Consider the following 57,671-nt stretch of genomic DNA (forward strand, 5'->3'; position numbering starts at 1 on the left):
GATCTGGCGGCGCACACCGCTCGCGGCCAGTACGTGGGCGGCTGGCAGGGAGGCGAGCAGGTGCGTCCCTATCTCGAGGAGGACGGCATCCCCGCCGATTCCACCACCGAGACCTTCGCCGCGATGCGCCTGGACATCGCCACCCGCCGCTGGGCCGGTGTCCCCTTCTACCTCCGTGCAGGCAAACGGCTGGGCCGCCGCGTCACCGAGATCGCAGTCGTCTTCAAGCGTGCCCCGTTCCTGCCGTTCCGCTCCACGGACACCGCGGATCTGGGTCAGAACGCGATCGTCATCAGGGTCCAGCCCGATGAGGGCGTCACCATGCGCTTCGGCTCGAAGGTCCCCGGCACCCAGATGGAGGTGCGGGACGTGACCATGGACTTCGCCTACGGCATGAACTTCACCGAGGAGTCACCGGAGGCGTACGAGCGGCTGATCCTGGACATGCTGCTCGGGGACCCGCCGCTGTTCCCGCGGCAGAAGGAGGTCGAGCTCTCCTGGAAGATCCTCGACCCCATCACCGAGTTCTGGGCCCAGAACCTCGACCCCGCTCCTTACCGCCCCGGCACCTGGGGCCCCGATACCGCGCACGAGATGCTCGCCCTCGACGGGCGTACCTGGAGGCGACCGTGATCACCACCCTGACCGACACCACCGCATCGGCGATCAACAAGCAGATGATCGAGATGCGGGAGACGTTCGGCGCGAACACCATCGGCCGGGTCCTCACCCTGATCATCGTCGCCACCGGCGATGTCGAGGAGCCGCTCGAGGCGGCCATCGCCGCCAGCCACGAGCATCCTGCCCGGGTGATCGTGGTCGATGCGGAGCCGGAGGCTGAGAACTCCGGCCTGGACGCGGAGATCCGGGTGGGCCGTGACGCCGGCGCCGGGGAGATCGTGATCCTGCGTGCCCGCGGGGACGTGCTGTGGTCGCTGGACACCCTGGTGATGGCGCTGCTGCTCCCCGATGCCCCGATCGTGACCTGGTGGCCGGAGAATGCTCCCTCCTCCCCCATCCATGACGTGCTGGGTTCGATGTCCCAGCGTCGCATCACCGACTCCGCCGCCTGCCAGGACCCGCTGGGGACCCTCAAGCGGCTGCGCCGCGGCTACGCCAGCGGCGACTCCGACTTCGCCTGGGCGCGGCTGACCCGCTGGCGCGGACTGGTCGCGAGCGCCTACGAGGTCCCGCCGATCTCGACCCCCACCAAGGTGGAGGTCGCCGGCACGGTCGACAACCCCTCGGTGGTGCTCATGGCCGGCTGGCTCGAGCACGCCCTCGGGGTCGAGGCGGAGGTGCTGCCCCCCAACGGCGGCGACGTCGACTATGCGGGTGTGCACAGCGTCCGTCTGGTCCGCCAGGACGGCACCATCGACCTCACCCGGGTCGATGACGCCTCGATCGTGATGAAGCTCCCCGGTGACGACACCGGACAGCACGTCACCATGCCGCGCCGCACGCTCGCTGAGCTCATCACCGAGGAGCTGCGCCGACTGGACCCCGACGAGGTCTACGGCGAGGTGCTCGCCACCACGTACAGCAGCATCGATGACACCGCCACCTTCGCCGGGGGCAAGCCCGATCCCGTCGACCAGGTGCTGCCCGACGCGGACGGGGTCGCGGCCGCTGCCGCAGAGCACACCGCGAAGCAGCTCGCAGCCGCCCTCGAGGAGCGTCCGCTCGCGCACCTGGTGCTCACCGGCGGGACGGTCGGCACCAAGACCGCCGCTGCGCTGCCCGCAGCGCTGGACGCCGCAGGGGTCGATGCGAGCCGCCTGCACCTGTGGTGGGGCGACGAACGCTTCGTGGCCTCGGACTCCGAGGATCGCAACGAGGTGGCGGTGCGTGACTCGCTGCTCGCGCCGCTCCAGGCCGAGTCCGGGCTTCCGGCCCGCAACATCCATGTGATGCCCTCCCCCGCGGACGGCATGTCACTGGACGACGCCGCCGCCTGGTACGGGCAGCAGCTGGACCAGATGGGCGGCGATCAGCCGTTCCGCACCCGCGGCCGGGCGTTCTTCGATGTGGTGATGCTGGGCGTGGGACCTGACGGTCATATCGCCTCGCTGTTCCCCGAGCATCCGGATCAGCGACAGGTGGCAGCGAGCGCGATCGGGGTCACCGACTCGCCGAAGCCGCCCTCGGAGCGGATCTCGCTGACGTGGCCGGTGCTGAACTCCTCCCGCCATGTGGCACTGCTGGTCGCCGGCGAGGAGAAGGCCGGCGCGGTGCGCGACGGTCACCAGGACATCAACCCCTGGGAAGTCCCTGCCTCGGCAGTGCGCGGCCTGGAGTCGACGACCTGGTTCCTCGACGCCGCCGCCGCCGGGCAGCTGCCGCAATGAGCAGTCCCACGGGACGCTGAGAACGCGAGAAGGGCCGGTCACCACCATGGTGACCGGCCCTTCTCATACGACTCAGCGGCCTTTAAGAGACCGGAGGCGAAGGCTCAGAGCAGCTTCTCCACGATGCCCAGGCCGACTGCGCACACGCCCCAGCTGACCGCGACACCCACCGTGAGGCGGTTGAGATTGCGCTCGGCCACCCCAGAGGCGCTCGCATTGGAGGAGACACCGCCGCCGAACATATCGGAGAGCCCGCCGCCACGTCCCTTATGCAGCAGGACGAACATGATCGTGAGCAGACCGAGGACGGCCAGCATGACCTGAAGGATGAGCTTCAGCAGGGGCAGATCCACGAGTGCAGGCACCTTCCACGGGGTACGACGGACTGATCCAGCATACGGCACGGGCCGGACCCGTACTGGGTCCGGCCCGCGTGGCAAGGCTCTCGCCTGCTGAGCTTCTACCGCTCGCAAGCTCGCAGTACGTCGCTCAGCCTGCGCTGAACCTGCTGAGCTTCTACCGCTCGCAAGCTCGCAGTACGTCGCTCAGCCCTGGAAGCCCGCGATCTTGGCGAACTCCTCGGCCTTGAGCGAGGCTCCGCCGACGAGGGCGCCATCGACATCGGCCTTGCCCATCAGCTCGACCACGTTGGACGACTTCACGCTGCCGCCGTAGAGGACGCGGACCGCGTCGGCGACGACATCGCCGTGCAGCTCGCGCAGCGCCTCGCGGATCGCCTGGCAGACCTCCTGCGCGTCGTCTGCACTGGCCACCTCGCCGGTGCCGATCGCCCACACGGGCTCATAGGCGATGACGATCTTCGCCGCCTGCTCGGCGGTCAGACCCTCGATGCCGCCCGTGAGCTGCGCGAGGGTGAACGGGACATGGTTCCCGGCCTTGCGCTCCTCGAGCGGCTCTCCGACGCACAGGATCGGGGTGAGCCCCGCGGCGAAGGCTGCCCGAACCTTAGCGTTCGTGACCTGCTCGTCCTCGCCGTGGTACTGGCGACGCTCCGAGTGGCCGACGGCGACATAGGTGCAGCCCAGGGTCTTCAGCATCTGCCCCGAGACCTCGCCGGTGTAGGCACCGGACTCGTGCTCGGAGATGTCCTGCGCGCCGTAGGCGATCGGCAGCTTGCCGGCGTCCACGGCGACTTGCACGGTGCGCAGGTCCACGAACGGGGGGAGCACGACGGTCTCGACGACCGAGGTGTCGAGACCCTTGAGCTGTTCTCCCAGCTCCTCGACCAGGGACAGGCCCTGCTTCCAGTCGAGATTCATCTTCCAGTTGCCCGCCATCAGCGGGGTACGGGTCGTCACTTGGAGTCCTCCTCGAGGATTGAGATGCCCGGCAGGTCCTTGCCCTCGATGAGCTCGAGGCTCGCGCCGCCGCCGGTGGAGATGTGCGAGTAGAGGGATTCGTCGAATCCGAGGATGCGGACCGCGGCGGCGGAGTCGCCACCGCCGACCACGGTATAGCCGGGAGCCTTCGAGAGCACATCCGCGACGCTCGAGGTGCCCTTGGCGAAGCTCTCGAACTCGAAGACACCCATCGGGCCGTTCCAGAACACGGTCGCTGCATCGGCGATCTTCTCGCCGAACAGCTTCGCCGTCTCCGGGCCGATGTCCATGCCCTCCTGATCCGAGGGGATCTCGGAGGAGGGGACCACCGTCGCGGGCGCGTCGGCGGAGAACTCGGGTGCCACCACCGTGTCGACGGGCAGGACCAGCTCGACACCGTTCTTCTCGCCGCGCTCGAGGTACTCGCGCACCACGTCAAGCTTGCTCTCGTCGAGCAGCGACTTGCCGACCTCGTAGCCCTGCGCCTTCTGGAAGGTGTAGGCCATGCCGCCGCCGATCAGGATGCGATCGGCCTTGCCCAGCAGGCTGTCGATGACTCCGAGCTTGTCGGCGATCTTCGCACCGCCGAGCACCACCACGAAGGGGCGCTCCGGAGAATCGGTGACCTTGCGCAGGGACTCCACCTCACGCAGCACCAGCTCACCGGCGGCCGAGGGCAGCAGGGTGGCGAGCTCGTACACGGAGGCCTGCTTGCGGTGGACGACGCCGAAGCCGTCGGAGACGAAGGCATCACCGAGGGCGGCGAGCTGCTCGGCGAAGGCGAGCCGCTCCGACTCGTCCTTCGAGGTCTCCCCCGGGTTGAACCGCAGGTTTTCGAGCACGGCCACCTGGCCATCCTCAAGCCCGGCCACGACCTCCTGCGCGGAGCTGCCGACGGTGTCCGTCGCGAAGGCGACGTCCTGGCCCAGCAGCTCGCCGAGACGGCCCACGACCGGCTTCAGGGAGTACTTGTCCTCCGGTGCGCCTTTGGGGCGGCCGAGGTGGGAGATCACGGCGACCCGTGCACCGGCTTCGACCAGCCGGGTGAGGGTGGGCAGGGCGGCGCGGATGCGACCGTCATCGGTGATGGTGGTCCCGTCCAGCGGGACGTTCAGATCAGCCCGGACGAGCACGCGCTTGCCGCGCAGCTCTCCGAGCGAGTCGATGGTCTTCAGCACGATGGTGCTCCTTCAGGTTCGGGCGAACGCGCCATCGCTCGGCGCGGACTCGTGAGACGACCGGAGCCCACCGGCCACCGACCCTTCGGGGTGGTGACCGGTGGGCTCCGGGGTGATCCGGGTCGTCAGTACGACGACCGGTGGATCAGAGGGACTTGCCCACGAGCTGCGAGAGCTCGACGAGGCGGTTGGAGAAGCCCCACTCGTTGTCGTACCAGGTGAAGACCTTCACCAGGTTGCCGTTCACCTTGGTGAGCTGGCTGTCGAAGATCGAGGAGTGCGGATCGCCCTCGATGTCCTTGGAGACGATCGGATCCTCGGTGTAGCGCAGGATCCCCTTCAGCGGGCCCTCTGCAGCCTTCTTGATGGCGGCGTTGATCTCCTCGACGGAGACCTCGCGCGATGCCTCGAAGGTGAGGTCGGTGATCGAGCCGGTGGGGACCGGAACGCGCAGCGAGTAGCCGTCCAGCTTGCCCTTGAGCTCCGGCAGCACCAGCGCCACGGCCTTGGCCGCACCGGTGGTGGTCGGGACGATGTTCAGCGCGGCCGCACGTGCACGGCGGGGGTCCGAGTGGGGGCCGTCCTGCAGCACCTGGTCCGAGGTGTAGGCGTGGACGGTGGTCATCAGACCCTTGACGATCCCGAACTCGTCGTTCAGCACCTTGGCCACGGGGGCGAGGCTGTTGGTCGTGCAGGACGCGTTGGAGATGATGTGGTGGTTCGCGGGGTCGTAGTCGCCCTCGTTCACACCGATGACGAAGGTGCCGTCCTCGTTCTTGCCGGGGGCCGAGATGATGACCTTCTTGGCGCCGGCCTCGAGGTGGGCCTTGGCCTTCTCGGCGTCGGTGAAGATGCCGGTGGACTCGATGACGACGTCCGCACCGATCTCGCCCCACGGGATGTTCTTGGGATCGCGCTCGGCGAACGCCTTGATGGTGTTCTCCCCGACGGTGATCGAGTCGTCGTCGTACGAGACGTCGTAGGGCAGCACGCCACCGATCGAGTCGTACTTGATGAGATTCGCGAGCGCGGCGTTGTTAGTGAGGTCGTTCACACCGACGATCTGGATGTCGGCCTTCTGCTCGAGTGCGGCGCGCAGGAAGTTACGGCCGATGCGGCCGAATCCGTTGATTCCAACCTTGATGGTCAAGGGTTCCTCCTAGATTCGCAGAGAACTGCGAAATTCCGGTACTGACATGGTGCGCACGCCCTTGTACGCTCGGACGGCGCCGGAAGTGACCGACGACCACGACGATCTTATCAACGTCCTGGGTCCGGTGACGGGGGTAATCGGTCCTCGTCCACTCCGTGGTCGGTTCCGGGCATGCCCAGATCCTCCGCGCGCTTGTCCGCAGTGGCGAGCAGGCGCCGGATCCGCCCGGCCACGGCGTCCTTGGTGAGGGGCGGATCCGCCAGACGGCCGAGCTCCTCGAGGCTCGCCTGACGGTGCTCGAGGCGAAGCTGGCCCGCCGCCTGCAGATGCTCGGGGACCTCATCACCGAGGATCTCCAGCGCCCGCTGCACCCGCTGCCCGGCAGCGACCGCCGCGCGGGCGGAGCGGCGCAGATTCGCGTCGTCGAAGTTCGCCAGTCGATGCGCGGTCGCCTTGACCTCTCGCTTGGTGCGGCGCTCCTCCCAGCTCTTGACGGTCTCGTGCGCCCCCATGCGGGTCAGCAGCATGGAGATCGCGTCTCCGTCCCGCAGCACCACGCGATCGGTCCCTCGTGCCTCGCGCGCCTTGGAGGCGACGCCCAGCCGGCGGGCGGCCCCGACCATCGCGAGCGCGACCTCGGGGCCCGGGCAGGACAGCTCCAGCGCTGAGGAGCGTCCCGGCTCGGTGAGCATCCCCCGGGCCAGGAAGGCTCCGCGCCAGGCGGCCTCCGCGTCGACCGTCGCCCCGCCGACCACGAAGGGGGGCATCCCCCGCACCGGTCGGCCGCGGGCATCGAGCAGGCCGGTCTGCCGCGCGAGCATGCCGCCCTCGCGTTCGACCCGCACGATGTAGCGAGTGGTGCGGCGGATGCCGGAGGGGGCCAGGACCGCGAGCTCGGCCCGGTGGCCGTACATGTCGGCGATGATCCCGTGCAGACGCCGGGCGACCGCGGCGGAATCCAGCTCCGCCTCGACCACCACCTTCCCGGCAACCAGGTGCAATCCGCCGGCGAAGCGGAGCATCGCTGCAGCCTCTGCCTTGCGGGCGGAGGGCCGGCTCACCTCGAGGTGGCTCAGCTCCTCCTTCGCCTCACCCGTCAGAGCCATGCAAGTCCTCCTCGATGGTGGGGGGCTGTGCCCCCGTGATGCGGTGCTCGGTGCCCTCATGGTCGGGCTCGACATCGCCGTAGGCGTCGTCGAAGAGATCACGGTACGCGGCGGCGAGCCGCACCGGGTCATGGTGCGGTGTACCGTCCCCCACGCTCACCTGGCGCAGCAGGGTGCGGATCCCGCGGGCCTGGGCCGCCTCCGCCAGCTCGAGGGCGTCCTCGAGGGTAGTGGGATCCGCCAGGAGCGCATCGAAGCGGCACCCCTGGGCTCGTTCCAGGAGCACATCGAGCATGTCCAGGCTGGTCATGCCCTCTGCCTCCTGCGACCCCACCGAGAGGTTGGTGGTGATGCAGCGCCGGGCGGGGCTGGTGCGGATCGCCTCGGCGATCTCGGGGATCATCAGATGAGGCAGCACGGAGGTGTACCAGGAGCCGGGGCCGACGATGATCCAGTCTGCGCGGCCCAGCGCGTCGATCACGTCCTGCGGGACCCGTGGCCGCTCGGGGATCAGCCGGATGTCCTCGACCCTTCCCTCCGCGGTCGCGACCTGCCACTGACCGGAGACCGTGCGCAGAGTGCCGTCGGCGCCGCGCACCTGGGCCTCGATATCGAGGGGGTCCAGGGCCATCGGCAGCACCCGTCCTCTGGCGCCGAGCAGCTCTGCCATCTGATCGAGCGCCTCGACCGGGTCCTCGAGGATCTGCCACAGCGCGACGATCAGGAGGTTGCCCAGGGCGTGCCCGTCGAGCTCGCCATCGGTCGCGAAGCGGTGCTGGATCACATCGCCCCAGATGGAGCCCCAGTCGGAGTCCTCGCAGAGCGCCGCGAGCGCCATCCGCAGGTCCCCGGGGGGCAGCACCGGCATCTCGGTCCGGATCCGTCCGGAGGAGCCGCCGTTGTCGGCGACGGTCACCACGGCGGTGATGTCATCGGCCAACAGCCGCAGGGCGCGCAGGTTCGCGGCCAGGCCGTGACCGCCGCCGAGAGCGACCACCCGCAACGGGCGCTGCGGATCGCCGCGCCGACCCCGCCGCGCACTGGCGGAGCGATCCGCGCCCCGGAGGCGAGATCCCCGGGCGCGCGGTGCGATGCTCATTCGCGCCCCAGATCGCGGTGGCGGATCCGTACGGCGTGGCCGCTGCGGCGCAGCTCCTCGCCGATCTTCTCCGAGACCGCGACCGAGCGGTGCTTGCCGCCGGTGCAGCCGATCGCGAGCGTGGTGAAGTGCTTGTTCTCGGCGCCGTAGCCACGCAGCACCGGACGGATCATCTCGAGGTAGCGGTCCACGAACTCCTGCGCGTTGGCGTCCTTCAGGACGAAATCCGCCACCTCGGGGTCGGTGCCCCGCTTCGGTCGGAGCTCAGGGACCCAGTAGGGGTTGGGGATGAACCGGACGTCGCTGACGTGATCGGCTTCGAGCGGGATCCCGTACTTGAAGCCGAAGGAGAGCATCGTCACGGTGAGCTGCTGCTCCTCGCTGGTGCCGAAGACGGTGCGCATCTTCATCGTGAGCTGGTGCACGTTCAGGGGGGAGGTGTCGATGACCAGGTCTGCCATCCGCCGGTAGGGGGCGAGCATCTCGCGCTCCCGGCGGATTCCCTCCAGCACGCCCTCCTCCCCCTGCAGCGGGTGGGGACGGCGCACCGAGTCGAAGCGACGCACGAGCGTGGATTCGTCGGCGGTGAGGAACACCAGGCGCAGGCGCAGATCGGCCTTGCGCAGATCGGCGACCACATCGGAGAGCTCGCTGAAGAAGGGGCCGGAGCGGGGGTCGACGACCACGGCGAAGCGGTTCTCGCGGCCCACGGCGGTGGCGCGCAGCTCATATAGCGTCCCGATCAGCTGCGGCGCGATGTTGTAGACGACGTACCAGCCCATGTCCTCCAGGGCGTGGGCGGCGGTCTCCCTCCCGGCACCGGCGAGGCCGGTGATGATGACGACGTCACCCCGGGTGTCAGTGGTGGGGGTCAGTACGGGCTCCTCGGTCACGAGCGCTCCTTCCGGGGTCGGGGACAGGGGGTGGGTGCAGCTGGTCAGCGGTCGAGGATCTCGCCGGTCGCCATGTCCACGGTGACAGCGAGCTCGCCGTCCTCGAGGACTGCCTGCGCCTGGTCCCCCTGGTCGGATCGTAGCGCGAGCGCGATCTGCGCGGCCAACGCGGGTCCGATCCCGTTGACCCGAGCCAGCTCCTCCTCGCTCGCCGCACGGATCGCGGAGACGGTCACGAAGCGATCCAGGAGCGCCCGTCGACGGGCGGGGCCGAGCCCGGGGATGCCGTCCAGGGCGCTGGCCTGCATGGCGCGACCGCGCTTGGATCGGTGGTAGGTGATCGCGAAGCGGTGCGCCTCGTCACGCAGGCGCTGGACCAGGAAGAGCGCTTCGCTGGTGCGCGGCAGGATCACCGGGTAGTCGTCCCCGGGCAGCCAGATCTCTTCGAGCCGCTTGGCGATGCCGGCCAGGGCGATGTCGGTGATGCCGAGGTCGTCGAAGGCACGCTGGGCGGCGGCGACCTGGGGCGGGCCGCCGTCGACCAGGATCAGCGAGGGCGGGTAGGCGAAGCGCCGGTACCGTCCCTGCTCCTCCTCTGCCGGCTCGGGCGGGTCCAGGTGGTGCTTGAGCCGCCGGGAGATGACGTCGTACATGGAGGCGGTGTCGTCGCGGGCTGCCTCGCCGCTGACGGCGTAGCGGCGGTACTCGCTCTTCTTGGGCAGGCCGTCCTCGAAGACCACCTGGGACCCGACCACGTTGGTGCCATGGGAATGGGAGATGTCGAAGCACTCGATCCGCAGCGGCGGCTCGGCGAGGTCGAGCGCCTCCCCCAGGTCCTCGAGCGCCTTGGTGCGGGCGGTGAGATCGCCGGTGCGCTTCAGACGGTGCAGCCGCAGCGCCTCGGTCGCGTTCTCGCCGACGGTGAGCAGCAGGTCCTTCTTCTCGCCGCGCTGCGGGACCCGCAGGTCAGTTCGCGGGCCCATCAGCTCGAGCACCTGCTCGCGGTTCCGGGGCAGGATCGGGACCAGCACCTCCTTGGGTGCCGGGCTCTCGGCGTACAGGGTGGTCAGCGCGCGCTCGATGAGGTCGGGCCCGGTGGATTCGTCGAGAATCTCCGCGGTCCAGCCGCGCTGGCCGCGGATCCTGCCGCCGCGCACATGGAAGACCTGCACGGAGGCTTCGAGCTCGTCCTGCGCGAGGCCCACGAGGTCCGCGTCGGTGGCGTCGGAGAGCACCACGGAGTTCTTCTCCATGACCTTGTTCAGCGCCTTGAGGTCGTCGCGCAGGCTCGCGGCGGTCTCATAGTCCATCGCCGCGGCGGCGCCCTTCATCTGCTGCTCGATGCGGCGGGTGTACTTCGAGGTGTTGCCGGCCATGAAGTCCGCGAACTGCTCGGCGAGGCGGCGGTGCTCGTCCTCGGAGATGTCTCCGACGCAGGGGGCGGCGCATTTGCCGATGAAGCCCAGCAGGCAGGGCCGCCCGGCGCGCTCGGCGCGGCGATACACCCCTGCGGTGCAGGACCGGATCGGGAAGACCCGCAGCATCAGGTCGAGGGTCTCGCGGATCGCGCCCACCTGCGGGTAGGGCCCGAAGGTGCGGTCACCCTTGGCGCGGGGCCGACGGGTGATGTGCACCCGGGGCACCTGCTCCCCCATCGTGATCACCAGGTACGGGTAGGACTTGTCGTCGCGGAACTTGACGTTGAAACGCGGGTCGAACTCCTTGATCCAGGTGTACTCGAGGGTGAGCGCCTCCACCTCGGTGCCCACCACGGTCCATTCGACGCTCGCGGCGGTGGTGACCATCCGCCGGGTGCGTTCGTGGAGGACCGCGAGATCCTGGAAGTAGTTGACCAGGCGCTGGCGGAGGTTCTTCGCCTTGCCCACATAGATGACCCGGCCGTGCTCGTCCCGGAAGCGGTACACCCCGGGCCGGGTCGGGATGGTCCCGGTGGCGGGACGGTAGGTCGCCGGATCTGCCACGGTGTGCTCAGCGCTCGGTGCTTCTCGGGGTGCGGCCTGCTCGTCCCGTGGCGAGCATCGGGGCGAGGAAGTGCCCGGTGTAGGAGCCCGGGGTCTCCGCCACCTGCTCGGGGGTGCCGGTGGCGACGATGCGGCCGCCGCCCGAACCGCCCTCGGGGCCGAGGTCGATGACGTGGTCGGCGGTCTTGATGACGTCGAGGTTGTGCTCGATGACGATCACCGAGTTGCCCTTGTCGACCAGGCCGTTCAGCACCTCGAGGAGCTTGCGGACGTCCTCGAAGTGCAGGCCCGTGGTGGGTTCGTCCAGCACGTAGATGGTGCGTCCGTTGGAGCGTTTGTGCAGCTCGGAGGAGAGCTTCACCCGCTGCGCCTCGCCGCCCGAGAGGGTGGTCGCGGACTGGCCGAGCTTGACGTAGCCCAGGCCCACGTCGACGAGGGTCTGCATCTGGCGGCGGATCGCGGGGACCGCGTCGAAGAACTCGAGCGACTCGGCGATGGACATGCCCAGCACCTCGGCGACGTTCTTGTCCTTGAACTTCACCTCGAGGGTCTCGCGGTTGTAGCGCTGGCCCTTGCAGACCTCGCACTGGACGTAGACGTCCGGCAGGAAGTTCATCTCGATCTTCAACGTGCCATCGCCGGAGCAGGCCTCGCAACGGCCTCCCTTGACGTTGAAGGAGAAGCGCCCGGCGGTGTACCCGCGGATCTTCGCCTCGTTGGTCTGGGCGAACAGGGTGCGCACCCGGTCCCAGACCCCGGTGTAGGTGGCGGGGTTCGAGCGCGGGGTGCGGCCGATCGGCGACTGGTCCACGTGCACGACCTTGTCGAGGTGCTCGAGGCCGGCGACCCGCTTGTGGCGGCCGGGGACGATCCGGGCGCGGTTCAGCTCCTTAGCGAGCACCGCGTAGAGGATGTCGTTGACCAGCGACGACTTTCCGGAGCCGGAGACGCCGGTGACGGCGGTGAGCACGCCGAGGGGGAAGGAGACGTCCTGCCCGACGAGGTTATTGGCGCGTGGGGCGACGACCTTGAGCATCCGCTCCTTGTCGATCTCTCGGCGGGACTCCGGCAGCGGGATCTCGAGCGCTCCGGAGAGGTACCGGCCGGTGAGGCTGGTCTCGTGCTGCTTGAGCCCTTCCACCAGGCCGGAGTAGACGACCTCGCCGCCGTGCTCGCCGGCCAGCGGGCCGATGTCCACCACCCAGTCCGCGGCGTTGAGGGTGTCCTCGTCATGCTCGACCACGATCAGGGTGTTGCCCAGATCGCGCAGCCGCTCGAGGGTGACGATGAGCCGCTCGTTGTCGCGCTGGTGCAGGCCGATCGACGGCTCGTCGAGCACATACAGCACGCCCACCAGGCCGGAACCGATCTGGGTGGCCAGGCGGATGCGCTGGGCCTCACCGCCGGAGAGGGTGCCGGCGGCACGGGCGAGGGAGAGATAGTCCAGGCCCACGTCGAGCAGGAAGCCGAGCCGGGAGCGGATCTCGCGCAGCACCTCGTCGGCGATCTGCGCCTCCCGCACCCCGAGCTCGAGGCTGTCATGGAAGGCGTGCGCCTCACGGATCGACATCTCGGTGACCTCGGCGATGGAGCGCCCGCCGACGGTCACGGCGAGCACCTCGGGTCGCAGCCGGGCACCCTTGCAGGCCGGGCACGGGACCTCGCGCATGAACTGCTCGTAGCGGTCCTTGGCCCAGTTCGACTCGGTGTCGGAGTGGCGCCGCTCGAGGAAGTGCATCACACCCTCGAAGCCGGTCGAATAGGTGCGCTCGCGGCCGAAGCGGTTGCGGTACTTCACGTGGACCTTGTGGTCCTTGCCGTGCAGCAGCGCTTCCTGCGCCCGCTCGGGCAGGGCACGCCAGGGGGTGTCCATCGAGAAGCTCAGCTCCTCGGCGAGGCCGGCCATCACCTCGAGGTGACGGTCGGTGGAGCCCATCGTCCAGGGCGCGATCGCGCCCTCGGCGAGGGTGAGGTCCTCATCCGGGATCACGAGCTCGGGGTCGACCTCGAGCCGCTGGCCGAGCCCGGTGCACTCGGGGCAGGCGCCGTAGGGCGCGTTGAACGAGAAGGTGCGCGGCTCGATGTCGTCGATCGCGAGCGGGTGGTCGTTGGGGCAGGCGCGCTTCTCGGAGAAGCGGCGGATCCGGTCCGGATCCTTCTCGTCCAGGTCCACGAAGTCGACGGACAGGATCCCCTCGGCGAGCCGCAGCGCGGTCTCGACGGAGTCGGTGAGGCGGCGGCGGGAGTCCGGCTTCGCGGCGAGGCGGTCCACCACCACCTCGATGGTGTGCTTGAACTTCTTGTCGAGGGTGATCTCCTCGTCGAGCCGGCGGTTCTCCCCGTCGATGCGGGCGCGGGCGAAACCCTGGGAGCGCAGCGAGCTGAGGAGGTCCACGTGCTCGCCCTTGCGGCCCTGGACCACGGGGGCCAGCAGCTGGAACCGGGTGCCGGGCTCCTCGCCGAGGAGGGTGTCCACGATCTGCTCCGCGGAGGAGGAGCTGACCTTCTCACCGCAGACGGGGCAGTGCTGCTCGCCGGTGCGGGAGAACAGCAGACGCAGGTAGTCGTAGATCTCGGTGATGGTGCCGACCGTCGAGCGGGGGTTGCGGTTGGTCGACTTCTGATCGATCGACACCGCAGGGGACAGCCCCTCGATGAGGTCGACGGACGGCTTGTCCATCTGACCCAGGAACTGCCGGGCATAGGCGGAGAGCGACTCCACGTAGCGGCGCTGTCCCTCGGCGAAGATGGTGTCGAAGGCCAGGGAGCTCTTGCCCGACCCGGACAGGCCGGAGAACACCACCAGCTTGTTGCGGGGGATGTCGATGTCGATGTTCTTGAGGTTGTGCTCGCGCGCACCACGGACGACCAGAGATTCAGTCACCGGACCATTCTAGAGGCGAACACCCACCTTCGAACAGTTGTTCGGAGGAGAGGTGGACGACATACTGGGCCCATGAGCGATCACGAGTACACCGGACACGTTGAACCCGGAGGCGAGCCGATGGTGCGCGACCTCCGCCACCTGCAGATCCGCAAGCTCTCCGTGGGCCCGATGAACAACAACGCCTACCTGCTGACCTGTCGGGCCTCGGGAGCTCAGCTGCTGATCGACGCCGCTGCGGATCCCGACGCGCTGCGCCGCATGGTCGCCGCCGGTGGGGAGCACAACGTGCTGGACCTCATCGTGACCACGCACAGCCATCACGACCATGTGGGGGCGCTCGCGGAGATGATGGGCGCCACCGGTGCCCGCACGGCCGCCGGGGAGGCGGATGCCAAGGAGATCACCGAACGGATCGACCTCCCCCTCGCCCACGGTGACGTGCTCCGATTCGGGCAGCAGCAGGTCGAGATCATCCACCTGCGGGGCCACACCCCGGGCTCGGTCGCGGTGCTGCTGCGCGCCGGGGATGAGGGCGATCACCTCTTCACCGGAGATTCTCTGTTCCCGGGCGGGGTGGGCAACACGGAGCAGGATCCGCAGCGCTTCGCGCAGCTCATGGACGACGTCGAGGAGCGGATCTTCGACCGACTCGGGGACGAGACGTGGGTGTACCCGGGCCACGGGGATGACACCACGCTCGGCGCCGAGCGCCCCTCGCTGCCGGCCTGGCGTGAGCGGGGCTGGTGACCCCTCCCTCGTCACCGGCGTCTGTGCCCTCTTCCCTGCCTGCCGTCCCGCCCACGTGGTGCGTCCTCGGTCGCGGCGCTGGCGGGCGCACACGGCTCGTGGCACTCGATGGGCAAGGCAGGCCGCTCGGGGTGGAGGAGGTGGCGGCCGACGGGCTGACTGCGCTGGTCACCCGGTACGAGGCGGAGCATGCCCCGCGCTGGGTCTGGAGCGACGCGGCAGCCTGGTATCCACGACTGCTCGCCGCTGGGGTGACCCTCGAGCGATGTCATGACCTGCGGCTGATCCACCGGATCCTCTGTCACTCGGAGCTCGTCCAATTCGCGCAGGCGCTGCGCGCTGCGACGGGCTGGGACACGCCGCTGGACCCCCACGAGCCGGTGAAGGCTCAGGGCGCCACCCTTTTCGAGCTCGATGTCGCCTCTCCGCGCTCCGGCGGCGTCCCCTCCGACGCGGAGGAGACGCTGGCCGAGTTCGTCCGTCAGCGCACCGCGATCGACACCGCGAGCGATCCGGCACGGCTGCGTCTGCTGATCGCCGCGGAGTCGGCCGGGGCGCTGATCGCCGCCGAGCTGCAGGCCGCTGGGATTCCCTGGGACGTGGCCCATCACGACCGGATCCTCACCGCCGCCCTCGGGCCACGCCCCTCCCCCGGCACGCCGCCAGCGCAGATGGTGCAGACCGGGGCCGAGGTGCGGGCCGCTCTCGGTGACCCGCTGGTGCCGCTGGACTCCCCGCCGAAGCTGCTGCGGGCCTTGCACCGGGCTGGGATCGATGTGCCCTCCACCTCGCAGTGGGAGCTGCAGCAGCATGAGCACCCGGCCATCGAGCCGCTGCTGCGGTACAAGAAGATGTCCCGCCTGCTCACCGCCAACGGCTGGACCTGGCTCGATGAATGGGTGCATGAGGGTCGATATCGCCCCGTCTATGTGCCCGGCGGGGTGGTCACCGGGCGCTGGGCCTCCAGCGGCGGTGGTGCCCTGCAGATCCCGCGCCAGCTGCGCCCGGCGCTCCGCGCCGATCCGGGCTGGCGTCTGGTGAGCGCGGATGTCGCCCAGCTGGAGCCGCGGGTGCTCGCCGCGATGTCCGGGGATCGGGCGATGATCGCTGCCGGGGCCGGCAAGGATCTTTACTCCGGGATCGTGGACGCCGGGATTGTCACCACGCGGCAGGAGGCGAAGATCGGCGTGCTCGGAGCGCTCTACGGGGGCACCACCGGGGACAGCGGAAGGGTGGTGCCGCGGCTGCGGCGGAACTTCCCTGACGCGATGGCGCTGGTCGACGGCGCGGCGGCGACCGGAGAGCGCGGCGGGACGGTCACCACCTGGCTGGGACGCTCCTCCCCCGCACCTGAGGAGGCCTGGTCGCAGGCGCAGCGCGCCGCGAACCAGGTCGATGCGGGGGTCGGTCAGCAGGAGGCGGCGCGGCGCTCCGCCCGGGACCGCGGCCGGTTCACCCGGAACTTCGTTGTCCAGGGCACCGCCGCAGAGTGGGCGCTGTCCTGGATGGCGGCGCTGCGGCTCCAGCTCGCGGCGCTCCCGGAGGTGGCGGAGTCCCAGGCGGCCGCGCCCTCCGGCCCGGTGTTCGCACGAAGGGCGCACCTGGCGTTCTTCCTGCACGACGAGGTGATCGTGCACGCCCCGGCCGAGCAGGCGGAGGCCGCCGCCGAAGCGATCCGGGAATCCGCGAATGCCGCCGGCAGGTTGCTGTTCCCCGGCAGTCCGATCGATTTCCCGCTGGACCTGACGATCAGCGAGCGCTCGGCGGAGAAGTGAGCTCGTGCTCAGTGCGCGTCGAGAGCTTCGAGGTAGTCCAGGCAGGTCTGCAGGATCGCGCGGATCCGACGCTCGAGGACCTCGGCCGGTTCCCACCGCCCCCAGGGCGAGTCACCCTCGGTGTACTCGGTGAGCAGGGGCCGGATCATGGACATCTCCGTTGCGGTGATCTCGTAGTCGGTGCTGATCACCTGGAGCGTGTCGCGCAGATCTGAGCGCCCGGGCCCTGCGGTGGTGCGGAGCACGTCGATGGCGCCTTCAAGCCAGCCGAGATCGTCCTTGCCATCCTCGGTCACCGACTCCTCCATCTCGGTGGTGACGAGATCGAACAGCATCATGTGTGCGGCGAGATATCCGGGATCCGCATCCTCGTGGTCGTCGTGGGGAAGGCGCGCGGCGCGGCCGATGAGTCGCGCGGCACGTCCCTCGTCACCGTCGGCCAGCGCGAGCAGCGCTTTACGGAGCAGCTGCCTCGCGCCCTCGGCCGCAGCGATGCTGAAGGGCTGCAGGGTGCGCCCGGAGGTGCCCTCGGTGTTCCCGAAGCCGGTGTCGTCGAGGGCCAGAAGGTGCTGTTCGAGGTCGCCGATCTGTTCGCCGCGCATGGCGTCGAGCCTACGCGGGCCGGGCCCTATGCGCTCTCGTCAGAGCTCCGGTCGGATCGTCAGCTGGCGTTCTCGTCCTCCGGGCTCGAGGGCACGCGGTCCCCGAGCGCATTCACTCCCAGCATCAGTGCCCCGGAGGCGAGCCCCATCATCACGCGGGGAGCGGGCACACCCCGTCGGCGCAGCAGGTTCTCGATCCCGCGGTCCAGGCAGATGCTCGCTGCCCCGGCTCCGGCCACCACGCCGCCGAAGGCCAGGGACAGGGCGCACTGGGAGACGGTCGACATGCTCGACCCGCGAGACGGCTCGTCAGTGATCCTGTCCGCACGTCGGGCCACGGATGAGCGGGATGCATAGTGCTGGAACGCGAGCAGCATGATGGCCGATGTGGCGGCGGCGGGGACCACGATGTAGCCGGTCTGCACCGGGCGTGGCAAGCGGTGCAGCGGGATCATTCCGACGCCGATCGTCACGGCGGTGCTGACGGCGTGGGTCAGGATCCGAGAACCTGGGGGCTTGGACATGGGCATTCTCCTCGATCACGTGAAGGTGGCGCGACGTGCTCGGTGCGGGAGGGCAGGCCGCGCCGTCGACTCGCGCCGTCGACGTGGTCACGACGCTACCGGCGGACACCGCCTTCCGCCGCCGACGATCGTCGGCGCGGTGGATGACCTTCGACGGGTCAGGCGCAGGCGCACCATCCATGCGAGACGATGGGTGCATGCGTCTGTGGTCACTGCACCCCCGCCACCTCGATCGCCAGGGCCTCACCGGCTGCTGGCGGGAATCGTTGCTGGCCCAAGCGGTGCTCGCTGGACGGACACGGGGCTACCGCGCGCACCCGCAGCTGGAGCGGTTCCGGGCGCATTCCGAGCCGGTCGCCGCCGTCGGCGCCTATCTCGCAGCCGTCGCGCAGGAAGCGACCGAGCGGGGCTACCGCTTCGATCTCACGCGCATCGATCTCCCGCCGGGAGCGGGCGTGCAACCAGCTCCTATTCCGGTGACGGACGGCCAGCTCGCGCTCGAGTGGACGCATCTGCTCGCGAAGCTCGAGCGCCGAAGCCCTGTGTTGTGGGAGCAGGAACGTCAGCTCCATCAGCCCGAGGTGCATCCGCTGTTCGAGGTCATTCCAGGACTTGTCGAGTCATGGGAGCGTGAGCCCGAACGTCGCGAGCGTTGACTGCGGGGTCGCTCGAGGCACCTCGGCTGTACATCAGCAGCACTCTCCGGATCTGGTGAGATCTGCCGTGCCGCAACCAGACGAGAGCCCCTCCTCTGCGCACTTCGGAAGCATCCTTCCGATAGGACGCTCAGTGTGGGATAGCGGCACCCATCAGCCACCGTTTCGGAAGGATCTCTCCGGTATGGCACGCACCGCGTCTCTCAGGAGCGCTGCACCGCCCGCAGCTCCTTCTTGAGCTCCTGCACCTCATCCCGCAGCCGGCCCGCGACCTCGAACTGGAGGTTCTCCGCCGCCTGGTGCATCTGGGCGGTCATCTCATCGATCATGCCGGTCAGCGCGCCCACCGGATCATCGCCGAGGTCCACGCTGCGTCCCTTGACCGCGTCGACGGCGTTGGCCCGGGCGCGATCCCGGGCCACTCGCTCCTTGCCGGAGCGGTAGTCGGTGGACATCAGGGTGTCGGTGTCGATGTCCTCGCGGGCGAGCATGTCCGTGACATCCGCGATGCGCTTGCGCAGCGGGGTGGGGTCGATGCCGTGCTCGAGGTTGTAGGCGACCTGCTTCTCGCGGCGCCGGTTGGTCTCTTCGATCGCGGACTCCATCGAGTCGGTGATCCGGTCCGCGTACATATGCACCTGGCCGGAGACGTTGCGGGCGGCGCGGCCGATCGTCTGGATGAGTGAGGTGCGGGAGCGCAGGAAGCCCTCCTTGTCCGCGTCGAGGATCGCGACCAGCGACACCTCGGGCAGGTCCAGGCCCTCGCGCAGCAGGTTGATGCCCACCAGCACGTCGTACTCCCCCAGCCGCAGGGAGCGCAGCAGCTCGATCCGGCGCAGGGTGTCGACGTCCGAGTGCAGGTACTGCACCCGCACGCCGTTCTCCAGCAAGAAGTCGGTGAGATCCTCCGCCATGCGCTTGGTGAGCGTGGTGACCAGCACCCGCTCATCGCGCTGGACCCGCTTCTCGATCTCCTCGCGCAGGTCGTCGATCTGGCCCTTGACGGGCTTGACGATCACCTCCGGGTCGACCAGGCCCGTCGGCCGGATGATCTGCTCGACCACGCCGTCGGACTTCCCGAGCTCATAGGCGGCGGGAGTGGCGGAGAGGTAGACCGTCTGACCGGTGCGCTTGGTGAACTCGGAGAAGGTGAGCGGCCGGTTATCGAGCGCCGAGGGCAGGCGGAAGCCGAAGTCGACCAGGGTGCGCTTGCGGGAGCGGTCCCCCTCGTACATCGCGCCGATCTGCGGGACGGTCACATGGGACTCGTCGATCACCAGCAGGAAGTCCTCGGGGAAGTAGTCCATGAGGGTGTTCGGGGCCGTGCCGGGCGCACGGCCGTCGAGGTGGCGGGAGTAGTTCTCCACCCCGTTGGTGGAGCCCATCTGGCGCAGCATCTCGAGGTCGTGGGTGGTGCGCATGCGCAGCCGCTGCGCCTCGAGCAGCTTGTTCTGATGCTCGAGCTCCTCGAGCCGTTCGGCGAGCTCGATCTCGATGGTGCCGATCGCACGGGAGAGCCGTTCAGGTCCGGCGACGTAGTGGGAGGCGGGGAAGATGTGGATGTGGTCCTCCTGGCGGATCACCTCTCCCGTCATCGGATGCAGGGTATAGATCGCGTCGATCTCGTCCCCGAAGAACTCGATGCGGATCGCGAGCTCCTCGTACATCGGAATGATCTCCACGGTGTCGCCGCGCACCCGGAAGGTCCCGCGCTCGAAGGCGATGTCGTTGCGGTCGTACTGCATGTCCACGAAGCGGGTCAGCAGCTCGTCCCGGTCCAGCTCCTGACCGACCTTCAGCTGCACCATCCGGTCCACATACTCCTGCGGGGTGCCCAGGCCGTAGATGCAGGAGACGGAGGAGACCACGACCACGTCGCGCCGGGTGAGCAGGGAGTTGGTGGCGCTGTGGCGCAGCCGCTCCACCTCGGCGTTGATCGAGGAGTCCTTCTCGATGTAGGTGTCCGACTGGGGGACGTACGCCTCGGGCTGGTAGTAGTCGTAGTACGAGACGAAGTACTCCACCGCGTTGTGCGGGAGCAGCTCACGGAACTCGCTCGCGAGCTGGGCGGCGAGGGTCTTGTTGTGCGCCATGATCAGGGTGGGCCGCTGCACCTGCTCGATCAGCCAGGCCGTGGTCGCGGACTTGCCGGTGCCGGTCGCGCCCAGCAGCACCACATCCTGCTCGCCATCGTTGATGCGGCGGGTGAGGTCGGCGATCGCGGTCGGCTGATCACCCGAGGGCGTGTACTCGGAGACGACTTCGAAGGGATGCTCGGAGCGGACCAGATCGGTGACGGGACGCATCCCCCGAGCCTACGACTCAGGGCCGACGGACGACATGCCCGCCCGGCGGCGTCAGCGCAGGGCGGAATCCTCGAGCTCGGCGAGGACCGTCTGCAGGGCGTGCAGGGCGCGGACCGAGAGGGTCTCCCGCTCCGCGGTGTTCAGCACCAGACGATCGGCGCGACGGATCCGTTCGAGGTCGGTGACCTGCGCGGTCATGATCGCCTCGACATAGGCGCGATCCTTCCCGCGGTCACGCATCACCCGGGAGATGCGGTCCTCGCGCCGGGCGAGCACCACGACGACCGAGCGGTAGTCCGCGTCGTGGTGCATCTCGAGCAGAAGAGGGCTGTCGTGGATGACGAGCCGCTCCCCCGCCCGGGCCGCCTCCTGCTCCTCCCGGGCCACCGCCTCATCGACCCGGGATAGCACGATGTGCTCGAGATCTACCCGGGCGGCGGCGTCGGCGAACACCAGGCGCGCCATCGCCGCCCGGTCGATCGTGCCGCTCTCGGTGCGGAACTCCTCGCCGAAACGGGCGATCGCCTCCTCCACGCCGTCGCCGGGCACGTCCAGCACGGCGCGGGAGTGGGCATCGAGGTCGATCACCCGGTGGCCGGCCTCGCCCCAGATCGCGGCGACAGTCGACTTGCCGGAGCCGATGCCGCCGGTGAGCCCCAGGCGCAGCGGGGTGGTGAGCGTGGTCATGACCAGATCGTACGGTCCGCCGCTCCTGCCCGGCGCGTACTACCGTCGAACCTGTGGACCCTCTCGAGCTGCTCGTGACCAACGACTTCCTGCGCATCCTGGATCTGGTGGGGGTCTTCGTGATGGGCGTTGCCGCCGGGGCGCTGGCCTCCCGGCTGAACTTCGATGCGGTGGGCTTCGCGATTATCGGAATTGCCGCCGGGCTCGGCGGCGGCATCGTGCGCGACCTGATCCTCGATCTCGGCGTCCCGGCCGCCTTCTCGGGCCCCTGGTATCTGACCTGCGCCCTGGCAGGGGCGGGCTTCTCCTTCTTCATCTCCACCGACGGACCCTGGTGGCGGCGCACAGTGACGGTGCTGGACATCGCCGCGATGGGGCTGTGGGCGGCGACCGGCACCGCGAAGTCGCTCGCCTACGGTCTGGACGTGCTGCCCGCGATCCTGCTGGGCGTCACGAGCGCCGTGGGCGGCGGGGTGATCCGCGACGTGCTGGTGGGACGGATCCCGGCGATCTTCGGCGGCGGTCCGCTGTATGCCACTGGAGCCCTGGTCACCGCGGTGCTGACCTGGGGCGTCTTCGCGCTCGGCCTGCCCTCGGGGACGGTGCTGGTGGCGGTGACGATCGGGTCCCTGCTCGCCGGGGTCGCCGCCTGGCGCCGCTGGACGCTGCCCGGCCACAGCGAATGGCAGGTGACGATGTCCGCGTCCCAGCTCAAGCAGCTGGTGCGTCGAACGCGCAAGAGCGAGCGGGAGCGTGTCGCGCACGAGACCGGGACGATCCCGGTGGTCGATGCAGGCACCGATGATCTGGCCGAGGACTCCTTCGCGGACGACCTCGACGCCGGCGGCTACGAGGACCGCATCTTCCCCCACGCCGACGTCGAGGAGCTGCCGGGGACGGCCGAGCACGAGCGCCGCGCACGCGACGACGACGGCCCCGAGGGCCCGGAACGACTCTGAGGAGCTCTGCTCAGGGACGCAGCAGCTCGAGCATCCGGGAGACATCCTCCGCGGCGAGCTGCCCGGGGGCCGAGCCGGCGCCGACCGTCGCGAACGTCGCGGCGCTGCCGAAGGTCTCGGCCGCGACGCGGCTGCTCGCACCCAGCGGTCCCATGCTGATCGCGATGTGCGGACCCGAGAGGTCCTCGGCAACGGTGAGGCTCGCCGAGAGCAGAGTGAGGACGTCCCGCGGGCTGCGCGGGGTGACGGCGATCTTCGGGACGTCGGCCCCGAGCCGGCGCTGGGAGCGCAGGATCTCCACCAGCGTCTCCTCCGACGGGGTCGAGTCCATGTCGTGGAACGAGCCGACGACCACGGTGCCGTGACGGTGCGCGGCGGAGATCACCCGGGAGACGGTCCCCGGATCGCGTGAGGTCTCGATGTCCACCAGGTCGACCGCGGCCTGGGTGCCCGCGCGGCGGCCGCCGATCAGGCTCTCGAGCAGGATTCCCAGGTCACGGTCCGAAAGTGCCCTGGCTCCGCCCTCAGCTGCGGTGCGGAAGGTGACCAGCAGCGCCTTGTCCGGCCCCAGCTGTCCCCGCAGGCGGGGCAGAGCGGCCAGCACCGCATCGCGATGGTCCGAGACGTCCTCGAGGTCCGGCCGGAAGCGGTCCAGGCGCCATTCCACGATCCGGGCCCGGGTGCCCACGGCAGCCGCGGCCTGTTCCAGCAGCGTCTCCTCGTCGGGCTCGACCAGGGGCACGATGATCTCCGGCCGTGCGCGGCCCAGCTCGATGCCGCGCACCGTGGCGGTGCGGCGACGCACGTCGGTCCCCGGCGCGGTGACGCTGTCGGGGCTGGAGCTCTCACTCTCGGGCGTGGTCTCGTGGTTCATCTCGGTCCTCACTCCTCGGTGATGGCGGCGTAGGCGGACAGCAGCAGGGCCGGGTCGGGTCCCTCGATCCGGGAGACCACCCCGATCCGGTCGAGCACCACGAAGCGCAGCAGCCCGGCACGGGTCTTCTTGTCCCGCTTCATGGCGTCCTCGAGCTTCGGCCACTGGCGGTCGCGATAGGTGGTGGGCAACCCCAGCGAGGTGAGGATCGTGCGGTGACGATCCACATCGGCTTCGGACAGCTTCCCGGCGAGGTGGGAGAGCTCGGCCACGAACATCATCCCCACGCTCACCGCGGCTCCATGGCGCCACAGGTAGCGCTCATTGCGCTCGATCGCATGGGCGAGCGTATGCCCGTAGTTGAGGATCTCGCGTTCACCGGACTCCCGCAGATCCGCGGAGACGACTCGCGCCTTGACCCGGATGGCACGCTCGATCACCTCGCGGAACGCATCGCTGGACACATCGAGGACCGCCGCCGGATCTGCCTCGACGATCTCCAGGATCCGCTCGTCCGCGATGAATCCGGCCTTCACCGTCTCCGCGAGGCCGGCCGCGACGTCGTTGGCTGCGAGAGCGGCGAGCACATCGAGGTCGGCGAGCACTGCGATCGGCGGGTGGAAGGCACCGACCAGGTTCTTGCCCTCGGAGGTGTTGATGCCGGTCTTGCCTCCCACGGCGGCATCCACCATCGCGGACACCGTGGTGGGGACCTGGAGCACGTCGATGCCCCGCAGCCAGGTCGCGGCGACGAAGCCCGCCAGATCGGTGGCGGCGCCTCCGCCCAGGCCGATCACCAGGTCTCCCCGGCCGATCTCCGCCTGTCCGCACACGCCCCAGAGGAACCCGGCGACCTGCGCCGTCTTGGCCTCCTCAGCATCGGGAACCTCGGCGGCGAAGGCCTTTCGTCCGGTCTCGGCGACGATCGATCGGACCTGCTCCGCCACCTCGCGCAGGCTCGGCTGGTGGATGATCACGACCCTGCGCGCACGCTCGGGCAGCACAGCGGGCAGCTCGGCCAGCAGGCCGCGGCCGACGTGCACGTCATAGCCGCCGGTCGGGGTGGTCACCGGGATGACGGTGGTGCTCATGCGGTCTCCTTCTCAGGGTCGGTCGGCAGGGGAAGCTGCAGGGTGCGGACGATCGTGCGGGCCACGCGCGCAGGGCTGCCGTGACCGGAATCGATGCGGTGCGCCGCCACATCGCGATAGTTGCCGCCGCGCTCCTCAGCGAGCTCTCGCCAGCGCACCATGGGGTCTTTGCCCGCGAGCATCGGTCGGCCCGCGCCGTAGGAGAGGCGCCGGGCCGCGATGTGCTCCTCGACCTCGAGCAGCACGACCGGCCGGCCCCGCAGCAGCTCAGCAGAGGCCGGATGCACGGGGGCGCCGCCGCCCAGGGAGAGCACCCCGTCGCATTCGGTGAGCGCGCGGGCGAGGGTCCGGGACTCGAGCTCGCGGAAGGCGGGCTCGCCCTCCTCCGCGAAGAGTGTGGGGATGCTGCGGCCCGCGGCCTCGACGATCAGCGCGTCCAGATCGGCGAAGTCGACACCCAGCCGGGAGGCGAGAGCGCGACCCACGCTGGTCTTGCCCGCTGCCATCGGACCGATGAGGATGACGAGCGGGCCCGTCACGAGGCGGGGTCCGGTCGGCGGTCAGTCAGTGCCGACTGCAGAGCGTTCGTCCCCTCCAGGTGGGCGCGGATCTCGGCGACGGAGTCACCACCGGTCTTCTCGAGCAGCGCGTCCGCCAGGGCGAGCGCCACCATCGCCTCGGCGATCACTGCGGCGGGCGCCACCGCGCAGGTGTCGGAGCGCTGATGGTTCGCGGTGGTCTGCTCGCCGGTGGAGACGTCGACCGTGCGCAGTGCACGGGGAACGGTGGAGATCGGCTTCAGAGCGCCGCGCACGCGGATCACCTGGCCGTTGCTCATGCCACCCTCGAGACCGCCGGCGCGGTTGGTCACGCGGGGGAACGTCCTCGATGCGCCGGAGTCGGAATCGCCGGTGGCGAGGATCTCGTCATGCGCCTCGGAGCCGCGCCGACCGGCGGTGGCGAACCCGTCACCGATCTCCACGCCCTTCATCGCCTGGATGGACATCATCGCCTGGGCCAGCCGGCCGTCGAGGCGGCGATCCCACTGCGTGTGGGAGCCGAGGCCGACGGGCACTCCGTAGGCCAGCACCTCGACCACGCCGCCGAGGGTGTCACCGTCGGCCTTGGCCGCGTCGACCTCCGCGATCATCGCCGCGGACGAACCGCGATCGAAGCAGCGCAGCGGATCGGCGTCCAGCGCAGCGAGATCGTCCGGGGTGGGCAGCGGCGCCTCATCGGGGACTCGCACGCTCCCCACCTGCAGGGTGTGGGACACCAGCCGGATCCCGGCAGCCTGTTCGAGCAGCGCGGCGGCGACGCGACCCGCCACCACTCGGGCAGCGGTCTCGCGTGCGCTGGCACGTTCGAGGATCGGGCGGGCCTCATCGAAGCCGTACTTCAGCATCCCGGAGAGATCGGCGTGCCCGGGGCGCGGCCGCGAGAGCGGACGGTTGCGCGCGATCTCGCGCTCGTCCCCGGTGCCGGCATCGACCAGGAGGTCCTCACGGGCCACCGGGTCGGCGCTCATGACCTTCTCCCACTTCGGCCACTCCGAGTTCGCGACCTCGATCGCGAGCGGGGAGCCGAGGGTCAGTCCGTGACGCAGCCCGCCGTGGATGGTGAGCACATCCTGTTCGAACTTCTGGCGGCTGCCACGGCCGTGTCCGAGCCGACGACGCGCGAGCGCGTCCTTCAGGTCGTCACTGGTCAGCTCGATACCGGCGGGGACGCCGTCGAGCAGGGAGATCAGGGAGGGGCCGTGGGATTCCCCGGCGGTGAACCAGCGCAACATGGCGTTCATTCTGTCATGACGCGCTGGCACGAAGGGTCCATGTCCGTGCGGTGGGAGCGCAGGCGAGGAATGACCCGCGACGCACCGGCCCCGGCCGCTCTCTGCTCACATCGGCCCTGGCCCATCCCGTCCGTGCCGGTGCGGTGCGTTCAGTCCTCGCCCAGCTCCACGGACTCCATCGGGGTGAGCCTTCCGACCAGTGGAACCACGTCCGCGATGCCGTCGAGCACCGCAGTGGGCCGGTACGGATACCGGATGATCTCGTCCGCCTGCGTCGATCCCGAGAGCACCAGCAACGAGCGCATCCCGGCCTCGAGACCGGACTTCACATCCGTGTCCATCCGGTCCCCGATCATGATCGAGGTCTCCGAATGGGCGCCGATCCGGTTCAGAGCGGTGCGCATCATCAGCGGGTTGGGCTTGCCGACGTAGTACGGCTGGATCCCGGTGGCGGCGGTGATCATCGCCGCGACCGAGCCGGTGGCCGGCAGCGGCCCCTCAGCGCTGGGTCCGGTGACGTCCGGATTGGTGGCGATGAACTTCGCCCCTCGCGCGATCAGGCGGATCGCGCGGGTGATCGCCTCGAAGGAGTAGGTGCGGGTCTCCCCCAGCACCACGAAGTCGACATCGGAGTCGGCGAGGATGAACCCCTCCTCGTGCATGGCGCTGGTCAGGCCCGCTTCGCCGATCACATAGGCGGCCGCGCCCGGCTGCTGCTCCGCGAGGAAGCGAGCGGTGGCCAGGGCGCTGGTCCAGATCGCGGCTTCAGGGATGTCGATGCCGCTGCGAGAGAGCCGCGCCCGCAGATCCCGCGGGGTGAAGATCGAGTTGTTGGTCAGCACCAGGAACGGGCGGCCGTACTGCTGCAGCGCAGCGATGAAGTCAGCTGCCCCGGGCAGTGCGGCATCCTCGTGGACGAGCACGCCGTCCATGTCGGTGAGCCAGGAGTGGATCGGGTGGTCATCGAGCGCGGTGGTCATGGCACCAGTCTGCCGTACCACCGCCACCGGGCGCGACGTGGCCCGAGACGCGACGACGGGCGCCACCCGAAGGTGACGCCCGTCGTCGATGTCGATCGCTGATCAGCCGATCAGCAACGGATCAGTTGCCGGTGAGCTTGGCGCGCAGGGCGGCCAGGGCCTCGTCGGAGGCGAGGGTGCCCTCGTCCGAGGAGCTCGACTGGTAGGAGGACTGCGACGCGGGGGCCGCGGACTCCGTGGAGGAGGAGGAGGACGAGGTGGAGGCGGCCGCCGGAGCGTTCGCGGACTCCTCGTCAGCCTTGATTGCCTCGACGACCTGCGCCTTGTGAGCGGTCCAGCGCTCGTAGGCGGCCGCGTACTGGCCTTCCCACACCTCGCGCTGGGCGTCGTAGCCCTCGAGCCACTCGTTGGTCTCCGGGTCGAAGCCCTCGGGGTACTTGTACTCGCCGTTGGCGTCGTACTCCGCAGCCATGCCGTAGAGCGCCGGATCGAAGGTCGAGTCGTCGCCCTCGGGGTCGACGCCCTCGTTCGCCTGCTTGAGCGACAGCGAGATGCGGCGACGCTCGAGGTCGATGTCGATGACCTTGACGAAGACGTCCTGGTCGACGGTGACGACCTGCTCGGGCAGATCCACGTGGCGCTGAGCCAGCTCGGAGATGTGCACGAGGCCCTCGATGCCGTCCTCGACGCGCACGAACGCACCGAAGGGAACCAGCTTGGTGACCTTGCCCGGGACGACCTCGCCGATGGCGTGGGTGCGGGCGAAGAGCTGCCACGGGTCCTCCTGGGTCGCCTTCAGCGACAGGGAGACGCGCTCGCGGTCCATGTCCACGTCGAGCACCTCGACGGAGACCTTCTGGCCGACCTCGACAACCTCGGAGGGGTGGTCGATGTGCTTCCAGGACAGCTCGGAGACGTGCACCAGGCCGTCGACGCCACCGAGATCGACGAAGGCGCCGAAGTTGACGATGGAGGACACAGCGCCCTCGCGGACCTGGCCCTTCTGGAGGGTCTGGAGGAAGTCCGAGCGGACCGCGGACTGGGTCTCCTCGAGGTAGGCACGGCGTGACAGGACCACGTTGTTGCGGTTCTTGTCGAGCTCGATGATCTTCGCCTCGATCTCCTGGCCGACGTAGGGCTGCAGGTCGCGGACGCGACGCATCTCGACGAGGGAGGCGGGGAGGAAGCCGCGCAGGCCGATGTCGACGATGAGGCCGCCCTTGACGACCTCGATGACGCGGCCGGTGACGACGCCCTCGTCTTCCTTGATCTGCTCGATCGTGCCCCAGGCGCGCTCGTACTGGGCGCGCTTCTTGGACAGGATCAGACGGCCTTCCTTGTCCTCCTTCTGGAGAACCAGGGCCTCGATCTCGTCTCCGACCTCGACGACCTCACCGGGGTCGACGTCGTGCTTGATGGACAGCTCGCGCGAGGGGATGACGCCCTCGGTCTTGTAGCCGATGTCCAGGAGGACCTCGTCGTGATCGACCTTCACCACAGTGCCTTCGACGATGTCGCCATCGTTGAAGTACTTGATGGTCGCATCGATGGCTGCCATGAGTTCGTCGGCGCCGCCGATGTCGTTGATGGCGATCTGGGGGGTCGTGGTGTCGGTCATGTAGGTAAGGACTCCGTCGGGACAGGAAATGAGTAGGGTCGATGGACGTGCAAGCCCTCCGGAGAGGACCTGTCGGTGCCCGTGCCGTGCTCGACGTGGTGAACACGACGGTGACGGCTCGGCCACAGACCTTCGAAAGCCTAACAGCCCGGACGATGAACCGCGAGGGCAGGACGGTCCGGAACGCGAGTGGCGGATGTGAGTTCCGTCCTGCTCCTCTCCCCGCTTCTCCCGCCGCGCCTCTCGCCGCTGCTTTCGCAGTTGCCGGTCAGGTCCTGATTCCTCAGTGTGCTGCCTCGCGCCAGGTGCGGCCGATGCCGATCCCGACCTCGAGCGGCACCGACAGCTCATACGCCGAGTCCATGCCGTCCTCGACGATCTCCCGGACCCTGTCGAGCTCGCCGGGAGCGACCTCGACCACCAGCTCGTCATGGACCTGGAGCAGCATCCGGGAGGAGAGCTCGGCCTCACGCATCCGGCGCTCGACGGCGAGCATGGCGAGCTTGATGATGTCTGCGGCGCTGCCCTGGATCGGCGAGTTCAGGGCCACGCGCTCGGCGTTCTCGCGACGCTGGCGATTGTCCGAGGTGAGGTCGGGGAGATAGCGGCGGCGTCCGAGGATGGTCTCGGTGTAGCCGGTGGTCCGAGCCGTCTCGACACTCTGCTGGAGGTAATCGCGCACACCGCCGAACCGTTCGAAGTATCCGTCGCGCAGAGCCGTCGCCTCTGCGCGGGAGACCCGCAGCTGGCGGGACAGGCCGAAGGCGGAGAGCCCGTAGGCCAAGCCGTAGCTGACCGCCTTCGTCTTCGAGCGCATCGCCGGATCCACCGCATCGGGACTCACCCCGAACACCCGTGAGGCGACGAAGTTGTGCAGGTCCTCCCCGGAGTTGAACGCCTCGATCAGGCCCTCGTCCTCGGAGAGGTGCGCCATGATGCGCATCTCGATCTGTGAATAGTCCGCGGTCAGCAGGGTCTCGAAGCCGTCCCCGGCGACGAAGACGTCGCGGATCCGCTGCCCTTCGGAGGTGCGCACCGGGATGTTCTGCAGATTCGGCTCGGTGGAGGCGAGACGCCCGGTCGCCGCGGCGGTCTGCTGGAAGGTGGTGTGCACCCGGGAGCTGCTGTCCACCGCCTTGTCCAGGCCCACCAGGTAGCCGGTCAGCTTGCTCATCTCGCGGAAGCGCAGCAGCCAGGAGAGGAAGCGATGCCCTGCGGAGTCCGGATCCAGGGTCTCGGAGAGATCGGTCAGAGATTCAGCATCGGTCGAGTGACCCGAGGAGATCTTCCGCGTGGTGGGCAGGGAGAGCGTCTCGAACAGCACCACCTGCAGCTGCTTGGGAGAGGCGAGGTTGACCTCCTCCCCCACGATCTCGCCGGCTTCGCGCTTGGCCTGGGCGACGAAGCCCTCGAACTCCTGGCGCAAGGTGGCCACCGCCGGGCCGTCGAGAGCGATCCCACGCTCATGCATGGTCTCCAGCACCGCCTGCAGGGGGCGCTCGAGCTCATCGAGGATGCGCAGCGCCCAGGGTTCCTGCGCCAGGTTCTCCCCGAGCACCTCAGCCGCCGGGTGGAGCGCGGCAGCGGCTCCCGCGAGGCGGGCCGCCGCGCGGGCGACGTGCTCGGCGCGGACCTCCGGGGCCTCCTTGGCGAGAGTCGAGGGGGCGGGCTTGCGCGGACGCGGCTCGAAGCTCACGCCTGCGAACTCGGTGCCGAGCGCTTCCGCGTCATAGGTGCGGGCGCCGGGACGCAGCACGAAGGATGCCAGGGAGAGATCGTGCAGCTGTGCCTGGGGACGGTAGCCGCGCTCACCCAGCCACGAGCGGACCGCAGGAGCGTCGGCGACCAGGATCTCCGTGGCGCGATCAAGGGCGGAGGCGAGCAGGGAGGAGGCCTCCGAGTCCAACCGCTCCAGCTGCACAGCGCCGCGCGCATCCGGTGTGGCCAGGCCCAGCAACGCGCCGCCGCGGACGTCTTCGACCACATCGAGGGCGAGGATGTCGCCGCCGGTGTCCAGCAGCTCCTGCAGCCCCGCGACGTCCTCGATCATGAGGACCTCCGAGACCTGCTGCTCCTCCTCTGCCGCTGCGACCGAGACCGACTCTCCGAGCAGCGAGGCGGGCAGGTCACGGCGGATGGTGTCACCGAAGGCGAGGTCGTCGAACACCTCGAGCACGCGGGCGCGGTCCCCGCCTCCGAGGGCGTAGTACGCGGGGTCCTCGGGCAGATCCAGGGTGGTGAAGGCGGCGTTCATCAAGCGATTCCGCTCGACAGCCTCCAGATGGTCGCGCAGAGACTGGCCGGCCTTGCCCTTGATCTCACCGGCATGGGCGATCACCCCGGGCAGGTCGCCGTACTGGAGGATCCACTTCGCGGCGGTCTTCGGGCCGACGCCCGGGACGCCGGGGAGATTGTCCGCCGCCTCCCCCACCAGCGCCGCGAGATCCGGGTAGCGCTCCGGGGGAATGCCGTACCTCTCCACCACGCCCGCCGGGGTCATCCGACGCATCTCGGTGACGCCCTTGATCGGCTGGAGCAGCGTGACCTTCTCGCCGACCAGCTGGATCGCATCGCGGTCGCTCGTGACGATCAGGGCTTCGTCGCCCGCCGCCTCGGCGCGCGTGGCGAGGGTGGCGATGATGTCGTCCGCCTCATAGTCCTCGTAGGTGAGCCAGCGCACTCCCAATGCGTCCAGGACCTGCTGGATCAGAGCGATCTGACCATGGAAGGCGGCGGGGGTCTCGTCCCGACCGCCCTTGTACTGGTCATAGATGCGGTCGCGGAAAGTGCCGCCGGGCAGATCGAACGCCACCGCCAGGTGCGTCGGCCGCTCGGAGGCGACCACGTTGATGATCATGCGGGTGAACCCGTACACGGCATTGGTGGCCTGGCCTCGGCCGTCGCTGAAGCCCTCCGCCGGCAGGGCGAAGAAGGCGCGGAACGCCATGGCATGCCCGTCGATGAGGAGGATGCGCTGGTCGTCGGTGTCACTCGCATTCATGGGGAGCAGTCTCCCATGTCGTGCCGACACCCGCTCCCCCGCCGGGCTGTGGCACGCTCTTTCCATGACCGACAGCAACCGCCCTGATCACACCGCCGCGCCACCACTCAGCCCAGAGCTGCGGGCGCACTTCGCCCCGCTCCTGCGCGGCACGCTGGTGGAGCGGTGCGGGATGGAGCTGCTGACGCTGGATGCCTCGGGCGGGACGATCAGCATGCCGGTGACGGGCAACCTGCAGCCGGCCGGGCTGCTGCACGGCGGTGCGACGATCGCACTGGCGGAGACCATCGCGTCCTTCTCGGCGATCCTGCGGGCCCGTGAGGTCCACGGCGAGGGGGCGCAGGCGGTGGGGACCTCCGTCTCCGCTCTGCACCATCGCTCGGCGAAGCAGGGCAACGTGATGGGAACCTGCCGGGCCCTCCACCTCGGGCGCCAGGTGGCCAGCTATCTGGTGGAGGTGCACGACGAGCAGGGCACGCTGCTGAGCACGATCACCGTCTCCACCCAGCTGCTCGCACCACGCTGACGCCTCCCACCGATCTGACCGGCCGGCATGCGACGCGTCACGCTCCCGCCCGTCCTACTCGGGCGCCTCGAAGTTCTTCGCTGTGCCGGGCTCCAGCACATTGGCCTCTGACCAAGTGTACTCACGGAGCTCTCCGAGCCGGGCGTCGAACTCAGGCCCCAGCTCGAACTTCCCCATCCTCCCGGAGTACGCGACCGTCGCAGTCTCCTCCGCCTCCAGGCCCGTCCTCATCACCTGCCGGCACATGCCGTAGTCGGTGCAGGCCTCCGAGCCGGTCAAGATCGCCGGGATCGCCCCCGCGAGCGCGGTCCCCTCGACCGAGAGCGCATGCTGAGCTGCCAGGCAGGCCATCGTGAACGCGTCGTATCCCTGCTGCGAATAGGCGTATCCGGTGCGCAGGAAGTCGGCATTGAGGTTGAGCATCATATTCTGGTGCTCCTTCGTGATCTCTGCGCCGGGTTCATAGCTGGTCGCCGAGGTGAGGCATTCGGGCACGAGGTCCTCCGCCACCTGCTCCCGCGAGAAGTCGACCGTCGCCGCCGGCGCGAGGCGCTTGGGGAACTCGACCTTGGGGCGCTGGCCGGGATCTAGGGTCGCCGAGTAGAGCGCCGACAGGAAGGGCGCCGCCTCTGCACCGCCGTTGAAGATCAGCGGAGCAGGCGGAGCGTCCATCACCGCCTTCACCCGGGCCGCGATGTCACCGAAGTTCCCGACCTCGTAGAACTGCTGGGAGACCACGCTCCCGTTGCGTGGGACGAGTTCCTGCTCGAGCTCGTAGAGCAGGCTCCGGCCCTGCAGGGTGTCCTCCGAGAGATAGGCGATCGTCCCCTGCGGCCCGGCCTTCTCCGCCGTGCTGCCCAGCGCGATATCCGCATACTGCAGCGCCATCGTGAGGTCCGAGGGAGAGAGCCGCACCAGCAGGTTCGCCGTCTGCACCTCGGGCTGGCGCAGATCGCGTCCGGAGGTGAACACATCGATCACCGCAATCCCCGCCTCGACCAGGGCCGGCATCGCCGCGATCAGCGACTCCTCATCGATCGAGGTGATCACACAGGTCACACCAGAATCGGCCATGCCCTGGATGACCGGGGTGAGATCCTCCCCCGGCTCCTGCATCACATACCGGTCGGAGAGCTCGACCTCGTACCCGAACAGCCCGTCCCATCGCGCGTTCACGTCGATCCTGGCCATGGTGATCGACACCGCGATCGCTTCCTCGAACTTCGCCATCCGGCCGTAGTTCGCACCGATCTGGCCGATCACCAGAGGCGTCTCGGGCTCCGAGAGGGCTTCAGCGGTAGGCGGGGGCGTGGTCGCACGGCGGCGGCCTCGACGCATCCCGCCTTCGCCGCAGGCCGTCAGCGCGCCGGCACCGAGCATCCCCGCTCCGAGCCCGCGCACCAGCGTACGTCGTGAGATCGCCATAGCCCCGCTGCTCCCCTTCTCGTCCCGGCCCACCCCGGCCCTGGTGACCTCAGTCCTTGCTCTGACCGCCCAGCTGATCGATCACGGCATCCGCCACCTCGCGCATCGTCAGGCGACGATCCATCGAGGTCTTCTGGATCCAGCGGAACGCCTCCGGCTCGGACAGTCCCATGTTGGTCTGCAGCAGGCCCTTGGCGCGGTCCACGCGCTTGCGGGTCTCGAAGCGCTCCCCGAGGTCGGCGATCTCGGACTCCAGCTGCGTGATCTGCTGGAAGCGCGAGATCGCGATCTCGATCGCCGGGAGCAGATCAGCGGGGGTGAAGGGCTTGACGACGTACGCCATCGCGCCGGCGTCCCGTGCGCGCTCGACCAGCTCGGTCTGCGAGAAGGCGGTGAGCATGACGACCGGCGCCAGGTTCTCCTCGCCGATCCGCTCGGCCGCGGTGACGCCGTCCATCTGCGGCATCTTGACATCCATCACCACCACATCGGGGCGCAGCTCGCGGGCCTTCGCCACGGCGCTCTCGCCGTCACCCACGGCTGCCAGCACCTCGAATCCGGCCTCGGTGAGGGTCTCGACGATGTCCATGCGGATGAGGCTCTCGTCCTCAGCCACCACGGCAGTGCGACGCGGCGCACCGTCACCGGGCAGAGTCTCGTCCTGGGCGTCGTCGGGAAGTGAAGTCATATCGTCAGTCATGTCGCCCTGTGTCTCGGTGTGGGCCTGGCGTACAGGTGGCGTGCACCCGCGCGTTCGAGGCCGGTGGTCATCAGCGGTATCCTAATCCAGCACTCCCTCGTGGGGGGCCAGCCGGGTTGGCGGAATGGTAGACGCGGCGCACTCAAAATGCGCTGTCCGTGAGGGCGTGCGGGTTCGAGTCCCGCACCCGGCACCAGTTCCAACATCACAATGGCGCCCGACGGCTTTACAGCCGCGGGCGCCATTGTCGTGATGAGGGTCTCGCTCAGCCCTCCTGACTCGCTGCGCTCCTACCGCTCGCGAGCTCGCAGAACGTCGCTCAGCCCTGCTGGATCAGCCCTGCGGGCCGGCGGCGATGTTGCTCGCCTCGATGCGAGCCGACTCGGTGCCGTCGAGGTCACCGATGCGGTGCACGCGCAGGGTGTTGGTCGAGCCGTGGACGCCGGGGGGCGAACCGGCGGCGACGATGACCAGGTCGTTCTTCTGGAGGCCCTTCTGCTCGCGGAGCAGATCGTCGACCTTGCCGACCATTGCGTCGGTGTCGTTCTGCATCGGCACCAGGTGCGACTCGATGCCCCAGGTCAGGGACAGCTGGCGGGCGACCTCGGGGTACGGGGTCAGCGCCAGCAGGGGGATGGTGGGCCGCAGGCGAGAGAGCCGGCGGGCGGTGTCTCCGGACTCGGTGAAGGTCACCAGGTACTGCGCGGAGAGCTGATCGCCGATCTCGGCGGCCGCGCGGGTGATCGCACCGCCGCGGGTGTGCGGAATGGTGCCCAGCGGGAGGATGCGGTCTGCGCCGTTCTCCTCCGTGTTGGTGATGATGCGTGCCATGGTGCGCACGGCCTCGAAGGGGTACTTGCCCACGCTGGTCTCGCCCGAGAGCATGACCGCATCGGCACCGTCGAGGATCGCGTTCGCGCAGTCCGATGCCTCTGCACGCGTGGGACGCGGGCTCTCGATCATCGACTCGAGCACCTGGGTGGCGACGATCACGGGCTTCGCGTTGCGGCGGGCCAGCTCGATGGCGCGCTTCTGCACCAGCGGGACCTGCTCCAGCGGCATCTCGACACCCAGGTCGCCGCGGGCGACCATGATGCCGTCGAAGGCGCCGACGATCGAGCGCAGCGCCCGGACCGCCTGCGGCTTCTCGATCTTCGCGATGACGGGGACGCGGCGGCCCTCTTCCTGCATGATCCGCAGGACGTCATCCATGTCATGCGCGTCACGCACGAAGGACAGCGCGACGAGATCTGCGCCGAGGCGGAGGCCGAAGCGGAGGTCCGCCACGTCCTTCTCGCTCATGGCGGGCACGGACACGGCGACACCGGGCAGATTGATGCCCTTGTTGTTAGACACCGGTCCGGGGACCTCGACGACGGTGACGACCTCGGTCTCGGTCACCTCGGTGACGCGCACCGAGACCTTGCCGTCGTCGATCAGCAGCACGTCGCCGGGGCGGCAGTCGCCCGGCAGGCCCTTGAAGGTGGTCGAAACCCGTTCCCGGGTGCCCTCGATGTCATCGGTGGTGATGGTGAGGCTGTCGCCCACCTCGAGCTTGTGCGGGCCGTCGGTGAACTTTCCGAGCCGGATCTTCGGACCCTGCAGATCGACCAGCACGGCGACGTTCTTGCCGAGGTCCTCCGCGGCACGACGGATGTTCGCGTAGACCTTCGCGTGATCATCGTGCGTTCCGTGGCTGAAGTTCATCCGGGCGACATTCATCCCCGCTTCGATCAGCGTTCGGACCTGCTCGTAGGAATCGGTCGCCGGCCCGAGTGTGCAGACGATCTTGGCTTTCCGCATGTCAACCCATCTGTAGTTCGTATGTAGGGCCGCGACCCTAGTCAGCGGGCCCGCGCGCGTGCGCTGCCCAAGGGCCGCAGCATCGCGTGTCGAACCCTAGTCTTTCATACTGTGACAGGCTTCTCGCCGGGGCGCACGGGCTGTGGCAGGGACGTGACCCCCATCAGGTGCTCATCCACCGCTGCGGCGCATGAGCGACCCTCCGCGATCGCCCACACGATGAGGCTCTGACCGCGTGCGCAGTCCCCCGCGGTGAACACCCCGTCCACACTGGTGGCCCAGTCGGCATCGTGCACGATGTTGCCGCGTGAGGTGATGTCCACTCCGAGCGTGGTGAGCAGTCCCTCCTCGTCGGCACCGGTGAAGCCCATGGCGATCAGCACGAGCGTGGCGGGCAGCACCGTCGCGGTGTCCGGGGTGGGGACGCGTGCGCCGTCGACGAAGCGGGTGCGGGCCACCTCGAGCCCGCTGACCGCGCCCTCGGAGTCGACCTCGAAGCCGGTGGTCGACGCGAGATAGGAGCGGTCACCGCCCTCCTCATGCGCGGTGGACACCTCGAAGAGGATCGGGTGGGTGGGCCAGGGCTGGCGCTCATCCCGCTCGAGGGGCGGCTGGGTGCCGATCGCGAGGGTCGTCACCGAGCGGGCTCCCTGACGCAGGGCGGTGCCCAGGCAGTCGGCGCCGGTGTCGCCGCCGCCGATGATCACGACGTCCTTGCCCTCGGCCGAGATCGGGCTGACGACCCAGTCGCCCTCCACCAGACGGTTCGCCTGGGTGAGGTACTCCATCGCCGGGTGGATGCCGGTGGCCTCGCGACCGGGGACGGCGAGCTCGCGCGGCACGCTCGCGCCGGTGGCGAGCACCACCGCGTCGAAGCGGGAGCGCAGCTCCTGCACGCTGAGCGCGCCCTCCCCCGTGCCGCCCACGTCGATCCCGGTGCGGAAGCGGGTGCCCTCGGCGCGCATCTGCTCGAGGCGGCGGTCCACAAAGCGCTTCTCGAGCTTGAACTCCGGGATGCCGTAGCGCATGAGTCCGCCGAGGCGGTCGTCGCGCTCGAGCACCACCACGGAGTGGCCCGCCCGGGTCAGCTGCTGCGCGGCGGCCAGGCCCGCGGGGCCCGAGCCGACGACAGCGACCGAGCGGCCCGTCTGGCGGGTGGGCTCGACCGGGTCGAGCCAGCCCTCGTCGAAGGCGCGCTCGACGATCGAGAGCTCGATGTTCTTGATCGTCACCGGCGGCTGGTTGATGCCCAGCACGCAGCTGGACTCGCACGGCGCCGGGCAGGCGCGCCCGGTGAACTCCGGGAAGTTGTTGGTGGCGTGCAGGCGCTCGCTCGCCTCCTGCCAGTCCTCGCGGTAGACCAGGTCGTTCCACTCGGGGATCAGGTTCCCCAGGGGGCAGCCCTGGTGGCAGAAGGGGATGCCGCAGTTCATGCAGCGTCCGGCCTGTCTCGAGACGACGTCGAGCGTGCCCTGCTCCCGGGCCTCGTACACCTCGCGCCAGTCCATCAGACGCAGCGGCACAGGCCGGCGAGCCGGCAGCTCACGGTCGCGGTAGCGCAGGAATCCACGGGGATCAGCCATGGGTGGCCTCCAAGATCTCGTTCCAGACATCGTTCGCATCGGGGTCGTTGCCCCGGGCCACCGCGTCCTCCCGGAGCGCGGTGATGGTGAGGAAGGCGCGCGGCGCGATCTCGGTGAGCCGTGCGAGCAGCTCCTCCTCGTCCGCGAGCAGCGCGGCCGCCCGATCGGAGCCGGTGCGCGCGGCGTGGTCGCGCACCGCCTCGAGCACGAACTCGCGATGCTCGTCCTTGACGGGGTCGAGCGCGAAGCCTGCGGCGTCGGCCGGGTTCAGGCGGCTGGGGTCCAGGTCCAGCACGAACAGCGTGCCGCCGCTCATGCCGGCGCCGAGGTTGCGCCCGGTCGGTCCGAGCACGACCACGGCGCCGCCGGTCATGTACTCGGCGCCGTGGTCGCCGATGCCCTCGACCACGAGGGTGGCCCCGGAGTTCCTCACGCCGAACCGCTCGCCCGCAGAGCCGGCCAGCAGCAGTCGGCCGCTGGTCGCGCCGTAGGCGCAGGTGTTCCCCGCGATCGGGGCGGAGGTCACCGACGGGGCCGTGCCGGAACCGTGCCCGACGGCGATGATCCCGCCCGAGAGCCCCTTGCCGACGTAGTCGTTGGCGTCCCCCGTGAGGTGCATGCTGATGCCGCGCGGGAGGAAGGCGCCGAAGGACTGGCCGCCGGTGCCCTCGAGGTCCAGCACGATCGAGTCGTCCTCGAGGCCGTCGCCGCCGGTGCGGCGGGTGACCTCGTGGCCGAGCAGGGTGCCGGCGCTGCGCTGCACGTTGCGCAGCGTGTCCTGCAGGCGCACGGACGTCTCGGTGCCGCTGAGCACGCCGTCGGCCGCCGCGATCCAGGGATGGTCGGGGGCGCGGTCCAGGTGGTGGTCCTGGCCTCGCCGACGACGGGGGAAGTCGCCCTCGTGGATGGTGGGCGGCGCGAGGATCGCCGCGAGATCCAGACCGTCCCGCTTGGCGGCGCCGAGCACGCTGCCGGCCCGTGCGCCCTCGGCGAGGGCGAGCAGGTCGCTGCGGCCGATCGCCTCGTCGAGGGAGCGCAGCCCCAGCGCGGCAAGGTGCTCGCGCACCTGCTCGGCGATGAAGCGGAAGAAGGTCACCACGTGCTCCGCCTTCCCGGTGAAGCGCGCACGCAGCTCCGGGTTCTGGGTGGCCACGCCCACGGGGCAGGTGTCCAGGTGGCACACGCGCATCATCACGCAGCCGGAGACGACCAGCGGTGCGGAGGCGAAACCGTACTCCTCGGCGCCCAGCAGCGCCGCGATGACCACGTCGCGTCCGGTCTTCAGCTGGCCGTCGACCTGTACCGTGATCCGGTCGCGCAGGCCGTTCAGCAGCAGGGTCTGCTGCGTCTCCGCGAGGCCCAGCTCCCACGGGGTGCCCGCGTGCTTGAGGGAGTTCAGGGGGCTCGCGCCGGTGCCGCCGTCATGGCCGGAGATCAGCACGACGTCGGCATGCGCCTTGGAGACGCCCGAGGCCACGGTGCCCACGCCGAAGCGGGAGACCAGCTTGACGTGCACGCGCGCCGCGGGGTTCGCGGACTTCGCGTCGTGGATGAGCTGGGCGAGGTCCTCGATCGAGTAGATGTCGTGATGCGGCGGCGGGGAGATCAGCCCGATCCCGGGCGTGGAGTGCCGGGTGCGGGCGATCCACGGGTACACCTTCTCCGGCGGCAGCTGACCGCCCTCCCCGGGCTTGGCGCCCTGGGCGATCTTGATCTGGATGTCCTTGGCGAAGGTGAGGTACTCGCTGGTGACCCCGAAGCGGCCCGAGGCGATCTGCTTGATGGCGCTGCGGCGCTCCGGGTCGCGCAGGCGCTCGGGGTCCTCGCCGCCCTCGCCGCTGTTGGACATGCCGCCGAGCTGGTTCATCGCGATCGCGAGCGTCTCGTGAGCCTCCTGGGAGATCGAGCCGTAGCTCATCGCGCCGGTCATGAAGCGACGGGTGATCGCGTCGACCCCCTCCACCTCCGTCAGCGGCACGGGCTCCAGGGCGCCGGTGCGCAGGCGCAGCAGGCCGCGGATGGTCATCAGCCGCTCGTGCTGGTCGTCGACCTCGTCGGTGTAGCGGCGGAACTCCTCGTACTGGCGGGTGCGGGTGGAGTGCTGGAGACGGAAGACCGCCTCGGGGGTGAACAGGTGCGGCTCGCCCTCGCGTCGCCACTGGTACTCGCCGCCGACGGGGAGGCTGCGGTGCGCGGGGCGCTGGCCGTCCACGGGATAGGCCAGCGCATGGCGGGCCTCGTTCTCCTGAGCGATCACGTCGAGCGTGATGCCGCCGATCCGGCTGATGGTGCCGGGGAACCACTCCTCCACAAGGTCGTGGGCGAGACCGACGGCCTCGAAGATCTGCGCACCGCGATACGAGGCGACCGTGGCGATGCCCATCTTGGACATGATCTTCAGGACGCCCTTGCCGAGGGCCTTGTTGAGGTTCGCGACCGCCTTCTCGGGGGTCACGTCGCTGATCACGCCGCGCTCGACGAGCTCCTCGACGCTCTCCATCGCGAGATAGGGGTTGATCGCGCTCGCGCCGTAGCCGATCAGCAGCGCGGCATGGTGGACCTCGCGCACATCGCCCGCCTCGACCAGCAGCGCCGCAGAGGTGCGCCGCCCGGTGCGCACCAGGTGGTGCTGGACCGCGCTGGTGAGCAGGAGGGACGGGATCGGGGCGAGGACCTGGTTCGCATCGCGGTCCGAGAGCACCAGGAAGGTGGCGCCCTCGTCGATCGCGCGGCCCGCCTCCTCACAGATCTCGTGCAGGCGCAGCTCGAGCGCCGCGGTGCCGCCTCCCACGGGGTACAGGCCCCGCAGCCGCACGGTGTGGAAGTCGGCGGTGGCCGGGTTCGCGTCGATCGCGACGATCTTGGCGAGCTCATCGTTGTCGAGGATCGGGAAGTCGAGCGCGAGCTGACGCGCGTGCTGGGGCGTGGCGTCCAGCAGATTGCGCGAGCGGCCCAGGGCCACGCCCAGGGAGGTGACGATCTCCTCGCGCAGGGAGTCGAGCGGAGGGTTCGTGACCTGCGCGAACATCTGCGTGAAATAGTCGAACAGCAGTCGCGGGCGCTCGGAGAGCACGGCGATGGGGGTGTCGGTGCCCATCGCGCCGAGCGGCTCGGCGCCCTTGGACGCCATCGGCGCGAGCAGGATGCGCAGCTCCTCCTCGGTGTAGCCGAAGGTCTGCTGGCGCCGCACGACGGAGGCGCGTGAATGGGTGATGTGCTCGCGCGCGGGCAGCTCGGAGAGGGCGACCTTCTGCTCGCGCACCCAGGTGCGGTACGGGTGCTCGGTGGCGACGGCGCGGGTGATCTCCTCGCTGGGGATGATCCCGCCCTGCTCGAGGTCGAGCAGGAAGATCTCGCCCGGCGCGACCCGGCCGGTGCGCGCCACGCCGCTGCGGGGCAGGTCCACGAGGCCCGTCTCGGAGCCGAGCACCACCAGGTCGTCCTCCATCACCCAGTAGCGCAGCGGGCGCAGACCGTTGCGGTCCAGCCGCGCGCCCACCCGGGTGCCGTCGGTGAAGACCACGGCGGCCGGTCCGTCCCACGGCTCCTGCAGCGCGGCATGGAACTCGTAGAAGGCCCGCAGATCCGGGTCCATCGAGCGGTCGTTCTCCCACGGCTCGGGGATGAGCATCATGAGCGAGTGCACGAGGGAGCGGCCGCTGAGGTGGAGCAGCTCGAGCGCCTCGTCCAGGCTCGCCGAATCCGAGGCGCCGGGGGTGTTGACCGGCAGCAGCCGGGCGAAGTCCTCGCCGAAGGCGTCGGTGGACATCGACCCCTCGGCTGCCCGCAGGCGGTTGCGGTTGCCGATCACGGTGTTGATCTCGCCGTTGTGCGCGAGGGTGCGGAAGGGCTGCGCGAGGGGCCAGGCCGGGAAGGTGTTGGTGGAGAAGCGCGAGTGCACGATGGCGAGCTCCGAGGCGAAGCGGGGATCGCGCAGATCCGGATAGAACTCGTCCAGCTGCTCCGGGGTCAGCATCCCCTTGTAGACCATCACCCGGGTCGAGAGCGAGGGGAAGTATCCCTCGGTGGTGTGCTCGACGCGGCGGCGGACGGCGAAGGCCGCCCGCTCGAGCGCGAGGCCGGTGCGTTCCTCCTCGAGGTCGCTCAGGAAGACCTGGACCATGTCGGGGCGGACCGCTTCGGCGGACGGGCCGACCAGGCCCCCGGTGACCGGGACCTCACGGGTGCCGAGCAGCACCAGGCCCTCGTCAGCGGCGATCTGACCCAGGGCCTCGAGCACAGCGGTGCGACCGGCCCTGTCGCGGGGGACGAAGAGGGTGCCGGCGGCATATCCACCCCGCGGCGGCAGGTCGAGCCCGCTGACCTCGCGGAGGAAGGCGTCGGGCAGCTGGACGATAATCCCGGTGCCGTCGCCGGTGTCCTCCTCGGCACCGACCGCGCCGCGGTGCTCGAGATTGCGCAGCGCCGTCAAGGCGTGCTCGACGATGTGATGGCCGGGGCGGCCCTGCAGGGTCGCGATCATCGCGACACCGCAGGAGTCCACCTCGCTGTCGGGGTGGTAGAGGCCCTGGGCGGCAGGCAGGGCGGAGAAACGGGAATGCAGGGGGAGCATGCGCAGAGAACCCTTCGAAGGGGCGGCCGGTGACGTGCTCGTCATCTGTGACGAGCGCCCGGTGCCGGGGCGCGCCGCCCGTCCTGGCGATCTGCGTCGCTCGGGGGTGCGGTGCCTACGGTCCGGGGGAGGGATCCGCGGCTGCGGAAGGAGGCGTGCCGGACTTCTCCGTCCCGTCCTCGTCGGGGCCGTTGCCCGCCGTCTGCGCGGGCAGCTCGAAGGAGCCGTCCGCGGCGACGACCTCTCCCCCGCGCCGCTGCCTGCGGATCGTCAACATCACGAACATCCCGATGCCGACCAGCGCCATCACCAGAGCGATCAGGGTGTGGATGCGCATCTCACCGATCATCAGCACCGGCTCGCTGCGGATCGCGTCGATCCAGGCGCGGCCGGTGGAGTAGATCGCGACGTACGCCCAGAAGATCCGCCCGCCGGCCCACTGGTAACGGCGGCTGAGCAGCAGCAGGACAGCCAGTCCTGCCAGGTTCCACAGCTGCTCGTACAGGAAGGTGGGGTGATAGGTGCCGGGGACGCAGCCGCCGATGGTCTGGCCGTTGGTCACGCAGGTCACCTCCCATGCCCACCAGGCATCGAGCGCGGGCCCGTAGAGCTCCTGGTTGAACCAGTTGCCGAATCGCCCCAGTACCTGGGCGATCAAGAGGGTGGGCGCGACGGTGTCGGCCAGGGCTGTGAACGAGACGCCCTTATAGCGCGCCATGAACCAGACCGCGAGGGCGCCGCCGGCCACTGCGCCGTAGATCGCGAGCCCGCCCTGCCAGATGTAGAGCACCGCGAGCGGATCGCCGTCGGGCCCGAAGAAGGGCGCAGGCGAGGTGAGCACATGCCAGATGCGGGAGCCGACGATGCCGGCGATGATCGCGACGAAGATGATGTCGAAGAAGGTGTCCCCGTCACCGCCGCGCTTCTGCCAGCGCTTGGTCGCCCACCACATCGCCACCGCGATCCCGGAGAGGATGCACAGGGCATAGAAGTGGATCGTCAGCGGACCGAGGGAGAGCGCCGAGATCGGCGAGCTGGGGATCATCGCGGCCTCTCCTGTCCTCGGGTCATCGGGTCATCGGTTCATCGGGCGTCGTGCTGTCGGGTCAGGCGCGGGCACGCTCGACGCCGGCGCGGAGGTCGTCGGCCACGGCCGCGAGCGCGGCGCGGGCCGCGGCGTCGTCGTCCTGGTTCTCGAGCAGCGCGCGGACGAAGGCGGACCCGACGATCACTCCATCAGAATACGCCCCCACCTGCGCGGCCTGCTCACCGTTCGAGACACCGAGCCCGACGCAGACGTTCTTCGCCCCGGCGGCGCGGGTGCGCTCGACCAGGCCCTCCGTGGCTGCGGAGACGCTCGCGCGAGTTCCGGTCACGCCCATGGTGCTCGCGGCGTAGACGAACCCCCGGGTGTGCGAGACCACATGCTCGAGCCGGTTGCGGGGTGAGCTGGGGGCGACCAGGAACACACGGTCCACGCCGTGCCGCTCGCTCGCGGCGATCCAGTCCGCACCCTCATCGGGGATCAGATCCGGGGTGATCACCCCGGCACCGCCGGCGGCCGCGAGATCGCGGGCGAAGGCGTCGGGGCCGTAGGCGAGGATCGGGTTCCAGTAGCTCATCACCAGGATCGCGGCGCCGCGCCCGGACAGCGCTTCGACGGCCTGGAGCACGTGACGGGTCCGGGTGCCGCCCTCCAGGGCCGTGGCCGCCGCCTGCTGGATGACCGCCCCGTCCATGACCGGGTCGGAATAGGGCAGACCCAGCTCGATCATGTCGGCGCCGTGGTCGATCAGGACGCGGGCGGCCTCGATCGAGCGCTCCAGATCCGGGAAGCCCACGGGGAGGTAGGCGATCAGCGCGGCACGGTTCTCGGCGCGGGCGCGGTCCAGGACCTCGTCGGCGCGCAGCCGATGGCTCTCAACGGTGGTCATCGGGACTCCTCTGCCTGGTCGGTGGTCGCGCGGGCCGCAGCGCGCAGCGCGGACAGATCGGCGCGGGCGGGCTCGTCCCCGACCAGTCCGAACCAGCGCGACGCGGTGTCCACGTCCTTGTCCCCACGGCCGGAGAGGCTCACCAGGATGACGGCATCCTCGCCGAGCTCACGGCCCAGCACCAGCGCACCGGCCAGGGCGTGGGCGGACTCGATCGCGGGCATGATGCCCTCGGTCATGGAGAGCAGGGCGAAGGCCTCCATGGCCGGGCCGTCGTCGATCGCGCGGTACTCGGCGCGGCCGATATCCGCCAGCCAGGCGTGCTCGGGGCCGACGCTGGGATAGTCCAGGCCAGCGGAGACCGAGTGGGAGGGGACCGTCTGGCCGTCCTCGTCCTGCATCACGAAGCTGCGGGCTCCGTGCAGCACCCCGGCGGTGCCACCGGTGATGGTCGCGGAGTGGCGGCCGGTGGTAACCCCATCGCCTCCGGCCTCACAGCCGATCAGGCGCACCAGCGGGTCGGTGTCGTCGAGGAAGGCGTGGAAGATCCCCATCGCGTTGGAGCCGCCGCCCACGCAGGCGACCACCGCGTCGGGCAGTCGTCCCACCCGTTCGAGGGTCTGGGCGCGGGCTTCCTCACCGATGATGCGATGGAAGTCCCGCACCATGGCCGGGAAGGGGTGCGGGCCGGCGACGGTGCCGAGCAGGTAGTGGGTGGTCTCGACGTTGGCGACCCAGTCGCGGAAGGCCTCGTTGATCGCATCCTTGAGGGTGCGTGAGCCCTGCTCGACGGCGATCACCTCCGCCCCCAGCAGGCGCATCCTGGCGACGTTGAGCGCCTGGCGCTCGGTGTCCTCGCCGCCCATGTAGATGGTGCAGTCCAGGCCGAACAGCGCCGCGGCGGTGGCCGTGGCGACCCCGTGCTGGCCGGCACCGGTCTCGGCGATCACGCGGGTCTTGCCCATGCGCTTGGTCAGCAGCGCCTGGCCGAGGACGTTGTTGATCTTGTGGCTGCCGGTGTGGTTGAGGTCCTCACGCTTGAGCAGGATGCGGGCGCCGCCGGCGAGCTGGGAGAACCGCGGGGCCTCCGAGAGCAGGGAGGGCCGGCCGGTGTATTCCGCGGCGAGATGCTGCAGCTCGGCGGTGAACTCGGGGTCGATGATCGCCTTCTCGTAGACCTCGGTGAGCTCGTCGAGGGCGGGCACCAGTGCCTCGGGCAGGAAGCGGCCGCCGAAGTCCCCGAAGTAGGGCCCTGCCTCGGACCGCAGTTCCGAGACGGGGCGGGTGAGGTCGGTGACGACCCGCTCGGAGAGGGGACGATCGTGGTCGGGGCTGCTCATGCCTGAGCTCCTTCCGGGAGGGGGCGGCCGCGGCGGGCCACCCGGCGGTATGACGCCGCGGCGGCGGCGGGGTCGCCCGAGGTGACGAGCGCCTCTCCGACCAGCACCGCGTCGGCACCGGCGGCGGCATAGGCCTCGACATCCGCGACCGAGAGCACGGCGGATTCGCCGATCGCGAGCGGTCCGGCGGGGATCCGGCGCAGCAGGTCTGCGGCTCGAGCGAGGTCGACGGTGAGGTCCTTGAGGTTGCGGGCGTTGACCCCGATGATGTCCGCCCCGAGCGCGAGCGCCCGGTCCAGCTCCGGGGCGGTGTGGACCTCCACCAGCGCCTGCATGCCGAGCTCCGTGATGAGGTCGTACAGCGCACGCAGCTGGGCATCATCGAGGGCGGCCACGATCAGCAGCACGAGGTCGGCGCCGTGGGCGCGGGCCTCGTACACCTGGTACGGCTCGACCACGAAGTCCTTGCGGAGCACGGGCACCGCCACCCGGGCGCGGACCGCGTCGAGGTCGGCGAGGGTGCCGCGGAATCGGCGCTGCTCGGTGAGCACGCTGATCGCGGAGGCATCGGCACTCGCATAGGTGGCGGCGAGCTCCGCCGGCTCGGGGATCTCCGCGAGGGCGCCCTTGGAGGGGCTGGAGCGCTTGACCTCGGCGATCAGCCCCATCGTGGAGCCGTCTCCGCGCAGGCTCGCCCGGGCGTCCAGGGCCGGGGCGGCAGCGCCTGCCAGGCGCTGGATCTCGGCGTCGGGCACAGCGGCGCGGCGCGGCGCGAGGTCCTCGCGCACGCCGTCGATGATCTCGTCGAGGACGGTTCCGGTGGTGGTCACGCTTGCCTCCTGCAGCAGGTCGGAGCGGTACGGCACGCTGTGCCGCGGGTTCCGCAAGGGTGGCCGGCGGGCGGGGTCAGCCGCCGACGAAGGAGATCGGGGCGAGGAACCAGAAAGCTGGCAGGTTCCTCAGCACCGCGAACAAGACTGCGATGCCGACCAGACCCAGCAGCACCGGCTTCGAGGGCATCAGGTCGGTGCGCAGTCCTCGGGCACGACGCACCGCCCAGGTCAGGAGCCCGGCCGCGACCAGAGGGATCGCAATGGTCACCAGCGCATTGCTCCGCAACGCGAGCAACAGATCACCGGCGAGCAGGGAGTGCACGGCGCGGATCGCTCCGCAGCCGGGGCACTCCAGCCCCGTGAGGTGATTCAGGATGCACAGCGGGATGTGGGTGCGGAACGGGTCGAAGACCAGCTGCACCCCGGCCGCGACGGCCACGCCGCCGATGCCGATCGCGAGCGGCAGGAGAGCCCGACGAGGGCTGCGGGCGGGAGCGTGGAGCACGGCGCCGCCGTGCCCACTCCTCGCCGCGTCGATCACCTGGCGTCGGCCTCGGCGGGCACATTGCCCCGTGCGTTGGTGCCGCCATCGGCGGGCACATGTCCCCGCGCGTTCGCGCCGCCATCGGCGGTGACCTCGGCGGAGAGCTGGCTGTAGCCGCGGGGCTGGCCGAGTCCGGCCAGGGAGAGCACAACACCGACCACGATGGCCAGCACGATGATGCCGGCGCCGATCCAGATCAGCATCGTCATGTCCGACAGGATCATGCCGGCCGCGATGGGGATCGAACCGAGGACGATGCCGAGGTTCATGGTCCAGCCCGCAACGGTCTTGCCCTCGTTGTGATGAGGGGGCGGCGGCACAGCGTAGGTCTTCGGCATGATCCTTCTCCAGTCAGGGTCCCGGTCGGGGCCATTGTGCCACGTCATCCGCCGTCCGAGGCGCCCGGTCCGCGGCGTGGCGCGAGGCCCCGTCGCATCCGGTGAGGAGGATCACCCGGCAGTGCCGGGCCGCCCCTGAACGGGAGGTTCGGGACGGTCCTCGCCCTCGCCCTCACCGCGAGCGGTGTCCTCGCTGTCCACCTCACCGCTGCTGAGGCTCGGGTCCTCACCGCGGGTGAGCGCGTCCCACGCTGCGGCAGGGTCCTCGGCGGGATCACCGCGACGCACAGGCGCCGCCAGTGCCGCGCTGCGATAACGGCTGCCGGTCGGCCAGGACCGGCCGACCACGAGTACGAGCACGCCGATCACGGCGACGGCGAGAGCCGGGATCAGGGTCAGCAGCGGCCAGGAGGTCGCCTCTGCCTGCACCGCGGCTCCCAGCACCCCGGTCGCGGAAGCCACTGCGGAGCCCGCGGCGTCCTGCGGGGCCTGCGCCGCAGAGAAGGCGGCGAAGGCCGCTCCCACGCCGGTCACGATCAGCACCGGTCCGGTGAGGAACCGCAGCCAGGCCGACGAGAGCGAGGTGGCGAGGGAGGCCGCGATCGCCGCCAGGGAGAGCGCGAGCACTGCCGGAGCCGCCTCCGACCCCAGCACCTCGACCTGCTGGGCGGTGCCGGTCAGATCGGGTGCGGTGGCGTGGATCCAGGTGGTGCGGGTCGCCCCGGCCAGCAGCGCGGAGGCTGCGGTCGCTGCGAGCACGGTGGCGCGGCGACCGAGGCGGGCAGGGTGCCGGGCCGGGGGCTGCTCGCTCATGCCGGGCGGAGGGTCTCGGCCGAGGCCGCGGCCCGCAGCGCGGCGGCGGCCTTGGACTGGGTCTCGCGGTGCTCCATGGTCGCGTCGGAATCTGCGACCACTCCCCCACCGGCCTGGACGTGAGCGGTGCCGTCCTTGATCACCGCGGTCCGGATCGCGATCGCCATGTCCATGTCACCGGCGAAGTCGATGTAACCGACGGTGCCTCCGTAGACGCCGCGTCGCACGGGCTCCAGGCGGTCGATGATCCGCATCGCCGAGGGCTTCGGCGCACCGGAGAGGGTCCCGGCCGGGAAGGTCGCGCGCAGCGCGTCATAGGCCAGTGCACCCTCGCGCAGATGGCCGGTGACGGTGGAGACGATGTGCTGGATGTGGGAGAAGCGCTGGATGTGCATGAAGTCGCGCACCACCACGGTGCCCGGGGCGCAGAACTTCTGCAGATCATTGCGGGCGAGGTCGACCAGCATCAGGTGCTCGGAGCGTTCCTTCGGGTCGGCGAGCAGTTCGCTGCCCAGGCGCTCGTCCTCCTCCGGCGTCGCGCCGCGCGGACGCGAGCCCGCGATCGGGTGGGTGGTGGCGGTGGTCCCGCGCACCGTCACCAAGGATTCGGGGCTGGCTCCGACCACGTCGATCGGCTCGCCCTCGGCGTCGACGGTCCGCAGCAGGTACATGTACGGGCTGGGGTTCATCCGCCGCAGCACGCGGTACACGTCCAGCGGGTCGGCGGAGACCGGCAGCGAGAACCGCTGCGAGGGCACCACCTGGAAGATCTCACCGTCGATGATGTCCTGAACGGCCTCGTGGACGGCCCGCTCGTACTCCAGCTGAGAGGTGCGGGCCTTGGGCTCGAGCTCGCGCACCGCGTCATAGACAATCGGCCCGGTGCTCACCGGGGTGCGCAGCCGTTCGCGCATCCTCTCGAGCCTCGCGAGCGCGTCGTCGTAGGCGGCGTCGACCCCGTCGGCCGTGGCGTTGAGGTTCAGGGCGTTGGCGACCAGCACCACGGTCGAGTCATGGGCGTCATGGACCACCACGTCCTGGGCGAGCAACATCGAGAGGTCCGGCAACCCGATCTCGTCCGGTGGGGAGGCGTCCAGCTTCTCCCAGTGCCGCACGGCGTCGTAGGCGATGAAGCCGACCAGCCCACCCGAGAATGGCGGCAGATGCGGCTGCCGGGCGGCGTGGAAGGCGCTGGTGACCGCACGCAGCGCCTCCACCGGGCTGCCCGCGGTGGGGACCCCGGCCGGGACGTCGCCGCGCCAGTGCGCCTCGCCGTCGCGCTCGGTGAGGACGGCGCGCGCCCTGGTGCCGATGATCGAGTACCGCGATGCCTCTCCCTCGCCTGCCGATTCGAGCAGGAAAGTGCCACGGGTGTCGCCATCGGCGGTGAGCCGACGGTAGAGCGAGACCGGGGTGTCCTCATCGGCCAGCAGGCGGACGCTGAGCGGCACTACCCGCTGCCGGGCGGCGAGCTCACGGAAGGTCGCCCGGTCCGGGGTGATCACGCCGAGCGCGTCCCCCTCCCGGCCGCCGACCTGCTCCGGATAGGCAGCCGCGCGGACGGGCTCGGCGGGCTCGGCAGTACCGTCGGTGCCCGGGCCGGTCAGGGGAAGGTCAGTCATGCCTGCGCTCCGTGGGGTCGAGGACGACGGCATCGAGATCGCCGCCGTCGAAGCAGGTGTCGGTCCCGCGATGGCAGGCCGCGCCGACCTGGTCCACCCGGATCAGCAGGGTATCGGCGTCGCAGTCCAGCGCGACGGAGCGGACCCACTGGACGTGACCGCTGGTGTCGCCCTTGCGCCAGTACTCCCCGCGGGAACGGGACCAGTAGGTGACGCGGCCGGTGCTGAGGGTGCGGTGCAGCGCCTCGTCATCCATCCAGCCCACCATCAGCACCCGCTGGTCGGTGGCGTCCTGCACCACAGCGGTCAGCAGGCCGTCGACGTCCCGCTTGAGGCGGGAGGCGAGGGCGCGGTCGAGACCGGAGACGGGCAGGGCACCGTCAGCGGAGGCGCGATCAGCCGTGCTCACAGTGCGCGCTCCAGCTCCTCGGCACGGTCGGCACGTTCCCAGGTGAACTCCGGCAGCTCACGGCCGAAGTGGCCGTGCACCGAGGTCAGCGAGTAGATCGGACGCAGCAGGTCCAGAGCGTCGATCAGGGCGGCGGGGCGCAGATCGAAGACCTTCCGCACCGCAGCGGCGATCTGGTGCGAGGGAGCGTGGCCGGTGCCGAAGGTCTCGACGTACAGACCCACCGGCTCGGCGACCCCGATCGCGTAGGCGACCTGCACCTCGCAGCGGTCCGCGAGACCGGCGGCGACGATGTTCTTCGCGATCCAGCGCATGGCGTAGGCACCGGAGCGGTCGACCTTCGAGGGGTCCTTGCCGGAGAACGCGCCCCCGCCGTGCCGGGCCATCCCGCCGTAGGTGTCCACGATGATCTTGCGGCCGGTCAGACCCGCATCGCCCTTGGGCCCGCCGAGCACGAAGCGGCCGGAGGGGTTGATGTGGGTGGTGACATCCGTGGTGTCCAGGCCCAGCGCTTCGAGATCCTCGAGCACCGGGGCGATGACAACCTTGGAGATCGCCGGTGCCAGCTGGGTGAGCAGGTCGACCTCCTCGCTGTGCTGAGTGGAAACCACGATCGCCTCGACGCTGCGGGCCACGCCGTCCTCGTCGTAGCCGATCGAGACCTGGGTCTTCCCGTCGGGTCGGAGGTAGGGCAGCACCCCGTCGCGGCGAGCGGTCGAGAGGTTGCGGGTCAGGCGGTGCGCGGCGTGGATCGGCAGCGGCATCAGCTCCGGGGTGTCCCGGCAGGCGTAGCCGAACATCAGTCCCTGGTCTCCGGCGCCGAGCCGCGCGAAGGCCTCTGCCGTGGAATCACCGCGAGCTTCGAGCGAGTTGTCGACACCCTGGGCGATGTCCGGGGACTGCGCGCCGATCGAGACCTGCACACCGCAGGAATCGGCGTCGAAGCCCTTCTCGGAGGAGTCGTAGCCGATCTCCCGGATCACATTGCGCACGATCGTCGAGACGTCGCTGTATCCGGAGGTACGGACCTCCCCGGCGACGTGGACGAGCCCGGTGGTGACCAGCGTCTCCACCGCGACGCGCGCATCGCGGTCCTGGGCCAGCAGATCGTCGAGGATCGCGTCGGAGATCTGGTCGCAGATCTTGTCTGGGTGCCCTTCGGTGACCGATTCGGACGTGAAGGTGCGCAGCTCGCTGGAGGTCATGAGGATCAGGGTACTTCCGGGAGGGCGGTGACGAGTTCGTCGAGCACCGCGTGGGCGACGGCGGTCTTGCTGCCCTCGGCACGGGCAACTTCCTGACCGTCGCGGTCGAGAATGCGCACGGAGTTGTCGGGCGCGCCGAATACTCCGGTGCTGATGTCGTTGAAGACCAGCAGGTCCGCGCCCTTGCGTCGCGCTTTGGCGCGCGCCAGGTCGAGAGCCGTGGAGCCGTCGCCGCCGGTCTCGGCCGCGAAGCCGACGATCGCGGGCCGCTGGGAGTCTGCGCGGTCGAGCACACTGTGACGCAGGATGTCCTCGGTGCGGCGCAGGGCGATGGCCGGCACGGACTCGTCATCGCCGTCGTCCTTCTTGATCTTCGCGTCCGCGCGCGCGGCAGCGGTGAAATCGGCCACTGCTGCGGCCATCACCAGCGCATCCACCTCACCTCGATGCGCCGCGACGACGCTCGCGAGCTCGGCGGCGCTGCCCACATCGAAACGTTCGGCACCGGGCGGGGTGTCGAGGTCGACGTTGGCGGCGACCAGGCGCACCCGGGCGCCGCGGACGAGGGCCGCATGCGCGAGGGCCCAGCCCTGCTTGCCCGAGGAGTGGTTGGCGAGGAAGCGCACCGGGTCGAGATCCTCGCGGGTGCCGCCGGCGGTGATCAGCAGCTCGCGGCCGCTGAGGTCCCTTCGCACGGCTCCGTGCTGGTCGCGCGGGGCCGTGATCGCCGCTCTCGCGGCCTCGAGGATCGCCGCCGGCTCCGGGAGCCGGCCGGGCCCGGAATCCGGGCCGGTGAGGCGGCCGACGGCGGGCTCGATCACGGTGACGCCGCGTGCGCGCAGCACTGCCACGTTCTCGCGGGTCGAGGGGTGCTCCCACATCTCGGTGTGCATCGCGGGCGCGACCACCACGGGCGCACGCGTCACCAGCAATGAGGCGGTCAGCAGGTCATCGGCACGACCCATCCGCATCCGTGCGAGCAGATCTGCGGTGGCAGGGGCGATCACCACCAGGTCGGCCTCCTGGCCGAAGCGCACGTGCGCGACCTCGTCGACGTCCTCGAAGACCGAGGTGAGCACCGGATGGTGGCTGAGCGCCTCCCAGGTCGCCGCCCCGACGAATTCGAGGGAGGCGGGGGTGGGGAGGACGCGGACGTCCGCCCCTTCACCGACAAGACCGCGCACCAGGTGCGCGGTCTTGTATGCGGCGATGCCGCCGCCGACTCCGATCAGGACGCGGGCCCCGGCGAGGGGGCGCGACAGGATGCTCATCGGTTCAACCCGGCGATGGCCGAGTCAGAGCGTGAAGCCGGAGGGCGGGACCTCAGGAGCGTCGTCGCCGAGCATCAGCGGGGCCGGAGCATTCGGATCCGGCTCGTTCTGCGCGGCGTACTCCTCCTCGTCGATCTCGCGGACGGTCAGCAGGCCCTCATCGATCTCACGCAGTGCGATCGAGAGCGACTTCTCCTGGTTGTCGACATCCACCAGCGGACCGACGAACTCGAGCAACCCTTCGGAGAGCTGCGAGTAGTACGCGTTGATCTGGCGAGCGCGCTGGGAGGCGTAGAGCACCAGGGCGTACTTGGAATCGACAGTCTCGAGGAGACGGTCGATCGGGGGGTTCGTGATGCCTTCGGGCTGAGCGACTGTTCCGGCCACGGATGTCCCTTCATGAGTTTCGGCGTGCGACGCTTCAGGATACGCCCTTGTGAGCTCAGGGGCGAGGGCGAGAGCGTGCGGGGTCAGGTGAGGTCGCGCACGCCGAGCAGCCCGGCGAGCTCATCGGCGGCGCGGTCCACGGTGTCGTTGACGATGGTGACGTCGAACTCGCCCTCTGCGGCGAGCTCGATCTTCGCCGTCTGCAGGCGGCGCTCGCGCTCCTCGGAGTCCTCGGTGCCACGCCCGACGAGTCGGTCCACCAGGGTGTCCCAGTCCGGCGGGGCCAGGAACACGAAGCGTGCCTCGGGCATCGACTCGCGGATCTGGCGGGCGCCGGCAAGATCGATCTCGAGCAGGACCGGGCGCCCTTCGGACACCTTCTGCTCGACAGGGCCCCGCGGGGTGCCGTACTTGTTGCGACCGTGCACCACGGCCCACTCGAGCATCTGCCCCTGTTCGATCAGCGAGGAGAAGTCCTCCTCGCTCACGAAGCGGTAGTGCACGCCGTCGACCTCACCGGGGCGCGGGGCGCGGGTGGTGGCGGAGACGGACAACCAGATCTGCGGGTATCGCGCGCGGATCGCTGCGGAGACGGTGCCCTTGCCGACGGCCGTGGGCCCGGCGAGCACAGTCACCGGGGCCGACGCCTTCACGGCGCCGGCCCCGGTGGTGGAGTGGTCGATCACTCGGAGAAGTGTGCGACGAGCTTCTCAGCCTGATGGGAGCCGAGGCCGCGGATCTTCCGGGATGGGGAGATGCCGATCTCCTCCATGATCTGCTGGGCCTTGACCTTGCCGACACCCGGGAGGGCCTCCAGCAGGGCGGAGACGCGCAGACGACCGACGACCTCGTTGGTCTCGGCCTCCTTGAGGACCTTCTTGATCTCCTCGCCGCGGTGTCCGGCGCTGTCCTTGAGCCGGGCCTTGATGGCGGCGCGCTCGCGACGAGCCTCGGCTGCCTTCTTCAGGGCGTCGGCCCGCTGCTCAGGGGTGAGGGGAGGGAGAGCCACAGTTCTTACCTCTTGTTCTCTTGCTGGTGACGGGGAGATCCGGGAGGACCTCGATGTGGGAAGAGCGTAACCCCATATTCGTGGTCGAGCGCACTTTTGACAGGCTTCGTCGCTGGTCCGGTGCAGATCGGTCACTCCCGAGGGGGTCCGAGCGGGGGTCGTGACCCCCACCCGGACGGTTCCTCAGGAGGCGTCGGCAGGACCGGCGTACTCGAAGCGCAGCTGTTCGGCCCGTCGGCTCAGGGCGTCCGGGTCAGGGCCTGCCGCCAAGAGTCCTCGCGAGAGTGAGACCAGGACGTGACCTGCACTTTCGCCGAATACCTCACCCATCTGGGCGGGACCGGCGCCCTGTGCCCCGAAGCCCGGTGCGAGCAGCGGGACCGAGGGTGCGACGCGATCCAGGCCGAGCCGGCGATAGCTGTCGCCGACGGTCGCGCCCACGACCAGGCCGATGCTCGACCACTCCCCCGGCGCCGCAGCTCCCAGCGCCTCGGCGTGTCGCGCGATCTCCTGCGCCACCGGCGTGTCTGCAGAGGTGAGGGCGTGCTGGACCTGGGGACCATCCGGGTTCGAGGTCAGCGCCAGCACGAAGAGGCCTTTGCCGTGCTGGGTCGCGAGCTGCGCCGCCGGGTCGAGGGACCCGGTGCCCAGGAAGGGGCTGACGGTGATCGAGTCGGCCTCGAGCGGGGCACCCGGGAGCAGGTGGGCGTCCGCATAGGCGGCCATGGTCGAGCCGATGTCTCCGCGCTTGACGTCCAGGATGCTGAGCACCCCGGCTTCTCGCGCGGCCTGCAGCAGCTTCTCGAGCACTGCGACCCCGGCGGAGCCATGGCGCTCGAAGAAGGCGGACTGGGGCTTGATCGCGGCGACCCTGCCGGTCACCGCGGTCAGCACGATCCGGGAGAACTCCCGCAGGCCCTCCGGTGTGTCCGGCAGCCCCCACGCCTCCAGCAGCGAGGCGTGGGGGTCGATGCCGGCGACCAGCCGGCCGTGCTCCGCGACGGACTGCTGCAGCCGGGAGCCGAAGCTCCTCCCCTGCAGCGTCATGCGCCGACCTGGGCGGCACGCACCGCGTTCAGCCGTGCGGTGTGGTCCTGCAGGCTCGTCACCTCGAAGGGCTCGACCGGTCGTGCCTCGATCGCCTGCACCGCGGCCTGGAACTCCTGGAGGGTGGTGATCATCGGCACGTCCATGCTGGTCGCGGCGGCGCGGATGGCGTAGCCGTCCACCCGGGCGTTGGAGCCGGAAGGTGTGTTCATCACCAGGTCCACCGTGCCGTCTTCGATGAGCTCGATGACGCTCGCCTCGTCGCCGGCCTCGGAGGCCTTGCGCAGCACCCGGCAGGGGATGCCGTAGCGGCGCAGCACCCTTCCGGTGCCCGCGGTGGTGAGGATCTCGAATCCGAGCGCCGCCAGGCGCGCCACCGGGAGTGCGAGCGATCGCTTGTCCCGGTCCGCGACAGAGACGAAGGCGGTGCCGGAGGTGGGCAGGCCCTGACCGGAGATCGCGAGCTGAGACTTCGCGAAGGCGAGGGGGAAGGTCGAGTCCAGCCCCATCACCTCACCGGTGGATCGCATCTCCGGCCCGAGCACGGAGTCCACCGCCTTGCCTTCACGGGTGCGGAAGCGCTTGAACGGGAGCACCGCCTCCTTCACCGCGATGGGAGAGTCGTCGGGCAGGTCCATGCCGTCGCCCTCGAGCGGGAGCACTCCCCCGAGGCGCAGGTCCGCGATCGAGGTGCCGGCCATCAGCAGCGCCGCGGCCTGCGCGAGCGGCACCCCGGTGGCCTTCGCGACGAAGGGCACCGTGCGGGAGGCGCGCGGGTTGGCCTCGAGCACATAGAGCACCCCGTGGGAGAGGGCGAACTGGATGTTGAGCAGTCCGCGCACGCCCACGCCCTCGGCGATCGCGAGCGTGGAGGTGCGGATGCGGTCCATGACCGCATCGCTGAGGGTGATCGGCGGGAGGGTGCAGGCCGAGTCGCCGGAGTGGATGCCGGCCTCCTCGATGTGCTCCATCACGCCGCCGATGTAGAGGTCGGTGCCGTCGTAGAGGGCGTCGACGTCGATCTCGATCGCGGTGTCCAGGAAGCTGTCGATGAGGATCGGGGCCTCGGCCCGGCCACCGTCGGGCAGGTTGCGGGCCACGTAGTCCACGAGCCCCGCCTCGTCGAACACGATCTCCATGCCGCGCCCGCCGAGCACGTAGCTCGGGCGCACCAGCACCGGATAGCCGACCTTCGCGGCGACCTCGGTCGCATCGCTGAGCCCCCAGGCGGTCCCATAGGGCGGAGCCGGCAGATTCGCCTCGGCGAGCACCGCTCCGAAGTGACCGCGGTCCTCGGCGTTGTCGATGGCCGACGGGCTGGTGCCGATAATGGGCAGTCCCTCGGCCTCGAGGCGGCGGGCGAGCGAGAGCGGGGTCTGGCCGCCGAGCTGCACGATGACCCCGGCGACGGGGCCGGCAGCCTTCTCCGCCTCGTACACCTCGACGACGTCCTCGAAGGTGAGCGGCTCGAAGTAGAGGCGGTCGGCGATGTCGTAGTCGGTCGAGACCGTCTCGGGGTTGCAGTTGATCATGACCGTCTCGTAGCCGCCGCCGGGCAGCTCCGGGTTGCCCAGCGCCATCGCAGCGTGCACGCAGGAGTAGTCGAACTCGATGCCCTGACCGATGCGGTTGGGGCCCGAGCCGAGGATCAGCACCGCGGGACGTTCGCGCGGTTCGACCTCAGTCTCCTGGTCATAGGTGGAGTAGTGGTACGGGGTGGCGGAGGCGAACTCCGCGGCGCAGGTGTCGACCGTCTTGTAGACGGGGTTGATGCCCAGCGCCTCACGGACGCCCTTGACCACGTCACCGCTGCGCCCGGTGAGCGCACCGATCTGATCGTCCGAGAGCCCGTGGCGCTTCGCCAGGGACAGCAGCTGCGCGTCCAGCACCTCCGCGCCGCGGATCTCCGCGGCGATCTCTGCGACCAGCTGCATCTGATCGAGGAACCAGCGATCGATCGCGGTGGCCTCCACCAGCCGGTCGAGCGTCTCGGCCGGATCGAGGATCCCCTCGGCCGCGGACCACAGGATCCGAGCGATGTCGACCAGCCGCTCCGCCGTGGGGGTGCGCGAGGCCTCCAGCAGCTCGGTGACCTCCGCGGGTGACGGCGGGGTCCCCAGGTACGAGAGGGAAGCGCCCTTGACGTCGATCGAGCGCTGCGCCTTGCCGAGCGCCTCGGTGAAGTTGCGGCCCATGGCCATCGCCTCGCCGACGCTCTTCATGGTCGTGGTCAGCGTCGGATCCGCCGCCGGGAACTTCTCGAAGGCGAAGCGGGGCACCTTGACGACCACGTAGTCCAGCGCGGGTTCGAAGCTCGCCGGGGTGGTGCCGGTGATGTCGTTGCGGATCTCGTCGAGCGTGTAGCCGATCGCGACGCGGGCTGCGATCTTCGCGATCGGGAAGCCGGTGGCCTTCGAGGCCAGTGCCGAGGAGCGCGAGACGCGCGGGTTCATCTCGATGACCACCACGCGGCCGGTCTCGGGATGGGTCGCGAACTGGACGTTGCAGCCGCCGGTGTCGACCCCCACCTCGCGGATGATCGCGATGCCGAGGTCCCGCAGGGTCTGCATCTCGACGTCGGTGAGGGTGAGGGCGGGGGCGACGGTCACCGAGTCGCCGGTGTGCACGCCGACCGGGTCGACGTTCTCGATCGAGCAGATCACGACGCAGTTGTCGGCGCTGTCGCGCATCAGCTCGAGCTCGAACTCCTT

Annotated in this window: 47 protein-coding genes, 1 tRNA gene and 1 pseudogene (1 of these 49 running past the window's edge); 8 read left to right on the forward strand and 41 right to left on the reverse strand. The window is 69.9% G+C overall.

Features of this window, described 5'->3' with window-relative positions; genetic code table 11:
* Together ACT3T9_RS12220 and pgl are read left to right on the forward strand one after the other, a co-directional pair.
* Positions 1–633: pseudogene (locus ACT3T9_RS12220) on the forward strand (glucose-6-phosphate dehydrogenase); the annotation flags it as partial.
* Positions 630–2,348: a 6-phosphogluconolactonase gene (gene pgl / locus ACT3T9_RS12225; RefSeq protein WP_442332302.1), complete on the forward strand. Its 1,719-nt coding sequence runs from the start codon at positions 630–632 to the stop codon at positions 2,346–2,348. The pseudogene ACT3T9_RS12220 and the gene pgl, both read left to right, overlap by 4 nt.
* 104 nt (positions 2,349–2,452) lie before the next feature.
* Here the strand turns inward: pgl and secG are convergent, their stop codons facing one another.
* From secG to uvrA, 9 genes are all read right to left on the reverse strand, one after another.
* The gene (secG, locus tag ACT3T9_RS12230; RefSeq protein ID WP_441444115.1) at positions 2,453–2,695 is read right to left on the reverse strand and encodes a preprotein translocase subunit SecG; all 243 of its coding nucleotides are present in this window, start codon (positions 2,693–2,695) and stop codon (positions 2,453–2,455) included.
* A 198-nt stretch (positions 2,696–2,893) separates the two neighbouring features.
* Positions 2,894–3,667, reverse strand: a complete 774-nt coding sequence (gene tpiA, locus ACT3T9_RS12235; RefSeq protein ID WP_441444046.1) for a triose-phosphate isomerase — start codon at positions 3,665–3,667, stop codon at positions 2,894–2,896.
* The gene (locus ACT3T9_RS12240) at positions 3,664–4,866 is read right to left on the reverse strand and encodes a phosphoglycerate kinase (RefSeq protein ID WP_444606692.1); all 1,203 of its coding nucleotides are present in this window, start codon (positions 4,864–4,866) and stop codon (positions 3,664–3,666) included. Before ACT3T9_RS12240 ends, tpiA begins: the two co-directional genes overlap by 4 nt.
* Before the next feature lie 145 nt (positions 4,867–5,011).
* The gene (gene gap, locus ACT3T9_RS12245; protein ID WP_444606693.1) at positions 5,012–6,016 is read right to left on the reverse strand and encodes a type I glyceraldehyde-3-phosphate dehydrogenase; all 1,005 of its coding nucleotides are present in this window, start codon (positions 6,014–6,016) and stop codon (positions 5,012–5,014) included.
* A gap of 110 nt (positions 6,017–6,126) precedes the next feature.
* Positions 6,127–7,125, reverse strand: coding sequence for a DNA-binding protein WhiA (gene whiA / locus ACT3T9_RS12250; RefSeq protein WP_441444048.1), 999 nt, complete (start codon positions 7,123–7,125; stop codon positions 6,127–6,129).
* The gene (locus tag ACT3T9_RS12255) at positions 7,109–8,224 is read right to left on the reverse strand and encodes a gluconeogenesis factor YvcK family protein (protein WP_442332301.1); all 1,116 of its coding nucleotides are present in this window, start codon (positions 8,222–8,224) and stop codon (positions 7,109–7,111) included. Before ACT3T9_RS12255 ends, whiA begins: the two co-directional genes overlap by 17 nt.
* Positions 8,221–9,117 carry an RNase adapter RapZ gene (gene rapZ, locus ACT3T9_RS12260; RefSeq protein WP_441444050.1) on the reverse strand — a complete coding sequence of 299 codons (897 nt, stop codon included), beginning with the start codon at positions 9,115–9,117 and terminating at the stop codon, positions 8,221–8,223. The genes ACT3T9_RS12255 and rapZ overlap by 4 nt, the downstream gene beginning before the upstream one ends.
* Before the next feature lie 44 nt (positions 9,118–9,161).
* Positions 9,162–11,099: an excinuclease ABC subunit UvrC gene (uvrC, locus tag ACT3T9_RS12265; protein ID WP_441444051.1), complete on the reverse strand. Its 1,938-nt coding sequence runs from the start codon at positions 11,097–11,099 to the stop codon at positions 9,162–9,164.
* A gap of 7 nt (positions 11,100–11,106) precedes the next feature.
* A complete protein-coding gene (gene uvrA, locus ACT3T9_RS12270; RefSeq protein WP_442331802.1) occupies positions 11,107–13,983 on the reverse strand; it encodes an excinuclease ABC subunit UvrA in 2,877 nt (958 codons plus the stop codon).
* A 72-nt stretch (positions 13,984–14,055) separates the two neighbouring features.
* Here uvrA and ACT3T9_RS12275 point away from each other — a divergent pair, with 72 nt between their 5' ends.
* On the forward strand, positions 14,056–14,733 hold the full coding sequence (locus ACT3T9_RS12275; RefSeq protein ID WP_441444053.1) for an MBL fold metallo-hydrolase: 678 nt from the start codon (positions 14,056–14,058) through the stop codon (positions 14,731–14,733).
* 23 nt (positions 14,734–14,756) lie between these two features.
* The gene (locus ACT3T9_RS12280) at positions 14,757–16,508 is read left to right on the forward strand and encodes a bifunctional 3'-5' exonuclease/DNA polymerase (RefSeq protein ID WP_441444054.1); all 1,752 of its coding nucleotides are present in this window, start codon (positions 14,757–14,759) and stop codon (positions 16,506–16,508) included.
* An 8-nt stretch (positions 16,509–16,516) separates the two neighbouring features.
* Here ACT3T9_RS12280 and ACT3T9_RS12285 read toward each other — a convergent pair whose 3' ends face one another.
* Together ACT3T9_RS12285 and ACT3T9_RS12290 are read right to left on the reverse strand one after the other, a co-directional pair.
* Complete coding sequence (locus tag ACT3T9_RS12285) at positions 16,517–17,110, reverse strand: hypothetical protein (RefSeq protein ID WP_444606694.1); 594 nt, start codon at positions 17,108–17,110, stop codon at positions 16,517–16,519.
* Between the two features lie 59 nt (positions 17,111–17,169).
* The gene (locus ACT3T9_RS12290; RefSeq protein WP_442331801.1) at positions 17,170–17,634 is read right to left on the reverse strand and encodes a hypothetical protein; all 465 of its coding nucleotides are present in this window, start codon (positions 17,632–17,634) and stop codon (positions 17,170–17,172) included.
* Positions 17,635–17,831: 197 nt separating this feature from the next.
* Here ACT3T9_RS12290 and ACT3T9_RS12295 point away from each other — a divergent pair, with 197 nt between their 5' ends.
* Positions 17,832–18,290 (forward strand): pyrimidine dimer DNA glycosylase/endonuclease V, encoded by a 459-nt coding sequence (locus ACT3T9_RS12295; RefSeq protein WP_441444116.1) that lies wholly within the window; start codon positions 17,832–17,834, stop codon positions 18,288–18,290.
* Between the two features lie 203 nt (positions 18,291–18,493).
* Here the strand turns inward: ACT3T9_RS12295 and uvrB are convergent, their stop codons facing one another.
* Together uvrB and coaE are read right to left on the reverse strand one after the other, a co-directional pair.
* Positions 18,494–20,596, reverse strand: a complete 2,103-nt coding sequence (gene uvrB, locus ACT3T9_RS12300; protein WP_441444057.1) for an excinuclease ABC subunit UvrB — start codon at positions 20,594–20,596, stop codon at positions 18,494–18,496.
* A 51-nt stretch (positions 20,597–20,647) separates the two neighbouring features.
* On the reverse strand, positions 20,648–21,283 hold the full coding sequence (coaE, locus tag ACT3T9_RS12305; protein WP_441444058.1) for a dephospho-CoA kinase: 636 nt from the start codon (positions 21,281–21,283) through the stop codon (positions 20,648–20,650).
* Between the two features lie 53 nt (positions 21,284–21,336).
* Here coaE and ACT3T9_RS12310 point away from each other — a divergent pair, with 53 nt between their 5' ends.
* Positions 21,337–22,242, forward strand: a complete 906-nt coding sequence (locus ACT3T9_RS12310; protein ID WP_441444059.1) for a trimeric intracellular cation channel family protein — start codon at positions 21,337–21,339, stop codon at positions 22,240–22,242.
* Between the two features lie 10 nt (positions 22,243–22,252).
* On the opposite strand, the gene aroD is transcribed toward ACT3T9_RS12310, so the two are convergent.
* The 7 genes from aroD to polA all read right to left on the reverse strand — a co-directional run bounded on the left by aroD (position 22,253) and on the right by polA (position 31,598).
* A complete protein-coding gene (gene aroD / locus ACT3T9_RS12315) occupies positions 22,253–23,116 on the reverse strand; it encodes a type I 3-dehydroquinate dehydratase (protein WP_441444060.1) in 864 nt (287 codons plus the stop codon).
* A gap of 8 nt (positions 23,117–23,124) precedes the next feature.
* On the reverse strand, positions 23,125–24,207 hold the full coding sequence (aroB, locus tag ACT3T9_RS12320; protein WP_441444061.1) for a 3-dehydroquinate synthase: 1,083 nt from the start codon (positions 24,205–24,207) through the stop codon (positions 23,125–23,127).
* Positions 24,204–24,746 carry a shikimate kinase gene (locus ACT3T9_RS12325; protein WP_444606695.1) on the reverse strand — a complete coding sequence of 181 codons (543 nt, stop codon included), beginning with the start codon at positions 24,744–24,746 and terminating at the stop codon, positions 24,204–24,206. The genes aroB and ACT3T9_RS12325 overlap by 4 nt, the downstream gene beginning before the upstream one ends.
* Positions 24,743–25,999 (reverse strand): chorismate synthase, encoded by a 1,257-nt coding sequence (aroC, locus tag ACT3T9_RS12330; RefSeq protein WP_444606696.1) that lies wholly within the window; start codon positions 25,997–25,999, stop codon positions 24,743–24,745. Before aroC ends, ACT3T9_RS12325 begins: the two co-directional genes overlap by 4 nt.
* A gap of 149 nt (positions 26,000–26,148) precedes the next feature.
* The gene (locus tag ACT3T9_RS12335; RefSeq protein ID WP_441444064.1) at positions 26,149–26,979 is read right to left on the reverse strand and encodes an HAD-IIA family hydrolase; all 831 of its coding nucleotides are present in this window, start codon (positions 26,977–26,979) and stop codon (positions 26,149–26,151) included.
* 121 nt (positions 26,980–27,100) lie between these two features.
* Complete coding sequence (gene rpsA / locus ACT3T9_RS12340; RefSeq protein ID WP_441444065.1) at positions 27,101–28,597, reverse strand: 30S ribosomal protein S1; 1,497 nt, start codon at positions 28,595–28,597, stop codon at positions 27,101–27,103.
* Positions 28,598–28,880: 283 nt separating this feature from the next.
* Positions 28,881–31,598 carry a DNA polymerase I gene (gene polA / locus ACT3T9_RS12345; protein ID WP_441444066.1) on the reverse strand — a complete coding sequence of 906 codons (2,718 nt, stop codon included), beginning with the start codon at positions 31,596–31,598 and terminating at the stop codon, positions 28,881–28,883.
* A 64-nt stretch (positions 31,599–31,662) separates the two neighbouring features.
* Between polA and ACT3T9_RS12350 the strand changes: the two genes are divergently transcribed.
* Positions 31,663–32,124, forward strand: a complete 462-nt coding sequence (locus ACT3T9_RS12350; protein ID WP_441444067.1) for a hotdog fold thioesterase — start codon at positions 31,663–31,665, stop codon at positions 32,122–32,124.
* A 54-nt stretch (positions 32,125–32,178) separates the two neighbouring features.
* Here ACT3T9_RS12350 and ACT3T9_RS12355 read toward each other — a convergent pair whose 3' ends face one another.
* Positions 32,179–33,549 (reverse strand): ABC transporter substrate-binding protein, encoded by a 1,371-nt coding sequence (locus ACT3T9_RS12355; protein WP_444606697.1) that lies wholly within the window; start codon positions 33,547–33,549, stop codon positions 32,179–32,181.
* Between the two features lie 49 nt (positions 33,550–33,598).
* Positions 33,599–34,249: an ANTAR domain-containing response regulator gene (locus ACT3T9_RS12360; RefSeq protein ID WP_444600982.1), complete on the reverse strand. Its 651-nt coding sequence runs from the start codon at positions 34,247–34,249 to the stop codon at positions 33,599–33,601.
* Positions 34,250–34,359: 110 nt separating this feature from the next.
* On the opposite strand from ACT3T9_RS12360, the gene ACT3T9_RS12365 reads away from it, so the two are divergent.
* Positions 34,360–34,445 (forward strand) — tRNA-Leu (locus ACT3T9_RS12365).
* 137 nt (positions 34,446–34,582) lie between these two features.
* On the opposite strand, the gene pyk is transcribed toward ACT3T9_RS12365, so the two are convergent.
* From pyk to carB, 19 genes are all read right to left on the reverse strand, one after another.
* Positions 34,583–36,052: a pyruvate kinase gene (gene pyk, locus ACT3T9_RS12370; RefSeq protein ID WP_441444070.1), complete on the reverse strand. Its 1,470-nt coding sequence runs from the start codon at positions 36,050–36,052 to the stop codon at positions 34,583–34,585.
* A 104-nt stretch (positions 36,053–36,156) separates the two neighbouring features.
* Complete coding sequence (locus tag ACT3T9_RS12375) at positions 36,157–37,635, reverse strand: glutamate synthase subunit beta (protein WP_444606698.1); 1,479 nt, start codon at positions 37,633–37,635, stop codon at positions 36,157–36,159.
* Entirely contained in the window at positions 37,628–42,208 is a 4,581-nt protein-coding gene (gene gltB / locus ACT3T9_RS12380; protein WP_444606699.1) for a glutamate synthase large subunit, read from the reverse strand. The genes ACT3T9_RS12375 and gltB overlap by 8 nt, the downstream gene beginning before the upstream one ends.
* 115 nt (positions 42,209–42,323) lie before the next feature.
* Positions 42,324–43,253 (reverse strand): prolipoprotein diacylglyceryl transferase, encoded by a 930-nt coding sequence (lgt, locus tag ACT3T9_RS12385; RefSeq protein ID WP_444606700.1) that lies wholly within the window; start codon positions 43,251–43,253, stop codon positions 42,324–42,326.
* 61 nt (positions 43,254–43,314) lie between these two features.
* Positions 43,315–44,142: a tryptophan synthase subunit alpha gene (gene trpA / locus ACT3T9_RS12390; RefSeq protein ID WP_444606701.1), complete on the reverse strand. Its 828-nt coding sequence runs from the start codon at positions 44,140–44,142 to the stop codon at positions 43,315–43,317.
* Positions 44,139–45,482 carry a tryptophan synthase subunit beta gene (trpB, locus tag ACT3T9_RS12395; protein ID WP_444606702.1) on the reverse strand — a complete coding sequence of 448 codons (1,344 nt, stop codon included), beginning with the start codon at positions 45,480–45,482 and terminating at the stop codon, positions 44,139–44,141. Before trpB ends, trpA begins: the two co-directional genes overlap by 4 nt.
* Complete coding sequence (gene trpC / locus ACT3T9_RS12400) at positions 45,479–46,312, reverse strand: indole-3-glycerol phosphate synthase TrpC (protein ID WP_444606703.1); 834 nt, start codon at positions 46,310–46,312, stop codon at positions 45,479–45,481. Before trpC ends, trpB begins: the two co-directional genes overlap by 4 nt.
* Before the next feature lie 76 nt (positions 46,313–46,388).
* A complete protein-coding gene (locus tag ACT3T9_RS12405) occupies positions 46,389–46,820 on the reverse strand; it encodes a DUF2752 domain-containing protein (RefSeq protein WP_441444077.1) in 432 nt (143 codons plus the stop codon).
* A 32-nt stretch (positions 46,821–46,852) separates the two neighbouring features.
* Positions 46,853–47,197, reverse strand: coding sequence for an HGxxPAAW family protein (locus ACT3T9_RS12410; RefSeq protein ID WP_444606704.1), 345 nt, complete (start codon positions 47,195–47,197; stop codon positions 46,853–46,855).
* Positions 47,198–47,308: 111 nt separating this feature from the next.
* Positions 47,309–48,010, reverse strand: coding sequence for a Trp biosynthesis-associated membrane protein (locus tag ACT3T9_RS12415; protein WP_441444079.1), 702 nt, complete (start codon positions 48,008–48,010; stop codon positions 47,309–47,311).
* Entirely contained in the window at positions 48,007–49,632 is a 1,626-nt protein-coding gene (locus ACT3T9_RS12420) for an anthranilate synthase component I (protein WP_444606705.1), read from the reverse strand. The genes ACT3T9_RS12415 and ACT3T9_RS12420 overlap by 4 nt, the downstream gene beginning before the upstream one ends.
* Entirely contained in the window at positions 49,625–50,041 is a 417-nt protein-coding gene (hisI, locus tag ACT3T9_RS12425; protein WP_444600981.1) for a phosphoribosyl-AMP cyclohydrolase, read from the reverse strand. Before hisI ends, ACT3T9_RS12420 begins: the two co-directional genes overlap by 8 nt.
* On the reverse strand, positions 50,038–51,246 hold the full coding sequence (metK, locus tag ACT3T9_RS12430; protein WP_442331796.1) for a methionine adenosyltransferase: 1,209 nt from the start codon (positions 51,244–51,246) through the stop codon (positions 50,038–50,040). Before metK ends, hisI begins: the two co-directional genes overlap by 4 nt.
* A gap of 5 nt (positions 51,247–51,251) precedes the next feature.
* Positions 51,252–52,517 carry a bifunctional phosphopantothenoylcysteine decarboxylase/phosphopantothenate--cysteine ligase CoaBC gene (gene coaBC / locus ACT3T9_RS12435; protein ID WP_442331795.1) on the reverse strand — a complete coding sequence of 422 codons (1,266 nt, stop codon included), beginning with the start codon at positions 52,515–52,517 and terminating at the stop codon, positions 51,252–51,254.
* A 24-nt stretch (positions 52,518–52,541) separates the two neighbouring features.
* Positions 52,542–52,904: a DNA-directed RNA polymerase subunit omega gene (rpoZ, locus tag ACT3T9_RS12440; protein ID WP_299303474.1), complete on the reverse strand. Its 363-nt coding sequence runs from the start codon at positions 52,902–52,904 to the stop codon at positions 52,542–52,544.
* 83 nt (positions 52,905–52,987) lie between these two features.
* Positions 52,988–53,587, reverse strand: a complete 600-nt coding sequence (gene gmk / locus ACT3T9_RS12445; protein ID WP_441444117.1) for a guanylate kinase — start codon at positions 53,585–53,587, stop codon at positions 52,988–52,990.
* Positions 53,587–53,913, reverse strand: a complete 327-nt coding sequence (gene mihF, locus ACT3T9_RS12450) for an integration host factor, actinobacterial type (protein ID WP_345080401.1) — start codon at positions 53,911–53,913, stop codon at positions 53,587–53,589. The genes gmk and mihF overlap by 1 nt, the downstream gene beginning before the upstream one ends.
* Before the next feature lie 183 nt (positions 53,914–54,096).
* A complete protein-coding gene (gene pyrF / locus ACT3T9_RS12455) occupies positions 54,097–54,960 on the reverse strand; it encodes an orotidine-5'-phosphate decarboxylase (protein WP_444606706.1) in 864 nt (287 codons plus the stop codon).
* A protein-coding gene (gene carB, locus ACT3T9_RS12460; protein WP_444606707.1) for a carbamoyl-phosphate synthase large subunit crosses the window boundary here: on the reverse strand, positions 54,957–57,671 show its 3' portion. Its footprint extends 639 nt past the window's final position; only the last 2,715 of its 3,354 coding nucleotides appear in the window; its start codon lies beyond the right edge, outside the window; its stop codon occupies positions 54,957–54,959. Before carB ends, pyrF begins: the two co-directional genes overlap by 4 nt.

The organism is Brachybacterium sp. AOP29-B2-41, assembly GCF_052378395.1.
Taxonomy (GTDB): domain Bacteria; phylum Actinomycetota; class Actinomycetes; order Actinomycetales; family Dermabacteraceae; genus Brachybacterium.

Excerpts from the sequence above, each read along its gene's own strand:
- metK (WP_442331796.1), bottom strand. The coding sequence starts at position 51,246 with ATGACCTCCAGCGAGCTGCGCACCTTCACGTCCGAATCGGTCACCGAA.
- trpA (WP_444606701.1), bottom strand. The coding sequence starts at position 44,142 with ATGACCACCGTTGAGAGCCATCGGCTGCGCGCCGACGAGGTCCTGGAC.
- ACT3T9_RS12285 (WP_444606694.1), bottom strand. The coding sequence starts at position 17,110 with ATGCGCGGCGAACAGATCGGCGACCTCGAACAGCACCTTCTGGCCCTC.
- ACT3T9_RS12360 (WP_444600982.1), bottom strand. The coding sequence starts at position 34,249 with ATGACTGACGATATGACTTCACTTCCCGACGACGCCCAGGACGAGACT.
- uvrB (WP_441444057.1), bottom strand. The coding sequence starts at position 20,596 with ATGCGTCCCGTCACCGATCTGGTCCGCTCCGAGCATCCCTTCGAAGTC.
- whiA (WP_441444048.1), bottom strand. The coding sequence starts at position 7,125 with ATGGCTCTGACGGGTGAGGCGAAGGAGGAGCTGAGCCACCTCGAGGTG.
- aroD (WP_441444060.1), bottom strand. The coding sequence starts at position 23,116 with ATGAACCACGAGACCACGCCCGAGAGTGAGAGCTCCAGCCCCGACAGC.
- trpB (WP_444606702.1), bottom strand. The coding sequence starts at position 45,482 with ATGAGCAGCCCCGACCACGATCGTCCCCTCTCCGAGCGGGTCGTCACC.
- pyk (WP_441444070.1), bottom strand. The coding sequence starts at position 36,052 with ATGCGGAAAGCCAAGATCGTCTGCACACTCGGGCCGGCGACCGATTCC.
- ACT3T9_RS12355 (WP_444606697.1), bottom strand. The coding sequence starts at position 33,549 with ATGGCGATCTCACGACGTACGCTGGTGCGCGGGCTCGGAGCGGGGATG.
- ACT3T9_RS12335 (WP_441444064.1), bottom strand. The coding sequence starts at position 26,979 with ATGACCACCGCGCTCGATGACCACCCGATCCACTCCTGGCTCACCGAC.
- lgt (WP_444606700.1), bottom strand. The coding sequence starts at position 43,253 with ATGATCCCCAGCTCGCCGATCTCGGCGCTCTCCCTCGGTCCGCTGACG.
- ACT3T9_RS12255 (WP_442332301.1), bottom strand. The coding sequence starts at position 8,224 with ATGAGCATCGCACCGCGCGCCCGGGGATCTCGCCTCCGGGGCGCGGAT.
- ACT3T9_RS12420 (WP_444606705.1), bottom strand. The coding sequence starts at position 49,632 with ATGACTGACCTTCCCCTGACCGGCCCGGGCACCGACGGTACTGCCGAG.
- ACT3T9_RS12275 (WP_441444053.1), top strand. The coding sequence starts at position 14,056 with ATGAGCGATCACGAGTACACCGGACACGTTGAACCCGGAGGCGAGCCG.
- pyrF (WP_444606706.1), bottom strand. The coding sequence starts at position 54,960 with ATGACGCTGCAGGGGAGGAGCTTCGGCTCCCGGCTGCAGCAGTCCGTC.
- ACT3T9_RS12350 (WP_441444067.1), top strand. The coding sequence starts at position 31,663 with ATGACCGACAGCAACCGCCCTGATCACACCGCCGCGCCACCACTCAGC.
- rpsA (WP_441444065.1), bottom strand. The coding sequence starts at position 28,597 with ATGACCGACACCACGACCCCCCAGATCGCCATCAACGACATCGGCGGC.
- coaBC (WP_442331795.1), bottom strand. The coding sequence starts at position 52,517 with ATGAGCATCCTGTCGCGCCCCCTCGCCGGGGCCCGCGTCCTGATCGGA.
- aroC (WP_444606696.1), bottom strand. The coding sequence starts at position 25,999 with ATGTTGCGCTGGTTCACCGCCGGGGAATCCCACGGCCCCTCCCTGATC.
- coaE (WP_441444058.1), bottom strand. The coding sequence starts at position 21,283 with ATGACCACGCTCACCACCCCGCTGCGCCTGGGGCTCACCGGCGGCATC.
- polA (WP_441444066.1), bottom strand. The coding sequence starts at position 31,598 with ATGAATGCGAGTGACACCGACGACCAGCGCATCCTCCTCATCGACGGG.
- gltB (WP_444606699.1), bottom strand. The coding sequence starts at position 42,208 with ATGCTCCCCCTGCATTCCCGTTTCTCCGCCCTGCCTGCCGCCCAGGGC.
- ACT3T9_RS12290 (WP_442331801.1), bottom strand. The coding sequence starts at position 17,634 with ATGTCCAAGCCCCCAGGTTCTCGGATCCTGACCCACGCCGTCAGCACC.
- ACT3T9_RS12375 (WP_444606698.1), bottom strand. The coding sequence starts at position 37,635 with ATGGCTGATCCCCGTGGATTCCTGCGCTACCGCGACCGTGAGCTGCCG.
- ACT3T9_RS12295 (WP_441444116.1), top strand. The coding sequence starts at position 17,832 with ATGCGTCTGTGGTCACTGCACCCCCGCCACCTCGATCGCCAGGGCCTC.
- ACT3T9_RS12410 (WP_444606704.1), bottom strand. The coding sequence starts at position 47,197 with ATGCCGAAGACCTACGCTGTGCCGCCGCCCCCTCATCACAACGAGGGC.
- aroB (WP_441444061.1), bottom strand. The coding sequence starts at position 24,207 with ATGAGCACCACCGTCATCCCGGTGACCACCCCGACCGGCGGCTATGAC.
- ACT3T9_RS12415 (WP_441444079.1), bottom strand. The coding sequence starts at position 48,010 with ATGAGCGAGCAGCCCCCGGCCCGGCACCCTGCCCGCCTCGGTCGCCGC.